Source organism: Geobacillus jurassicus NBRC 107829 (assembly GCF_001544315.1).
GTDB classification, from domain to species: domain Bacteria; phylum Bacillota; class Bacilli; order Bacillales; family Anoxybacillaceae; genus Geobacillus; species Geobacillus jurassicus.
This window is the reverse complement of the sequence record NZ_BCQG01000024.1, coordinates 1-51668: the sequence shown is the minus strand read 5'-3', so window position 1 is coordinate 51668 and position 51668 is coordinate 1. Positions and strand designations below refer to the sequence as shown.

Here is a 51668-nt window from a genome sequence, read left to right as displayed (position 1 = left end):
CTCGGCGTTCAGATGTTTGGTAATATAGACGATTTGTCTGATATGATATGAATAATGGTGTGCTACAGGTGGTGCGGTGACGGTAAAAGTGAGAAAGCCGTTGCGATGTACTAAAATGATGTGGCGGTGAATGTAGACGAGATTGTATTGGAACGACATTGAGAAGAACGAACATATCCGGGGGCGCTGCGTCCTATAAGGTCGGACAGTGTCAGGATTTTTGTTTGCAGGCAGTGCTCACCATGTTTGCCAAGTGTGTCATTATTTGTATAGCATAGAGGGATTTTCGTCTTGATCTCTCATTTCTCCTTCTCGTGCAGAAAATCAGGAGGATTTTTCATCCAGATGTCGAATGAGTGCTTAAAACATAAGGTTGTTGAGCAATAAAAAGAAGATGGCCAATAAGGGGGCACGAGGATGAACATTCATAAGTTCGTGATGCCCGAAGTGATTTTTGGCAACGGTTCCATTCATCAAGTAGGGGAAAGTTGTCTAAGGCTTGGTGCGACAAATGTGTTGATTGTCAGCGATCCAGGTGTTGCGGAAGCCGGTTGGCTCGATGTTGTCATTAAGAGTTGCAGGCAGGTAGGATTAAAATACACGACATTTTGTGATGTAACAATAAATCCAAAGGATGAAGAAGTGACAAAAGGCTGTGAAGCATATCTTGAAAATGAATGCGATGCTATCATTGGAATCGGTGGAGGCAGTTCTATTGATGCCGCAAAGGCTGTCGCCATTCTTGCTACAAACGGTGGACAAATTCATGAATATGAGGGAGTGGATAAAATTCAATTTCCCCTTCCTCCTCAAGTGATGGTTCCAACAACAGCAGGATCGGGATCAGAAGTGTCTCAATTTTCTGTTATTGTTGATACAAAAGAGAAAAAAAAGATGACGATCATTTCCCGATCTCTTATTCCTGATATTGCAATCATTGATCCAGAAACATTATCGACAAAAAGCGCTCATTTGACAGCCTCAACAGGATTAGATGTTTTAACGCATGGCATTGAGGCGTATGTAAGCTTAGCAGCTACACCGCTTACAGACGTTCAAGCTCAAAACGCTATTTCTTTAGTAGGAAAATATTTACGCCCTTCTGTCGCCTCTAAAATCAACCAAGAGGCAAAAACAAATATGGCAATGGCGAGTTTACAGGCAGGATTGGCTTTTTCCAACGCGATTTTAGGCGCTGTTCATGCAATGTCCCATGCTGTTGGGGGAAGGTATCCTCTTCTTCATGGGGATATAAACTCTATATTGCTTCCGCATGTGATGGAGTTCAATCTGTTGGCGAATCCGAAAAAATTTGCTGATATTGCTTATTTTCTCGGAATTGATACTCGCGGCATGTCCTATATGGAAGCGGGAAGAAAGGCGATTGAGTATGTAAAACAATTGGCAGAGGATATTGGGGTGCCGCAGCGATTATCTGATATAGGAGTGAAACAAGAAGAAATACGGAAAATGAGTTTGGTCGCCTTTCATGACGCATGTATGATCACCAACCCTCGTGATATCACTGTAGAAGAAATTGAGGGAATATTCAGAAAGGCGTGGTAAACAAAATGAATGACCGGCAACAACTCATTAGCCTTTTAACAGGAGTTCAATCTTCGAAAAAAAGTTATTACACAGAATTAAAAAAGATGGTCACAGAGTTAAAAAAGAAAAATATGCAGTTGGAGATTATTAATGATATTACAAAAAGCTTCAATATTGATATATCAATGGATGAAATGCTAAAAAATAGTATGGACAAATTGAAAACAATTTTTCCAGTGGAACGAATCAGCTTATCGTTATGTGAAAATCATAAATTAGTGTTAACAAATGTATATCCCGCTCACTCTTTGTATTTTCCTATTGGTTTTGTTTTGCCAAAAGAGAGGTCGCTCTATTGGAAAGTCGTACAATCGCTCGAAAAAATTTTTTATCAAATAGAAGAAGACGAAGATTTGTATGTTGAAGCAGCTGTATATAACGCCTTAGGAGTTCGCAGTGTATTATTGATCCCACTTATTAGCAAAGGAAAGGTGATCGGGGTACTGAGTATAGGAAGCAAGGAAAAAGTGGTGTATGATGAAGATGATCTGTCCTTTTTTCAGCAATTTTGCGACCAACTGGCGGTTTGTATTGAAAATGTCCGTCTTTATAATGAGGTACTTACCAGTAAAAAAGAATGGGAAGAGACATTCCGAGCTGTTTCAGAAATGATATTCCTCGTCGACCTAGAAGGGAATATTTTACGGTATAATGATGCAGCTAACGAGTTTTTTCAAGTTGACTTGTATAAAAAAGATATATGTAAATTGTTATCAATTAATCCAAAGGAAAGCCCGATCGTGGAAATTTTAGAAACAAAAAAATCTGTTCATCGGCGTATTCATATCCAGCAGAGGGTATGCGAATTGCGTTCTTATCCCGTCTTGAATGAAAAACAAAATATGTACGCTGTGATTATGTATCTCAATGACATTACTGAAAAATTGCAGATTGAAGCCCAACTTGTTCAATCAGGAAAGTTAGCTGCAATTGGGGAAATGGCTGCTGGAATTGCGCACGAATTGAATAACCCTCTCACCGCCATTCTTGGCAATGCCCAGCTGTTGTTGAGGTCTTTTTCAAAAGATGATCGTATATATAAACTGCTATTTGATATTTATTCATGCGGGAAACGCTGCAAAACCATTATTCAAAATTTATTGACATTTTCAAGACAAGATGAATATAGGTTTGAAGATTGTTCTATAAATGATGCCGTTGAACAAGTATTAGGGTTAATTGGTGATCAAATTTGCAAACAAAATATTAGTATTCAAAAAAGATTAGACGCTTCCATTGAATTGATTGAAGGAAACCTTCAACAGATAAGCCAGGTTATTTTAAATTTATTAATAAACGCTAAAGATGCGCTTGAAGAGATGGATATTCCAGAGAAAATCATTGTCATAGAAACAAAGTCGATCGTTGAAGCCGGAGAACATTGGGTTGTTCTATCGGTCCGTGACAACGGAAAAGGAATAGAAGAACAACATTTGCAGGAAATTTTTAATCCATTTTTTACAACGAAGAGGCCAGGTAAGGGAACCGGGCTTGGGCTGTCTGTTAGTTTAGGGATTGCTGAGGCGCACGGTGGAACGATTGAGGTGGTCAGCGAACTTGGTAAAGGAAGTGAGTTTATATTAAAACTTCCAAAAAAGAAATAAGGGGGGGAGATGAGTGGGGAATATTTTAGTTATTGATGACGAAAGGGAAGTTGGAACGTTTTTTCAACATTTATTAGAAGGGAAAGGGAACAAGGTCAAGCTTGGATTTAGCGGGAAAGATTTTTTTCAGTTGATTCAACAATACAAGTTTGATCTTGCTTTCATCGATGTGAAACTTCCAGATGCAAACGGTTTAAATTTATTAAAACAGTTAAAACGCTCATATCCTTCTTGTAAAGCGGTTGTAATGACAGGCTATAGCACAATAAAGACAGCAGTTGAAGCGATTAAACATGGAGCAAACGACTATATTGAAAAACCGTTTGACGATATTGAACAGTTAGAGCGATTAATCGATGAATTATTAAGTGATGGTCCTCTTTCATCCCAAGATGATATGTATAAGTTGGCTGAGACGCTCGGTTTCATCGTTGGAACAAATAAAGAGATGAATGATTTGCTTAAATTAGCTTATAAAATTGCGAAAAAAAATGTGAATGTGTTGATTGAAGGAGAGACTGGGACTGGAAAAGAAGTGCTCGCTCATTTTATCCACAACGCGAGCATGCGCTATGATCAGCCTTTTATTGGGGTGAATTGTGGCGCTGTTTCGGAAACACTGTTAGAAAGCGAATTGTTCGGACATGAAAAAGGGGCGTTCACAGGAGCGGTAAAAGAAAAAAAGGGGATTTTTGAAATTGCTAACCGTGGCACGTTATTTTTAGATGAAATTGGAGAAGCGTCTCTTGCAACGCAAGTAAAACTGTTAAGAGTGCTGGAAACAGGGGAGTATATTCGCGTCGGGGGTGAAACGATCCGCAAAACGAATACACGCATTATTGCTGCTTCGCATGTCAATCTGGCAAAAGCAGTCGAGGAGAAGACGTTTAGAGAGGATTTATTATACAGATTAGATGTTGTGAAACTTACCATTCCTCCGCTTCGAGAGCGGCTCGAAGATCTTCCAATTTTGATTGATTATTTTTTAAAAAAACTTAATACACCTCTATCGTTTTCAGAGGACTGTATTTCCCAGATGAAACAGTATCATTGGCCGGGGAATGTGAGAGAATTGTTTAATGTTGTTAAAAGGGCGGTAACTTTAGCGGAAGGAGAAACAGAGGTGATCACCCTTGACTATTTGCCGGAGAAGCTTAAGATTCCGTTGCATTTAGGGCAAGTATCGAATAGCGTGCGAAGTCCAAAAGATGGAGTAGAAGACTTAGAAGCCTATTTGCAAGAATGGATGAATGGTGTGCTAGCACTATGGAGAAACAGTGATCGGTTAGATCTTGAACATGTATTATCTTCAGTGAAAGAACTAGAAACGAAAATCGGCCGATCTTTTGTACTGAAAATGTTAAAAGAAACGTTAGGAAATCGTAAAGAAGCAGCAGAACGGTTAAATATCACCGTACGAACATTAAGATATTTATTAAAAGAAAAAGGAGCTGATCCAAAAGCGTAAATGGCTTTCGGATCAGCTTTTTGTTGCTTGATTGATCAGAAAAATCCTAATGGTTTTGGATTGTAGCTAACGAGTAAATTTTTCGTTTGTTGATAGTGCGCTAACATCATATGATGGGTTTCACGGCCGATCCCAGATTGTTTATATCCTCCAAAAGCAGCATGGGCCGGATAAGCATGATAGCAATTTGTCCAAACTCTTCCTGCCTGAATGCCTCTTCCGAAACGGTAAGCCAAGTTGATGTTTCTCGTCCATACCCCGGCACCAAGGCCGTACAACGTATCATTAGCGATCTCCAAAGCCTCCTGTTCATCTTTAAACGTTGTTACTGAGACTACTGGACCGAAAATTTCTTCTTGGAAAATGCGCATTTTATTATGTCCTTTAAATACGGTTGGCTTGATATAATACCCGTTTTCGAATCCAGGGATTATGTTTTTTTCGCCGCCGATTAGGCATTCGGCGCCCTCTTGTTTTCCAATATCAATGTATGCAAGAATTTTTTCCATTTGTTCTGCTGAAGCTTGCGCTCCCATCATTGTGCTTGTATCAAGCGGATTTCCTGTTCGAATCTTTTTCACGCGTTCAAGAGCGCGCTCCATAAATTCGTCATAAATGGACTCATGGATGAGAGCACGAGAAGGGCACGTACAAACCTCGCCTTGGTTTAAAGCGAACATGACAAATCCTTCAATCGCTTTATCTAAAAAGTCATCGTCTTTTTCCATTACATCAGGAAAGAAGATGTTTGGGGATTTGCCGCCCAATTCCAGTGTAACAGGAATAATATTTTGTGAAGCGTATTGCATAATCAACCGCCCTGTCGTTGTTTCACCGGTAAACGCGATTTTGGCGATACGTGGACTAGAAGCTAATGGTTTGCCAGCTTCTAATCCGAACCCATTGACAACGTTGAGCACTCCAGGAGGCAACAGATCGCCAATCAGCTCCATAAGCACCATAATCGATGCCGGAGTTTGTTCAGCTGGTTTTAGCACAATGCAGTTTCCGGCAGCAAGCGCAGGAGCAATTTTCCATGCTGCCATCAATAATGGAAAATTCCATGGGATAATTTGCCCGACAACGCCGAGTGGTTCATAAAAATGGTACGCGATCGTATCGTCATCAATTTGGCTGATTGTTCCTTCTTGGGCGCGTATGGCTCCAGCGAAATAACGAAAATGATCGATGGCTAGGGGCAGGTCGGCGTTTAACGTTTCACGGATCGGTTTGCCGTTATCCCATGTTTCGGCAACCGCTAACATTTCCAAGTTTTCTTCCATTCGATCAGCGATTTTATTTAAAATCAACGCTCTGTCAGCCGGGGATGTTTTTCCCCAAGCTTCTTTTGCCGCGTGCGCGGCATCTAATGCCAATTCAATATCCTCAGCCTGCGAGCGTGCTGCTTCACAAAACACTTCTCCTGTTATGGGCGTGATATTTTTGAAATATTGGCCTGAAATAGGCGGCACCCATTCTCCGTTAATATAGTTATCGTATCTTGCTTTGAATTGAACTTTTGCGTCTCTTTCGCCTGGTTTGCTGTAAATCATTTGCATCCTCCTTGTGTAATAAGGTTTCAGAAAGATGTTTAAATTAAGCTATTTTCCATTCAGATATGCTCTTAGGGGAAGGGGAATCTTCCCCTAAGAGTTTGACATAATCGGATAGCACTTTTCGTAATACTAGAAAGCAGGTGATTTACTAGGCACTGGTGGTTGAACCGGTCGATTTCTCAAAATGATAAACTTTATGATATCGATCTGTGCCTAAACTAAAAACAGGCAATGCTGAAAAAATCGCCATTTTTCCCCGTTCCCCTAGAAAATTTAGGATTGTTCTTCTGCCGCTTTGTGTTACATTGTTAAAACAATGCGGCCATTGATTTGGCCTTTTTCCATCCGTTCAAATACTTCGTTAATTTTTTCTAATGGTACCGCTTCCACAATGGGGCGAACTTTTCCGCGTGCGGCGAAATCTAAAGCTTCTTGCATATCTTTTCGTGTACCGACGATCGAACCTTTTATTGTAACGCCATTTAATACAGTGTCAAAAATAGGGATCGGTAGTTCATCGTGAGGCAGTCCAACGATGACAAGGCAACCACCGCGTCGAACGGATTGATAGGCTTGTTCGAAAGCTTTTTTCGTTACAGCAACGCTAATAGCTGCATGCACTCCGCCTACTTTTTCACGAATTGTTGCTACGGGGTCTTCACGCAGGCCATTGATTGTAATATCAGCTCCTAACTTTGCTGCAAGCTCTGCCTTTTCATCACTGATATCAACAGCAACGACATTTAATCCCATTGCTTTGGCATATTGAAGAGCAATATGGCCCAATCCCCCGATTCCATAAATAGCGACCCATTCACCAGGCTTGGCATTTGAAACTTTTAATGCTTTATACGTTGTGACTCCAGCACAAAGAATAGGAGCAACTTGTACAGGATCGAGATTTTTAGGAATTCGTGCGACATAATCGGCCGGGGCTTTGCAATATTCTGCATAACTGCCATCGACAGAGTATCCACCATTTAATTGATGTGGACAAAGTGTTTCTTGACCGCTTAAACAATATTCACATTCACCGCATGCCGAGTATAACCATGGAATGCCAACACGGTCGCCAATTTTGATTGATTTCACTCCCTCGCCGACCTCAACAACGATTCCTACTCCTTCATGACCAGGAATAAGCGGAAGTTTCGGTTTGACCGGCCAATCTCCATGGGCCGCATGCAAATCGGTATGGCAGACGCCACAAGCTTCAATTTTCACAAGCACTTCGCCATACCCTAGTTTTGGTTTCTCCACTTCTTCAATTTGAAGTTTTTGTTTGAATTTGTGAACAACGGCGGCTTTCATTCTCACCATCTCCTTTATAAAATTTTTTGTTTCGCCTGCTATGAAACGCAAAAATCGTGCCAAGCAATAGTAACAGGGAAAAGGAACCGGTGATAAAGTGAAAGAACTTTTCAAGCAAGCAAATGTCTGAGTTTGAAAAGCAATACGGCCGCCGTCTTCTTTAGGATTGGCGAATAAGCGGTTGAGAAGAAATAAAATGTGTTTCGCCAGCGCCTAAAGAGATTTTATAGGGGAAATGTGCCAAGATTTCGTCCATTTTCTCCGAATGTTCGGCAAGTTTGTTCAAAAAATTGTCATATTTTGATGAGAAAGTTTTCACAAAGTCTTGATGACTTGCTTCTTTGTTGCAGAACAATATTGTACGTTAGGATATGAAACATGGCGGTTGCTTTATATGTGAAAAAAGAAAGTAATATTGCTCAAATGAGGCAAATGGTATAAAAAGGAAAATTGTTATTTTGATTTTCTTTATTATGAACATCTTTCTTTGTCAAGTGCATTTTGTGGTGAAGAGCCAATATTAAAGAAGGAAGAGGAGGAATGGAAAGAGAAGTATAGAAGAAATATCACCTTACCTTGATGAAAGGGGCTGTAAACATGCATAAACATTTGCCGATGGAAGAGGAAGTGATGGATTTACTCATTGGCGTTTTTTCCGTCGTGATGTTGATCGCCACCATGACGGTCGTTTCCCTTTGGCGGAAGAATCGTACGCGTCGTTTGGCATTCCATTGGATTTTTGCTCATTTTCTGCTGCTCTCTATTGCCGCCTACTTTGCGTTAAGAGCCATTTCCTTTGATCTTACCCATACACAGGCATCCGAAGAAATCTCCCTTCTTCTCGGCAAGGCGGGGCTGGCGTGGGGAGTGGGGATGGTTTGTTTGTTGGTCGGCATTGTGAAACTTTCACGGCGCTGACCATGATCCCGATAAGCGGTATGATTGTGAAGGAACAGCAAGCAACAAAAAGAAGTCATCCACCTTTATCTATCGGCTGACGGTTCCGAGGGGCGGATGGCGTTTGCATGATCATTCGAATAGGGAGCTGCCTATGTTGTTTTTCGATTTCGTGGTATGGTCAGTATTTTCCAGTTGTTTCGGTTCAGCTGTTTCGCGATATAGACGATTTGCCCGATATGATACGAATAATGGTACATTTGCCGCTCAATGGCTATGAAAACTCCTTTGCTTTCCCTGAGTGTCGAGGATTCATTCAGCATTGTCGCGAAAACATCCTCTCGATTTTCGCCGAAAGGGTGCGAAATGTGAGGGATAACGTCCGCTCTTTTATACGTAGCTTCCGATTTTTCCGTTTTTTCTCGCCCAATGCCATTGTTGCTTCAAGACCAATGAGCCCATGGCCAGCCATAATAGCGAGATGCCGAGAGCAGGAAAGAATACGGGCCAGCCTTCATTCACTCCTTGCACGGCCCAAGAAAGGGGAGAAAAGTAGTTAAGAATATGAAACGCTGTCGGCAATACATTCGAAGATAGAAAAAATCCCGAGAAGATCAATAAATAATAAAGCAGCACCTCGGTAACGGCCCCAACTTGCTTTAAGCGAAGGGACAGACCTAAAATGAACACACCGATTCCCGTCATCCCGATGAGGCTTACGCCGCCAAATACGACGATCTCCGTTATCATGGATACGATTCCCGAGAGAATTTCGGAAAATCCGATCATCAAAGCCGCACAAACGAAAAAGAGCGTCACCCACATGGACGATAACGCGACTTCAGCGATCACCACGCCGATCAAAATTTTCCATGGAGCAGTCTTGGTGGAAAGCACTTGCTCGGCGGTGCCGAGATACGCTTCTTCGATCACCGTGTTGCCGAGCTTCGAGATCAAATGAGCGCTTAAGTACCAAAGGCTGAAACCGAACAGTTTGACCGTCGCTTCTTTTCCGGTCTGTATCGGGCTTGCGTACAGCGTACCGAGAAAAAAGACAAATTTAATGATAAGCCCAACGGTAAAATCGAACCAATACCGACGATACTCTGCCCTTTTTTTCAAAAAGGACGCCAATACTACATTCAAAATTTGCGGGGACAACCGACTCACCTCCTTAGGTGGATAGGTTGGAACGAATAGCGGCTAAAAAATGAGTTTCAAGGTCGGCTGGAGTTGAAAAATGTTCTTTCGTGCCGCTCCAAACGATTTTTCCGTCTTGGATAAAGACAAACTTATTTCCAACGGCGTGGGCAAAAGGAATGTCGTGGGTGGTGATGAGAACGGCTTTCCACCATTGGTTTTCTTCCGTTAACATGGTTCGGATATGATGCTGAGACTCAACATCAAGGCCAAGAGTTGGCTCATCAAGGAACAAAAACGGCGCTCCTTTCATTAAGGCGATCGCAAATGCCAGTTTTTGTTTCATACCACGTGAAAGGGTTTGGGTAAGACGCTCAGCGTATGGGGTTAGATTCAACACGGCCATCATTCGTTCAGCTCTTCGTTTTGCTTCAGCACGACTCCATTTGTTCAGCAAGCCGAAGTATAAGAGATTTTCCAAAACAGTTAAATAGGAATAGGAGTTGTCAGCTTCTTCAAATACAACCGCAATCGACTCGCGCGCTTCATCTGGATGGCGGACAACATCCACTCCATTTACATAGATGCTACCGCTGTCTGGTGCAGTAAGCCCGATGATGCATCTTATTAAAGTAGTCTTTCCGGCTCCATTCGGCCCTAAAAGAATAAGCCGATCCCCTTCAACCAGTTCGAGGGAAACATTATGTAATACTTGGCGGTTTGGCGGATAGATTTTGTTTACGTCTTGCACTGCAATCATTTTTTTCTACCCTTTCAATTTAATAAGCTAGGGTGGTCTTGAAAAATCTTGAGGACCACCCCAAAGGATTATTACCAACTCGCAGGGACTTGAGACGGAGCATGTTTTAGTATGTCGTCACTTGTAGGAATAGGAGGGACCACATTGACACTCCACACGCCTAAAGGGCGTGGGATTCTTGGGTCGTTCGCGTCCTCATCCATTTCTGGTTCAGACAACGCCCAAGTTCAGGGGTGTGTCATCACCCCGTCCCATCGGGTTAAGATGTACCCCAATGGGCGGCGCACCTGTGACCAGTGCGCTAGGTTAGGCGGCGAAGCCCGAAATCGCTTTGGCGATGTTGATCGCGCCATTCAAGTCGGCGTGGATGGTGTATCCGCACTTTTGGCATTGGAAGTGGATGCCGTTCCGGTTTCCTTTATCTCGATAGCCACAACGACAAGTTTGACTGGTGTAGGTGGGATTCACCCACTCGACCCGAATGCCCGCCATTTCGGCTTTGTAGGCAATCATCGTTTGCAGTTGATGGAACGCCCACGAATGAAGATTTCGTCCTGCTTCTTTGGCCGAAGCGGCTCGTTTCCGAATCCCCGCCAAATCTTCCATCCGAATCACGCCAACACCGTTGGCAAGGGCAAAACGGACGATTTGACGGCTGATTTTATGGTTCATATCCTTCATCCAGCGGGACTCTTTACGGCCGATTTTGCGAATCATATGAAGCTTCTTGGCTTTGCCCAACGTTCGCCGCAAAGCCGCATATCGTCGGCGCACAAAGGCGCATTGGTTCCCTTTGAAAAACAACGATTTCGTCCCTACGCTGGCAACGGCGATATAGCGAAGCCCAACGTCAACCCCCATCACCTTTGTTTCGTGCCGCGGCTTGACTTCAAATGCGACCGCGATCGCCAAGCACCATTTCTTTCGCTTTTTGTAGAGCTTGGCCGCCCCTTGTTTGGCGGTTCCATGGATCAGCCGATCCAGCCATGCTTCTTGATAGGGGCGCGTGACGACAGGCACGCCAATTCGTTTCTCCATTGTAGGGAAGGAAACCGTGTAGAACGCTCCTTTCTTTTCCACCTTTATATTTTGATTGTTAAAGCAACACCAAAATGTTCGGAACTTCTTTGCCTTTTGTTTTTTCTTTTGGGACTTCACTTCTCGAATCGTTTGATTCACGACGGCGGAAGGAAACCGCTGCGACGAAAACTCTTTAAACAGTTTGCTCGTCGCTTGATTCAGCTTGGGATGATTCAACAGCCAATTCGCAAAGGCGGTATTCACTTCTGTCATCCGTTCATACATGTCTTGTTTGACTTTCGTTGGGTTGTGCAGTTCCAGCCTTAGTGTGATCGTGGGCATGGATTCACCCCTTTTCTTTTGAGATTCCACATAGCGTTCAGTTGTTTTCGTTCTTCGATATTCTTGTTCCATATATGAATTATATCCGTTTAACGATTATACTGCGACACTTAAAGATAAAAATGGCTGCTCGAAGCAATCCGATTAAGGATTACCGAGCAACGCCTTCTTTCATCCCACGATTGAAACCGTGGGCTTTCAGACGTTTTTTCTGTAAAGGTATTTGATTAAATTCAACACATTTAACAAAAAGTTCTGGGTCAACTTTTGCCACTTTTTTGCAAGTCTCCAAAACTTTGATAAGATCCTGTAAAGGGTTTATTGTGTTTTTAAATAAATCTCTCTTCCATTTAAAATATTTTACCAGATTATCTCGCTCAATAATTCCTGAGACTAACTCCCACATTTCTTGTGATGGTGGTAAGAATAGGTTCTTTTCCAGCTTATCTTTTAGGTTCCATTTATTAATTTGTGAAACTAATGGATTTCCCTTATATTCAAGTTCAACGCATTTTTTGAGGAGGTCATCGTAGGATTCTATAATATTATGGATATCATAGATAGCAGTTTGTAAAAAAGATATGGAGTTTTCTAGGTGTGCAACTGAATCGCCGGTTGGTTGTACAAAACGAGTAGCATCTGTAGCACCGGTGGCAGCGATAATAGCTTTTTCTATTTTTGTTTTACATCCAGCTGGCTGCCTTCCACGTTATACCATATCAGCTCGTATTGAGATGAAAGCAGAAACGAAAAATCGGAAATTCTTTATTGCAACTTATATAGTTCAGAATTCGCTTGCCACAAATGAGTAATGCCTTGCCCTATAGCCTAAGCGCACTGAGCAGATAAAGCGGTGGTAATAGCCAGTCCTTTCGTTGGTCTATGATTTTTTCCGCCCATATTCTCTTTACCCTTTCTTTTTCAAACTTAAGCGTATTATACAAGAAAACAAAAAAATGTAAATATTTAAAATTAACGTGACATTAGAAACCGATCAAAAATACACGCCAAGACAGGGATTCCGTGAGCTTGTGTAAAAAGAGGGTCGTTTTCCGTGAAAATGCGTGCGCCTCCAAGGGTGATTTTCATGCTGGGTGGAGGGCAAAACGTTGCCCATGGAACTTTTCCATGAAAAAAATCCTTTCTAACGTGGAGTGTTCGTTAGAAAGGATACCATGTTTTTGACGATGCACAAAGACCAAAATTCTTAACTTGATGGGTATGGGATAGCCGCCCCCTCCTGCTCGATTTATAAAGGAAGGTGTTCGGGAACGGATCGTGCTCGGTGATTCATAGGAAGGAGCGCATGAGAAGGAAGAAAAAAGCAAAGAAAGAAGAAGGATTTTGTTTGGGAAAGAGCGAATAGGATACGGTGAAATCCAGCTGGTAAGGAGGGAAAACGTGGCCGAACAACGAACGGACCATGACCGGTTGTTCAAAGAGTTGTTGTCGACGTTTTTTGAAGAGTTTTTGCTTCTCTTCTTTCCGAAAGTTTACGAGCAGGTTGACTTCCACCATCTTTCCTTTCTCTCGGAAGAAGTCTTTACCGACGTCATCGCCGGGGAGAAGCACCGTGTCGATCTATTGGTCGAGACGAAGCTGAAAGGGGAAGATGGACTGATCATCGTCCACGTCGAACACCAAAGCTATACGCAATCAACGTTTTCTGAACGAATGTTCATCTATTTCAGCCGCTTGTTTCAAAAATACCGCCGCCGCATTCTCCCGATGGCCATCTTCAGTTATGATGAACCCTACCACGAACGTTCCTCATTTATGATCCAGTTTCCGTTCTTGACCGTTGTTGACTTTCGCTTTCTGACGGTGGAATTGCGCAAACTGCCGTGGCGCGAGTACATCCGCCAAGACAATCCGGTTGCCGCCGCCTTGTTAAGCAAAATGGGGTATAATGAAGACGAAAGGATTGAAGTGAAAAAAGAGTTTTTGCGCATGCTTGTCCGCCTTGAGCTTGACGAGGCGAGGCAGCGGCTGTTGTTCGGATTTTTTGAAACGTATTTGACGCTGTCCGAACAAGAGGAAATCCAACTGCGAAACGAGGTGAGCCAAATGGAGACGAAGGAAGCGAAACAAGTGATGGAGCTCATCATCTCGTATGAACAACGGGGAATAAAGCAAGGAATAAAACAGGGAATGGAACAAGGACGCAAAAAAGGAATTGAGGAAGGGAAAACGGACATTGCGAAGAGAATGCTGGCCAAAGGGTATAATGTAGAAACGATTCATGAGCTGACAGGATTGCCGATCGAGAAAATTGAGAGGCTGAAAAAGTGACAACATAAGAATGGAACTCCATCCAATGGGCAAGCGGGGAGCCGTCGAAATGCCGAGGCGTCGGTTTTTCGGCGGCTTTCATCTATGCGTCACCTTCAAAAATTTGAAAAACTATGGACTCGAATAGCCGCGATGGTATGGATTCCATCGCTATGGGCTCCATGTGTTGTGTTGCATCCTTATGTGTCACTTCGAGTTTTTACCCTCGTTTTTGCAACACCATCTGAGAGAAATGCTTTTCGCGCCCCATTGTCAATGAAATCACCAAGCTTCTAGGCAGTGAAAGAAGATTCCCCACTTCTAAGCGATTCGCACAGTAAGTGGGGAAATCAGCGTCTTTCCAATATCTTGTCTTTAAACGCTAGGGCAAATCGGGGAGTGTTCAACGGTAGTTCACAAACTGCACGTCAATCGGCAAATCGGCTTCGCGAATGGCGGCGATCACCTTTTGCAAGTCGTCTTTGCTTTTGCCGCTGACTCGGATTTGGTCGTCTTGCACTTGGCTTTTCACTTTTAGGCCGGTGTTTTTGATGATCGTGTTGATTTTTTTCGCGTTCTCTTTATCGATCCCTTGGACAAGCTTGGCGCGCTGGCGCACCGTGCCGCCTGCAGCCGGCTCGATTTTGCCGTATTGGATGTTTTTCGTCGCCACCCCGCGCTTAATCAACTTGCCGATGAGCACGTCTTTCAGCTGCTCAAGCTTAAACTCGTCGTCCGAGATGAGAACGAGCTCGTCTTTCTCCAGCGAAATATCGCTTTTGCTTCCTTTGAAATCATAGCGTGTTTTAATTTCTTTCATGGCGATGTTGATTGCGTTCGCCACTTCCGACAAATCGACTTTTGAAACGATGTCAAACGAACTTTCTTTCGACATAAGCAACCTCCCGGGCGTGTGATGTACTTTCATTATAGGAAATGGTGGGTGGGAAGGCAACAATAAGCAAGGGGACAAGAAGGTTCGTTTCGTCTTTTTGGTTGGAAGTGGCTGGTATATGACATCATGCCGAAATGGAGAAAGACAAAGCAAAAAAGGCGGTTATTCAGCCGCCTTTCATTACGCCAATCATAAATGATCCGTCTTCTTCGAATACGCGAATTTCCCCGCTTCGCGGTTTTTCTCGCGCATCATGTTTTTCTCATGTCGCTTCGCTTGGTTGTCGCGCGCTTTTTTGTCGTTGTCGCTTGTGTTTGGCATGGGTCGCCCTCCCTTAATTCCGATCGTGCATCATTAGTATGTGGCAAATGGAAATGAAATATATCGAAATGGGCGGAGGTAGTTTGTGGAAGGGCGACATGAGAATTTTTCTTAACAAATGGTTCGCTTCAGAGTATGATCAATGTTTGTAACATGATAAATATGGATCGTTAACGATCGATTTTTATCTAAAATGTGTGTAAAGGGGAATGAAAAAGGAAGCGAAAACCGTTTGTCCCCTTCAAGCTTCCGCTTGGTGAAGATGTAGTGAATCAAATGCGTTTTCTTCGTGAGTTGATCGAAGCGAATAAGACGATGGTTGAGTACCAAACGATGCTTCGACATTCAAAGCTGCATCCTCGATTCCTGCTCACACCGATCATGCTGAAGGAAGCGGTGCAGTCGACGAAAATGGAAGGATTACAACCTTCTTGATCAGCTTCGGTGATGAGGACAGGCGCCTGTGCTGTGCAGGCGCCTTTGTTTCGTTCGGCGGGAAAGATGTCATATTTCAATATACTTGTTCAGAAAAAAGAGGGCAATCGTCCCCGGACCGGCGTGGGCGCCGATGGCGCTGCCGATGTCGGAGAGGAAAAAGCGCGTGCAGCCGTGCGTTTCCTCGATCATTCGCTTCAACTCGAGCGCCGTTTCTTCGTCATCGGCATGGCTGATGCCGATCGTTTGCTTTTGCAGATCGTCGCCGCGCTCGCCCATCAGTTCGACCATGCGTTTCAACACTTTTTTTCGCCCGCGCAGCTTCTCAAGCGGGACAAGGGCGCCATCTTCGACGTGGAGAAGCGGTTTGATGTTGAGCAGTCCGCCGAACGCTGCGGCGGCTTTGCTGATGCGTCCGCCGCGCGCGAGGTAGTCCAAGTTGTCGACGGTGAAAATGTGCTCCATATGGCGGCAATACGCTTCGATCGTTTCACAAAGCAAGTTGTACGGCGTGTTTTTTTCGACCAGCTCGACCGCTTTCATGACGGCGAGCCCTTGGCCGAGCGAGGCGCATTTTGAATCGATGATCGTCAGGCGAAATTCCGGATATTCGTCGAGCAGCTCGCTGCGCACGGCCATCGCCGTTTGGTATGTACCGGATAACTTGGATGAAAACGCGATGTAAAGGCATGGCCGGTTTTCTTTGGCGTATGGCAAAAACAGCTCTTTCATCGCCATGGGGCTTGGCTGCGCGGTTCTCACGACATCTCCGCCGCGCATGGCGTTATACACTTGTTTCGGCTCAATCGTCACGCCGTCTTTGTAATCTTGGTCGTTCCAATGGACGACAAGCGGCAAAAAGGCAATTTGATGCTCGCGGATGTACGATTGCGGCAAATCTGCTCCGCTGTCGGTGATGATTTGGATGGGCATATGGAAATCCCCCTTAGTGATGAATCACGATTCATATGTTTAGTGTAGCGGTTTTGACAGTAAAACACAATGGGAATGGCGGCCCTAGGGAAGAAAATGGCTGCGGAAAGCCCGCAGCCGTTATTGGGTGAGCTCATCAAGCTCGGCTTGAAATTGACGCAACTGCGCTTTTTCCGCCGTGTTGGAATGCGCGTACGCGGATGACAAAGCGTTTTTGGCAATGGCAATGGCGCGGTCAACGCGGTCAACGCTCATGTTGATCTCGCCGTTCGCGGCTTGTTTCGCCTGCGCGACTGCTTTGCGCGCTTCCTGGAAAAGACGATTGCCCATCGTTACGCTCCTCCAAGCGACGTTTCCACCGCTTTTTCTGCTTTGCGCGCTTCCGCTTCGGCGTAAGTCAAGTGATAAGGGATTCGCTTGTCATGCCGTTCGACCGCATCGACGCTTTGCTGGACGAAACGCTTCGATTTGTTCCGTTTGCCCATGACGGATTCCCCCTTTAAAAAATGAAGACGCGCGTTGCGTCATGTATAGTGTAACCGCGGACAGGGAACAGTAGTAAGGAAATTCGTTACAAACGGATCGTTCATCCATCCGTTTCGCTCGATGGGGAATCGCGTGGGCTGATGGCATCACAAGAGCGAGGCGTTATCCGTTCCGGGTCTTTCTGAACGGGAAGAAGGCTACAGGCCTAGGATGTCTTGCAAATACAAGCCGATGCCATCTTCTTCATTGCTTTTTGTCACATCATCGGCCACGGTTTTCAACGGCTCGATGGCGTTGCCCATCGCGACGCCAAGACCGGCCCATGCGATCATTTCCAAATCGTTGTCTTCATCGCCAAAGGCGATGACGCGTTCCCGCGGGATGCCGAAGCAGTCGGCAACTTGTTTGAGGCCGACAGCTTTATGGACGCCGTGGCGGATGATTTCAATGACATGCCACGGTTCGTTCCAGCGCCGGTGGTGTAGGACGTTGGCGTATACGTTTGACAAATGTGATTGAATGTGTTCGATATGATCGCTGTCGGTATATACGAGCACGCTTGTCGGGTCTTTGCCAAGCGAGCGGCGCAAATCGCCGATTTCAATCGTTGGATTGCCGAGGCGGACAATGTCAAGCAAGATGTCGTCATGTTCGTGAAAATACACGTCATCCATCACTTCCGCTAAAATGTTTTTGATTCGGTATGTTTCCCCAAGCTCGACAATGTCTTTGACGACCGAGAGCGGCAGCGGGGAATGGCGCACGCCCCACGACGGCTGGCGCGGGTGATGGACAAACGCGCCGTTGAAATTGATGATCGGCGTCGTAAGCCCAAGCTCTTCATAATACATGCGGCTCGCACGATACGGCCGACCGGTGGCGATGACGATGAGATGGCCGGCGTCGATGGCGCGGCGGATGACGTCTTTGGTGAACGGGGAAATCGTTTTATCCTCTTTGAGCAACGTTCCATCCAAATCCAGGGCGATTAAATACGGCTTCATGTTCGACTCCTTTGCCTTCGTTATTCTTCACACTACATAGTGTAACTCTTTTCCAAAATCGCTGTCTATATGATACACTATACAGCGATGGAAAAAGACAGAAGGGGTTTGAACTGCAATGGTCATCGTTGAAAAAGAACTATTGGCTGGCGTGCCGGTTCTTCACGTTGTCAAGCTGGAAAAGCGGGACGAACGGCTGCCGCTCATTTTCTTTATCCACGGCTTTACAAGCGCGAAAGAACATAATTTGCATTTCGGCTATTTGCTTGCGGAAGCGGGCTACCGCGCCGTGCTTCCCGACGCGCTGTTTCACGGCGAGCGGGGGCAGGGCTTAAGCGAACGGAAACTGCAGCTGTCATTTTGGGACATTGTCGTACGAACGATCACCGAAATCGACGAGATGAAAAGCGAACTGGTGAATCACGGGCTTGCCGATCCAAAACGGATCGGGCTCGCCGGGACGTCGATGGGCGGGATCATCACGTTCGGCGCGCTTGCCGTTTATCCGTGGGTGAAGGCAGCGGTGGCGCTCATGGGCTGTCCGAACTACAGCGCGTTTTTTGACGCGATGATGGATGAAGCGAAACGACGCCGCATCGACATCCCGATGCCGCCGACGCTGCTTGCGCTCGAAAAAGAAAAGCTCGCCCGCTACGATTTATCCAAGCAGCCGGAAAAGCTCGCCGGACGGCCGCTGTTCATCTGGCACGGGAAAGCCGACCAAGTCGTCCCGTATGCTTATACATATGAGTTTTACGAGCAAATTAAACCACTTTATGAAGGAAACGAGGACCGGCTGCAATTCATCGCCGATCCGCACGCCGGCCATAAAGTGACGCGTGAAGCGTTTCTGGAGACGGTGCGCTGGTTTCGCGAGTATGTGTAAGCAACATCTACGACAGCGAACACATTGCCCCGGCAAGTTAGAGTGGGCCTTACAAAATGAAATCCGCCTTTTGAAACAAAGAAGGCGGATTTTTTACATGCGAAGCACGCTTTTCATTCAAATGAATATTTGAATATAGGGAGGGGATATGGTATTCTATATTCAAATGAACATTTGAATGTTGACAAGGAGAGAGAGGAAATGCGTCGCAATGATGTCTGCGATGTTTACTGTTATGACGAAGAGAAGGTTGAACGGGTTCAGCGGCGGCTTCGTGATGAAAACATTGCCGCGATCGTGCCGTTTTTCAAGGCGCTTGCCGATGAAAACCGGGCGAAAATCGTGTATGCGCTTTGCGGCGAAAAGGAGCTGTGCGTCTGTGACCTAGCGAACGTGATCGGCGCGACGGTGGCAACGACATCGCATCATTTGCGCATTCTATACAAACAGGGAATCGTGAAATACCGGAAAGATGGAAAACTTGCCTTTTATTCGCTTGATGATGAACATATTCGCGAGCTGTTGCTTGTCGCGCTCGCCCACCAGAAAGAGGGGGATCGCCGTGCGGAATGAACAGGCGTTGGACCAACTACAAGCGAAAACGTACCGGGTGCAAGGACTGACGTGCACGAACTGTGCGGCCAAGTTTGAGCGAAACGTGAAAGCCTTGCCCGGCGTCAAAGAGGCGAAAGTCAATTTCGGCGCCGCTAAGCTTACCGTTTGGGGCGAAGTGACGATCGAACAGCTGGAGCAGGCGGGGGCGTTTGAACAGTTGACAATTCGTGAAGAACGCGAACGCCCGGCCAGGCGGGAGCCGTTTTGGAAGCGAAAAGAAAATCGAAATGTCTTCGCCTCTGTGGCGCTGCTTCTGTTTGGCGTTGCGGCGGATGCGGCGGACAGGGGGATGTTGGCGGTCGTGATGTATTTGGCGGCGATCGTGATCGGCGGCTATTCGCTGTTTTGGACAGGGCTGCGGAATTTGGTCCGCTGGCAGTTTGATATGAAGACGTTAATGACGATCGCCATTCTCGGTGCGGCGGCGATCGGTGAATGGCAGGAAGGGGCGGTTGTTGTCATTTTGTTCGCTATTAGTGAAGCACTCGAGCGCTACTCGATGGAGAACGCGCGGCGGTCGATCGCTTCGTTGATGGAGATGGCCCCTGCTGAAGCGATCGTTCGGCGCGGCGCGGAGGAAATGACCGTTCCCGTTGAGGACGTTCGCGTCGGGGAGGTGATGATCGTCAAGCCGGGCGGAAAAATCGCCTTGGATGGTGTAGTCGTGGATGGTGCGTCAACAGTCAATGAGGCGGCGATTACCGGCGAGAGCTTGCTGGTAGAAAAAGCCCTGGGCGATCCAGTGTTTGCCGGAACGTTGAACGGAGAAGGTTTTCTCGAAGTTGAAGTGACAAAACGAGCGGATGAGACGACATTGGCGAAAATGATCGATCTCGTCGAAGAGGCGCAAGCCGAGCGGGCCCCATCGCAAGCGTTTGTCGACCGGTTTGCCCGCTATTATACGCCATTTATTATCGTGGCGGCGCTGCTTGTCGCCATCGCGCCGCCGCTTATGATAGGAGGCGATTGGCTTGATTGGCTGTACCGCGGCTTGGCCGTGCTTGTCATCGGCTGTCCGTGCGCGCTCGTCATCTCCACCCCAGTGGCGATTGTCACGGCCATCGGAAACGCGGCCCGGCGAGGCGTGCTCATTAAAGGCGGTGTTCATCTGGAACAAATCGGCCGGTTGCGCGCCGTAGCCTTTGATAAAACCGGGACGTTGACGAAAGGAGAGCCAGCTGTGACCGATATCGTCGTGTATGAAGGAAGCCGCGAACAACTGTTGACCATCGCCGCCGCCATCGAAAATCGGTCGCAGCACCCGCTCGCTTCGGCCATTGTCCGCAAAGCGGAAGAAGAGAGAGCGCCGTTTCTCGATGTGTCCGTCGATGGGTTTCAATCGCTCACCGGCCAAGGGGTCAAGGCGGTGATTGGGGGGGACACATACTATATCGGCAGCCCTGCCTTGTTCACTAGTTTGGTCGGCAAGTTGCCGAATGAAGCGGAACAACAAATCACGGCCTTCCGCAAAGAAGGAAAAACGGTGATGGCCGTTGGCACCGCTGATCGGTTGTTGGGGCTTGTCGCCGCGGCCGATCAACTGCGGCCGTCCGCCCCGCACACGATCGCCGCGCTGCGGCGCCTTGGGGTGGCGGAAGTGGCGATGGTGACGGGCGACCACGAGCAAACCGCGCAGGCCATCGGCCGCCAAGCGGGCGTATCCGATATTCGCGCCGGATTGCTTCCGGAAGAGAAATTGGCTGCGATTCGCGAGCTGAAACAACGTTGCGGCGTGACGGCCATGGTCGGCGACGGGGTGAATGACGCCCCTGCCTTGGCCGCAGCCGATGTCGGCGTGGCGATGGGCGGGGCGGGGACGGATACCGCCTTGGAAACGGCTGATGTCGTGCTCATGGCCGACGATTTGCGCCAGCTGCCGTACACGATTCGCCTTGGGCGCCGAACGCTTGCCGTCATCCGGCAAAACATCGCCTTCGCCTTAGGGCTCAAAGCGTTGGCGCTCGCCGCCGCCATCCCGGGCTGGCTCACCCTTTGGCTCGCGGTGTTCGCCGATATGGGCGCAACGCTGCTAGTGACACTCAACAGCATGCGCCTGTTGCGGGTGAAGGAATGAGAGGGGGCTTGCGGGCAGCGTTTCGATGCATTGTCTAACTTAGTGTTTGTTTTCGTGTATGAAATGATTGGAAAAGATAGATAGCCTTTGTCGATGAGAGATGGTATCATGAAGATGAAACATAGCGAATGGCTGAACTTGGGGATCGCCGTTGTTGGATGGAAACATCGTTTTTGTCTGTTCATGAAAATCAATGGGGAAGAGGGGGCGTCATGAAGGGCTCTCGAGAAGAAGAGATGCACGAAGCACAATGGGCAGAAGAGATTCAACGGATGGATGACCGGGTGTTTTCGTCGACCGAAGAGTTGGATCGGATAGCAGCGGGAGGGGCGATGAAGCGGAAAGCCCTCGATTGGCGAGGATTTCCCTGGTGGATTCGGTGCTTCGGGTACATCGCCTTGGCCTTCTTTGTCATCGTTCCTTTGATGGCATGGTTGTTGAATGTGTTGCTTGAATAGCAGATCAAACGCCAACCGGAGGCGGCCTCGGAGGAGTGGGGCAAGAAGAAGGAAAGACACGGAATCATGTTCACTTCCGTGTCTTTTTCGTTTTGCGCTGTTTCATTCGTCCTCAATCCCTAACGCGTGCAAATAGTGGCGCAAGCTTTCTTCGACACATGCGGCGATCAGTTGAATGAATGGAGTAACTTCTCCTTTTACGCTCGCTTCTTCCAGCGCCTCATAATATTGCTGACGTTGTTCTGGGCTTGCTTTCACAATGGCGGGCGGGTAGCCGTGCTGCATTAAAATGAAATTCATCATTAAGCGGGCGGTTCGTCCGTTTCCATCAGCAAATGGATGAATGTATACGAGCTGAAAATGGAAACGAGCCGCCAGTTCGATTGGATGGAGAGCATGTTGATTCGTTTCATACCAAGAAAACAATCGATTTATTTCATCTTGTATGTGCAAAAAGTGGGGTGGGGTGTACGCGCTGCCAGAAATGCGCACATTGTATGTTCGATATTTCCCCGCGTTTTCATTGTCAATGCTCTTTAATACTAAATAATGGACCTGTTTCAACACGTGCTCGGTCAAATGTTCTTTGTTTGCGACTAACTGTTCAATAAAGTCAATCGCCTCCGCATGGTTAATGGCTTCCAAGTGTTCCTTAAGCCATTTTCCGCCAATGGTAATTCCTTCTTCTACGACTAGCTTTGTTTCCAGCAAGTTTAACGTATTGCCTTCGATGGCGTTAGAATGGTACGTCCATTCGATACGAAACGATTCCCGCAAGTTTTTCACCAACCCCGGCGGCAAAGGGCGCAACGCATCCAACCGGTGTTTCAGCTCATCGATTTTGGCAAACATCGCTCTCACCTCTTGGTATATGATTCGCGGTGTCGATTCGTTTTTCCTTTGAATAGCCAATTGACGGCTCTCGTTTTTTCTACATTATACAAAAATAGGGGCCGGGGGAGTGTCTAGCGGCCGCAGGACAGTGAAAAAAAAACCGCCCGCCTAACGCGGACGAACGGCTAAAAAGGGGGGAAGAGTGGATCGTTTCAAGCAAAATAGCCAAGCTGCCGAAGCGCTTCTTCGCTCATCCGCTCCGGCGTCCATGGCGGGTTCCATGTCACTTGGACGCGCACGTCGCGGATGCCGGCGATTTGTTCGAGCGCCCGTTTGACGCCGCCGGCGATTGAGTCGTGAAGCGGGCAGCCAGGGGTCGTGAGCGTCATCAGGACATCGATATGGCCATTCTCAATTTTCAAGTCATAAATCAACCCTAAATCGACGACGTTAATGCCAAGCTCCGGGTCAATGACCGTTTTCAGTTGTTGCATGGCGAGTTCGCGGACATCCATCGTAGTTTCCTCCTCATTGGCTTATTTTCGGAAAACCGCTAACATCGTTCCGGCAAAGGCGACGCTTAGTCCAGCCAGCAATACTTGAGCGACGGCCAACAGCGGCACGCTCGCGGTCGCAAGCGCAACGGCCGCGAGCGCGAGGGCGATGAGCCATAGGCGGCATTGGACGGCGACGGCTCGCTCGTTCATCATTTGCTTTAACGTCGGTACGTGTTGTTGGCCGACTTTTTCGCTGTAGCGATGCGTCCACCATAAAAATGGCACGATTTTGAACAAATAGCCGATGATGCTAAACCCGATCCAGCCGACCGCCGAAAGGTAGATGATAATGCCAATCCACCGTCCGCTGCCAATCATGATGGCGGCAAGGGCAGTCGCGTGCAGCGCAAGGCCGATGGCCACCGCCGTGACGGAAAATTGGAACGGACGGTCCAGCGCTTTTTTCATCCGCTTTTGCAAAATGGTGCGGATATGCCAGGCGAAAACGGTGAATCCGCTCGTGAGCAAGGCCGTCCCCACCATAAGCCACACCTGCCCCGACAGGAACAAGTGAAGCAAAGACACGGCGATGCCGCTGGTGTACAGCGCATACACGCAGCGCGCCGGCCGAAGTGAAAAGCCGTGGGCGAGCGAAAACATCGGCGCCATTTTGTACGAAAAGCCGATGATGAGCAGCGTAAACCAGCCGCACAGCCCAAACAATACGTGCAGAACGAATGCCGTTTCATGGCTGTCGGCGCCTGTGGCGGCGAAAAAGTGAAACGCCAAGAGCCCCCCGGCGGCTGCCGTCAGCAGCAAAAACAACAACGACGTGGCGACAAAGAGCGTCATCACGTTTTTCGTTTCTTGTTTTCTTAACGTCATCGCCATTTGCCAGACAAATAGGACGATGCCAAGCAAAAGCAACAAACCGGGCAGAAAAGCCCTAGTCGGCGCCGCCGCCAAGCTGATCGCGAACGCAACGATGCCAATGGCTGTCACGGCAAACTGCCAAAAGCCAAGCCGCACGCTCCAAATCGGCGTCAAAAAGGCGACGGGAACGAGCTGGTACATCGCCCCCATGGCGGTCATCAACGCGAAGCCAAGCAAGCCGAGGTGAGCCGCCGCCCAGACGAGCGGCAGCCGGAACGCGCCGCTGGCCAGTGACGGAATGACGGTCAGAAGCAACACTTGCGACGCAACAAACGACAAAACAGCAAACGTGATAAACGAAAACGGCAGCCGGACGTCTGTTTCCGTCCCCGTGCGAGTGGGAAACACGTTGCTCATCCTTTCGTAATGCGGATTTCAAAGCTGCCGTCTTCGCGTGCGACGGTTTCGTGCCGGTAGCCGAGCTCATCAAGCTGTTCATATAAAAACATCGGGCGGCGGTCGTTGATGATCGTCAACGTTTCACCCGGATTGAGCTTGGCGAGGGCGGCCAGCGTCCGCATCATCGGCTGCGGCGGCTCGAGCCCGCGGTTGTCGAGGATCATTCGTCTCCCCCCTGTTTCGTGAACGTCACTTTCCAATGTTTTTTCTCGATTTGTTCGGCCTTGTACGTAAACCCTTTCGCTTTCATAATCGGAAACAGCGGCAGCGGCTTGAACGGAGCGTGCAAAATGAACGTATCGCCCGGTTTTAGCGGCTTAATGGCGTTCATAATTTTTTCAAACGGTTCGCGCTTCTTCTGCAAATCTTCGCGCACATCGAGTTCAATTGTCACACCCATGTGCTTTCCCCCCTTTTGGCTGCTATGATAATCATTTTCAGCAATGTGTGTTGTGATCTAAATCACAATCTTGCAACTGAAAAAGGATATTTCCGTTGCGCCTCAAAACGGATGGTTTTCCTCGTTCAAAAGGCGGGTGGAAATCCTTTGTGCAGGGAAACAATGGATCGAAACGTCCTGTCAGAACGGGGGAAATCCCCTGATTTCCAGAAGCTCATGCCTCCGGTGTAAACCGATTGCGCAAGAACGATTCGAAGGCTGGTGAACAACGGGCGCCGCGCGCCAATCGGCAGCGTTTCATCCGAACGGTGCGGCAACGTTTCTCGAATAAAAAAAGTTGGAATCGGCCGCTTTTTTCACTAAATCACCAGTCTTTTAGAAAAAGATTTCTTTTTCCAACCCTTCCTGATCGATTAAGTAAAAGCCGTGTTCATCGACATCAATCAGCCCTTTTCGTTTCAGCTGGCTCAACGTGCGGCTCACCGTTTCGCGGGCGGTGCCGATCATGTTGGCCAGCTCGCGGTTCGTCACATGGGCGGTGAGGCGATGCCATTTTCCTTGCTTGACAGCGTTCGTTCGCGTCAGGCGCAGCAAGAGAAGAACGATTTGCTCGTACGTATTATGAAGCACTTGAGCCTCAAGCCGGTTTTGCAAGTCGACGATTTTTTCGCCCATGACGCGAAACAGTTTCATGCATAGCTCGGGGCTTGCCATCAACACTTGTTCAAAATCATGGATCGGGATCGCGATCAATGTCGCTTCTTCGACCACTTCGGCGTGGGCCGGGTATGTTCCTTTTAAGAAAAAGCCAGCGTGCGGAAACATTTCTCCCGTCTGCAAAATCGAAACGATTTGTTCTTTCCCGCTGACATCGGTTTTATAAATTTTGACCGTGCCGGAATGAATGAAATAGACGCGCTCGAGCGGGTCGCCTTGCATAAAGACGAACGTCCGCGGCTTGTAGACGCGCACGTGGGAAATGGCGACAAGCGACTCGAGTTCATAATCGGACAGTTCGCGAAACAACGGAACGGTTTTTAAGCGATCTTTCATCCAATGGTTCGCCATGGGGTTCTCTCCTTATAAAAATGTGACAAAATGATAACAATGGCCAAGCGGGGCCTCGATCGGTTCTCTTTTTGAAAACTTGCGTCGTTCAGCACATTCTGCTTTCATTGTATAAATTCTTACACCGAAAAGCTGTGATATAAATCATAGTCGACATTTGCCCCGGCTCACAAACCGGCCTCGGTTCAGCGCGCTACAATGGGAGCGAACAAACGAGAAGGAGGTTGTCTCATATGGAAGTTCATCGATCCGTTCGCCCCAACGTCCGACCGGGGCGGCAAACGACAAACAGTTTTCTTAAATCGATTCTCATTTTCACCATTTTGATCAGCTTTACCGTCCTGCTTGTCGGCGGGTATTGGATCTTTAAAGAAATGGCGCCAAGACCGAAGGAAGTGCGCAGTGAAGACGGCCGAGTGCTGATGACGAAAGAAACGATCATCGGCGGGCAGGCCGTTTTCCAAAAATACGGGCTGATGGACTACGGCACGGTGCTTGGCCACGGGTCGTATATGGGGCCGGACTATACGGCGGAAGCGCTAAAAGTGTATACGGAAGGCATGCAAGATTACAAAGCGAAAGAGCGGTATCACAAACCATTTTCTGATTTAACAGCCGATGAGAAAACAATCATCCGCGAACAAGTCATCAAAGAAATGCGGCAAAACCGCTACAATCCGATAACCGATGTGCTTGTGTTGACGGACGCCCAAGTGTACGGACTTGAGAAAGTGCGCAACTACTACCGCGACGTGTTCACAAATGGCGACGGCTGGGGATTGAAAAAAGGGTTGATTCAAGAATCGGATATGCCGAAAACGGGCCGCGCTTGGGTGGCGGATGGCGACCAAATCAAACAAATTGCCGACTTTTTCTTCTGGACGGCTTGGCTGTCCAGCACGCCAAGACTTGGGGATAACATCACGTACACGAACAACTGGCCGTACTATGAAGATGCCGGCAATACGATGTCGTTCTCCGCTGTCTGGTGGAGCGGTGCGAGCGTGACGATTTTGATTTTGTTCATCGGGATCATTTTGTACGTGTTCCACCGCTATCAATTAAGCATGCAAGAAGCGTATGCGGAAGGGAAGTTTCCGGTCATCGATTTGCGGCGGCAGCCGCTTACTCCGTCGCAAGTGAAAGCGGGCAAATATTTCGTCGTCGTCGCCGCGCTGTTTTTCGTCCAGGCGATGTTCGGGGCGCTGCTCGCCCACTACTATACGGAACCGGACAGCTTCTTTGGCATCAAATGGATTCATGACTTGTTGCCGTTTAACATCGCCAAAGGGTATCATTTGCAGCTGGCGATTTTCTGGATTGCGACCGCCTGGCTTGGCATGGGGATTTTCATCGCCCCGCTTGTCGGCGGGCAAGAGCCGAAAAAGCAAGGGCTGCTTGTGGATCTGCTCTTTTGGGCGCTTGTCGTCCTTGTCGGCGGCAGCATGATCGGCCAATGGCTCGGTGTGAACGGCTATTTAGGAAACGAATGGTTCCTCTTTGGCCACCAAGGTTGGGAATACATTGAGCTGGGCCGCGTTTGGCAAATCATTTTAGTCGTGGGCATGCTCCTTTGGCTATTCATCGTTTTCCGCGGCGTCAAGCGCGGGCTGAAACAAGAAAGCGACAAAGGCGGGCTCATTCACTTGCTGTTTTATTCGGCCATTGCCGTTCCGTTCTTCTACATTTTCGCCTTCTTTATTGAACCGGATACGAACTTTACGATGGCGGATTTTTGGCGCTGGTGGATCATCCACTTATGGGTGGAGGGCATTTTTGAAGTGTTTGCTGTTGTCGTCATTGGGTTTTTGCTCGTCCAGCTGCGGCTTGTGACGAAAACATCGACGGTCCGGGCGCTCTATTTTCAATTCACGATTTTGTTGGGCAGCGGCGTGATCGGCATCGGCCATCACTATTACTACAACGGCTCGCCGGAAATTTGGATCGCCCTTGGCGCGGTGTTCTCGGCGCTCGAAGTCATTCCGCTCACGTTGCTCATTTTGGAAGCGTACGAACAGTACAAAATGATGCGCGATGGCGGGGTCAACTTCCCGTACAAAGCGACGTTCTGGTTCTTAATTTCGACAGCGATTTGGAACTTGGTCGGCGCCGGCGTGCTCGGTTTCCTCATCAACTTGCCGGCTGTCAGCTACTTTGAACACGGGCAGTTTTTAACACCGACCCACGGCCACGCGGCGATGATGGGCGTGTACGGCATGTTTGCCATTGCCGTGCTCCTTTACTCGCTTCGCAACATCGTCAAACCGGAAGCATGGAACGACAAATGGCTGAAATTCTCATGCTGGATGCTAAACATTGGGCTCGCAGCCATGGTTGCCATCACGCTCCTTCCGGTCGGGGTGTTGCAAATCAAAGAGGCGTTTGCGCACGGCTATTGGGCATCGCGTTCACCTTCGTTCCTCAAGCAAGACATCGTGCAAAACTTGCTGCTTGTCCGCTTCATTCCGGATACGGTCTTTTTAATCGGCGTCATCGCATTGCTTGCCTTTGCCATCAAAGCGATGTTCCATTTGCGCAAGCCGACGCATGGGGAAGGGGAAGAGTTGCCGGTGGCGAATTTGGCGGAGGAAGAATAGAACAAAAAAGGCACAGCGGGATTCCGCTGTGCCTTTCATTTGTGAACGTTTTCAATTACTTGTGGCATTTGTCTGGCTTGGCGTGTTCGGTTTCCTTTTGCTTTTCATGGCATGGAAAGCAGTACAACGTCTCTGTTTCGCTGCTCACGACACCGTTTAAAAAACCATGCAGACAATGGATCGGCTTGCCGCATTGCGCGCAAAAGCCAACAAGCTCTTCCAACCGCCATTTCTCCTTTCACAGGGATTGAACATGTTCACCTGCGGACTGTGACGTGCGTCACTACCGTCGCAGGCCAAAGCGGCTATGATGAGTATATAATTCATTATACTACAAAGGAGGCCAATGTTATGAACCAATTTGCCGCAAAAATCCACGCCCCCGACTATCCGCCGCGCGACCGCCATCCGGCGATTTTCCGGCTGTTTGACAGCTTAAAGCCGGGGGAAGTGATGGAACTTGTGAACGACCATGACCCGCGTCCGCTGCACTACCAATTCATGATGGAGCGTCCGGACCAATTTACGTGGGAGTATTTAGAAGAAGGGCCGGACGTATGGCGGGTGGCGATCGGGAAGAAATAAATCAATCGTCCTATCGGGATTTCCGTCTGCAGGCGGAAATCTTTTTTTTCGCCGGTTCATATGGTACGGTAGGAACAGATGATGTCCGGAAAGGGGAATCGCCATGAAACCAACCATTGCCGGAGTGGTGCTCGCCGGCGGCCAGTCGCGCCGCTTCGGGCGGCCGAAGGCGTTCGCCGAGCATCGCGGTGCTCCGTTTTTCACTTGGTCCATTGCGGCGCTGCGCCCGCTTGTCGATGAGCTGTACATCATTAGCCATCCGGCGCTTGTCGATGAATTCCGCAGGCAAACGGACATCCCGGTGCTGCTCGATGTGGAGCGCTACCGCGGCTGTGGGCCGCTTGCCGGCATTTACACGGCCATGGAACATAGCCGAGCGGACTGGATGTTCGTCTTGCCGTGCGACATGCCGTACATGCGGCAGGAAGTGGTGGAGCGGCTTGCTTCCTATATCGATCCGACGTTTGACGCCATCGTCCCGCTCCATGGCGGACGCCCCGAGCCGTTGGTCGCCTTATACCACCGGCGGCTTAGCTCTATGATCGCCGAGCTGCTCGATGCCGGCGAACGGCGGATGGCGGCGCTCCTTGACCGCGTTCGCGTCCGCTGCCTTGACACGAAACAGCTCAGCGCGGATGAAGAGGTATGGCGCAATGTCAATACACAAGATGAGTATGGAAAGAGGTAAACGCTCCCCACTTTCTAACCATGGAGGTGGGGAAGATGAGTGTGCGGCTGGGTGCGCCGAACGAACGGAAATCGTTCAATAGAAGCACCACATTCCCACATTCAGCTGTTGTTTTCCAACTCGTTTACCAAAACTCGCGGCCGATCAAAATCACGGAGATGACAATGCCAGCTCCCAGCCAAAGGATGGGGAGAAGGAGAGACAACGAGTCGGTCGGCGCTTGAAACAGAAACAGATGCGGCCACGGCATGAACGTTCCTTGCGTCGCGACTTCCATAAACGTATAAACCGCGATCACCGACAAAGCGACATCCAGGCTGCGGAAGACGCTCAACATCGCCAATCCGATCAACTGGTAAAACAAAAACAAAAGAAACAGGTGCACCAAAATCGGAGCGGTCAAAAATGCCGTTCCATTGATCCATAGCGTTACTATAACCAAAAGAAGGAGGCATCCCCCATGCAAAACGGCATGGCGAAGCAAGTCGATGACGACTGTTTTGCGGTAATGCCATAACAGCGCTTCTTTTGCCCCTTCCTCATACAAGTGGCTGTACAAAAAGACGATATGCCATCCGGCGATCGGCACGGCGATGCCTTGGACAACGGTGTACGGCAAAAACGGTTCATCGGAGCGCGCGGCAAAGACAAGCATCAGCGCCACACACAACCCGTATACGAGAAACGGAAAAACATACAAACTGCCCAGCAATCGGCGGTCGAATCGAAAAAGATGGATGATTGTCTTCTTATCCATGAGATTCCGCCTCTTTCAACAACGCCAAATATCCGTCCATAAGCCGCGGACTGACGCGTCGGCCAAGCGGTTCTTCTGACAAGACGCGCACGACGACGTGGGAAGGCTCTTCCCTGATTTGGACGACTTCTTTCGTCGCCATGATCGAGTCGAGTTCGCCAAACGGGACGTCCAACTCATACGTATAAGGAGCGGCTTTTTGCTTGAGCGCGTCCGGGCTGCCTTCAAACAGCACCGCACCGCGGTCCAAGACGCCGATTTTGGTGCATAAAAATTCAATATCCTCGACAAGGTGGGAGGAGATGACGATCGTACGGTCGTTGCCCAGCCGCTTCAACAAATTTCGAAACCGCACGCGCTCACGAATATCAAGCCCGGCCGTCGGTTCGTCAAACAGCAGGATGGACGGCTCCCGAAGCAACAACATGGCGATGCCCACCCGCCGCCGCATGCCGCCGGACAGCTCGCGCATTTTTTTGTTCATGTGAGAAGACAAGTTGACTTGTTCGATGACCTCCTCGATTTTGGGCCGGCATGCGGCTGGATGTTCCCCTTGCAATACCGCGATATGTTCGAGCACTTCATACATCGTCAATTCCGGATAGATCATAAAATCTTGGGGCAAATACCCGATGTCCTTCACTCTCCTCACTCTTGTGCCGGTGCTGATCCGCTCGTCTCCAAGCGACACGCGCCCATGGTTGAAATCCAACAGCCCCGCCAAAATGCGCATCAACGTCGTCTTGCCCGCACCGTTTGGTCCAAGCAAGCCGTACACGCCGGAGATGGAGAGGGAGACATCCGATAAAATGGCCTTCTTTTTCATGATTTTCGTCAGTCCTTCAATCGTGACCACCAACGACTTTCACCTCCTGCATCACCTGCAAGACGCGGTCCCATGTCCATGTGTCGTCCATGGTCTCATACCATGTCCGCAAAAATTGTCGTTTTTGGTCTATGCCAAGCGGCTGAAAATCATCATAAATCGATTCAATCTGCTTCTGCACGGACCGCGGCTGCGACTCGAACAGCTCGCTTTTGGAGCTCCAGTCAATCACCGGCAGCCCGTTTGTTTGCATCAGCCACCGGGTGGCCAGCAAAATCCACTCGTTGTACATGATCATCGACCCTTTCGGCGGCACGGAAAGCCGGAGCATGTTTTCATAATAATCGCGTTCCAAGTGATAAGTGTCAATAGAAAAAAAGTTCGTGTTATAGACAAGGTGGTCATTGGCCATAAACGAGGACAGCCCCCAACTTGAGAACACTATGAATTTAGGTAACGATGAAACCACCGTTGATGCTGCTTGTTGCACCTGATGAAACGTTTTTTCCAACTGGTGGATGACGGTCGGCGCCCGTTCCGCCATGTTCGGCCAGTCGGCTGGGTAGGTGATCTCGTATCCTTGATACACGAGTTGATGTCCTTGCCCCTTAATCAAGGTGACTGCTTGCGCCTTACCGCGGTACACCGCCCCCCGCTTCGGCAAATTGCAAAACAGCACATCGCCGTCTACGCTCAACGTAAACACATGCTTTTCCGGCGGGAAAAATTGGTCCGTAAATTCGTCACGCCAAGCTCTTGTTCCGGCAACCGAATATTCATAAAGCCGGTACATATGGGACGCCCTTTTCTTTGGATACCACGCTTTGTCCGCCAGCAGAACGATCCGGCCGTTGGTGTACGGAATGAAGGCGGTATCGACGATCTCATAGGAAAAGGTGAGAGTCGAGACCGGCTTGGGCAAAAACACGGTCACGAGATCGCCGCTTCTCGTGAACTTGACGGGCTGATGGTCCGCTTGAATCGATTGAATCGGATACAAATGGTACAGTTGAAACGTTGGCTTGGTTGTCTCTAAATGGGACAAGGCCACGCGCGCGACAGCGCGTGATCCATGCAAGGAAATGTCGTACGACTGAATGCCGTAGCGCAAATCGGCCTTGGTGCTTTGTGACATTTGTCGGTACTCATTGATTTCGGTCGTCTGATCCGCACGGGTGAACGTTTTTGTGTTTGTTTGCAAGGAGCTGTAGGCGGTCAAGACGATGAGAAAGGGAAAGACAAGCAGCGCTTTAAGAACCGTGTGCCGCTCCTTTCTCGTCTGCGTCCAGCGGATCGACGACAGCAAGGCCAGGCCGATAAGGACGAGAAACCACGTGGCTAGTTTCCATTCACCGCCGCGGTCGACCTCAAATCCAAGGTAAGAGTCATACGCATGTTGGATGGCGTGTTTCCCGATAAACAGAAGCGACGCCCAGTCGCGGGCATGAACGGTTTGGGACACATCGATGAACAGCTCGGTCATCATCGGTCCGGTCAAGATCCACACGAACAACATGACGAAAAAACTGATTTTTTTCGTTTCAAACAGCAGCGCGATGATGACACCGTACAGGACGGTGAACACGAGCGGTCCGAACATGTAGACGGCGAGAAACCGCAGCAGCGACAAATAAAGATCAGAAGGCTCAATCCCGATGAAGACATACACGAGTGAAAAAACGCCGTAGGCCATCACTGTCATAAACCCTTGGCACAACGTATGAACGGCGAACAAGGCGCTCATTTTCTCGAGCAAGATCCGGTAGCCATCGGCGAACCATGACGAAACGCCGTAAAGAAGTTCTTTTGAATAAAGAAGATAGAAAAACACCATGTAAAAGATCGATATGATTTGTACGAGCATGAACACTTCAGAGGGAAGGTCTCCAGAATATTCCATGTTTGAGTTCATATCATCTGAGAAGAATAAAATGAATCTGACAAGCAACAAAACAAAAAATAATACGCTAGCGCCAACGTATAGCTTGCTTTTCCCTAGCTGTTTCAAATAAAAAACAAATAATAATTTCCATCGCATAGATGATCAACCGCTTTCTTTCCAAGAAGTTTACAAAAGTAAGATGCGGTCAGGGATCGCCGCATTCATTTTTAGGCGTATTCCTGACTTCATCATCCTGATCGATATATTTATTTGACTATAATGGTCACGTATCCTCTTGAGCCAATCGTTTGACCAACAATTTGGCCATAGTACTTTATCCCCATTGGTTTGAGTAAAACTGCGCGTTTCTTCTTGACCAGGATTGAGCCAGTTGGTAGAAGCGACAATGCTGTCGGGCCACCAATTGATCAATTTGTAAGCATAGCCCCTCGTTTGCGTATTGGCACCATTATTCACAGCCTTAATATTTCCTGTATCATTACGGCTTGCAGTAAGAGGAGACGTATTCTTATAAGTACTTGAGCCGTCTAAAAAGGCTGTTGCTGATGCTGCTCCCGCTGCACCGGCAGTCGCTATTACTGCTGCTGCAAGCGATAAAGATGCCCATTTTGATTTCCATTTCTTTTTTCGGTTCACGATCATGTTATCACTTCTCCTCTCCAGTATTATTATATAGCTAGTTCTCGTCTTTACTGCGATTCCAACTTCATTCCGTAAAATGCTATGGAAAAAATAACGATGAGTTTTTCCACTTTTCATCGTTGTTTCTCAACATTCTCTTTCACCCCTTAATTCTCCAATGGCCATTCAAAGTGATGTTTCCGACCTGAGCCTGATCTTTGATTTGATGGTAGAGTTTGACGTCGTTTGCCAACAGGATGCCATCCAACTCGAATTTTGATTGTATATGTTGAAGGAAAAATGTTACAAAGAGCATGATCATCACACTGGCTGTAAGTCCCGCGAAGGAGTGCCGCATGTTTCGAAAAACGCCATAAACTGCGATGGAAGAAAGAATATACGCCAATTTGATCAGTACACGCTCTTTTTGAAAGGTTAGGCTGAATAGCGGGTCAATGTAAGGCCAACGATGTTTTACCCACAAGGAGAATGATGGGTCACGATATTCTAAAGAAAACAGCACGATGATCCATAAAACAAGCACACCAAGGAGCAACATCGCTTTTTTCGGAGAATGATAGGCGTAAACATCGCTTGTGGATAATCCGATCAGCCACGCCCATAGAAACGGAAGGAGAAAATGAATCAAATACAATGGAAAAAGAAATACGAAAAGATCCCAACCCGCTGAATAGTTGACAACAATCGCACCGGCGATGATTCCGGCCAGGGCTAGTTGCAAGGCCAAAAAACAAGCAAGCGCGATCAAAACTTGACAGAAGATCATCTTTTGCGGTTTTGGCATGAGGTTGTTCATCGCGATCCAATGAATCGGCGTCGAAGTGAACAACGAAACATGCAAGCGAAAGCTGAAGAGCAGACAGACGGCCATTCCAATGGGAACCAAGTACTTCGTATATAACATCCATTCCACTGGATTTATGGTGTAGGGGTTGAGGCAATAAAACACCAAAATCCCAGAAAACGTGAACATCAAAATGGTCTCTACTTTTAATTGGGACGCCGTCCTAGATAAGATGAAAACCGATTTCATTTTGAATGCCCTTTCTGATCGTAGATTTGAAATGTTTGTAAAATTCAATGGCATTATAAAAAAAAGAGATGTCAACCTTTTACATGGAAATTCACAGTATATTCACAAGTAATAGGAAAACCGTGCTGGAAGCATGACAATATTTTAAAAACATTGGTAAACACGTTCCTTGTCTTTTTTTATGGGGAAGAGGGATTGTGATGAATATCACATAACGCGCTTGGCCGTTGCGGTACAATGGAGGCCGAGGAGGGAACATGATGCGCGATTTTAACGAAAACCCGTTTATCGTCATTTGGGAGTTAACGCGGGCGTGCCAACTCAAGTGCCTTCATTGCCGTGCGGAGGCGCAATACCATCGCGATCCGCGCGAGTTGACGTTTGAGGAAGGGAAAAAACTGATCGATGAGATTTATGAGATGGATCAGCCGATGCTCGTCTTTACGGGCGGCGATCCGCTCATGCGCCCGGATGTGTACGATTTGGCGAAGTACGCGATTGACAAAGGATTGCGCGTGTCGATGACGCCGAGCGCGACGCCGAATGTGACGAAAGAGGCGATCCGCAAAGCGAAAGAGATCGGCCTGTCGCGTTGGGCGTTCAGCCTTGACGGGCCGAACGCCGAGATTCACGACCATTTCCGCGGCACGAGCGGTTCGTTTGCTCTCACGATCCGTGCGATTCAATACTTGCATGAACTCGACATTCCCGTGCAAATCAACACGGTCATTTCGCGGTACAACGTTCATGTGCTTGATGAAATGGTGGCGTTGGTGGAGAAGCTGAAATGCGTCCTTTGGAGCGTCTTTTTCCTTGTGCCGACCGGAAGGGGGAAAGAGGAGGACATGATTTCCCCGGTTGAGCATGAGCGGGTGTTCCGCTGGCTGTATGAAACGAGCAAGCGCGTTTCATTTGATATTAAAACGACCGCGGGCCAGCATTACCGCCGCGTCGTGCTGCAGGCGAAAAGGCGCGAAGGGAAAACAGCAAAAGGCGGCATCCGCTACGAAGACGTGTTGAACAAAGGGCTGACCGGGCAAGTTGACGGGCTCGGCCGCGCGCCGAAAGGAGTAAACGACGGCAACGGCTTCGTCTTTATTTCCCATATCGGCGACGTCTACCCGAGCGGGCTGTTGCCGGTGAAAGCGGGGAACGTTCGGGAGATGCCGCTCGCTGATATTTACCGGCACTCGCCGATTTTCCAAGACTTGCGCAATCCGGACAAATACAAAGGAAAATGCGGCGTTTGTGAGTTCCGTCATGTATGCGGCGGCTCGCGCTCGCGGGCGTACGCCGTGACGGGGGACTATTTGGAAAGCGAACCGTATTGCATTTACATTCCGAAAGCGTGGCGGACAAAAGAGCGAAGCCAATGCTAGGCCAAGGGTGGACGTTTTTGGCGCAAACGTCGGATTTTCTTCCAGCGGTGTCAGGGCGTTTGCGGTGGACAGTGGAGGATGGGGCGCGCGCAACAACCGTGTTTTTTGTTCGCGAAATCGTTTTTGCGGCGATTCAACATGACGGTTTTCCTTAGACGCAAGGGAAAGGGGTGGGCGCCTTCCCCGTTTTCATCGGTTGGTGCGAAAGATCATTCATGGTCCAAATCGACCATAAATGTCTCCGGCCCGGTTGGCGCCGCGCTTCCCCCTTTTGGTTCGAGGCTTGCTTTAATTTGCTTGAACTGCTTGACATCTTCGCCGGTGATCAACACGCGCGCCGCACCGTGGCGGATTGTCAACAGTTCCCCTTTGACTTCGTTGTTGGTGTAAATGATCCACAATTGATAATCGCGGGTCGCAAACGGCGGCAGCCCTTCAATTTCCATCAGCATTTCCTTCGTATCATCGTTGAGCCAAATCGTGCCGTCCATCTGTTGGAAGAGCGCCGATGGTTCAATCGGAATTTGTTTCGTTTCTGGATTGTGGATGATCTGCTCGATCGGAATGTCGTGATTTTGTTCGATAATCTGGTATCGATATGCTTCGCTCGGTCGGTCATGCGAAGCATCTCGCCCACCGTCCGAAACGGAAAAGCGCAAGGCGAAAAGGGAGACGGCCAAAGCCGCGCTGATCAGCCCTCCAGCAATGCGGAGACTGCGCTGCACCCGCTTTGTTTGTTTTTGCGCTTCTGCTTGGGCCCAAATTCGCTCTTGATGGGAAAGGGGAGGCGCTTCATACTGGGCTTCCGCCTTCAGCCCGATGCTTTTCCATGTTTCAAGCAAGCGTTGGCATTCAAGACACTGCTTTAGATGGTTGGACACTTCTTCTTTTTCTTGCTCCGGCAGCACGCCTAACAGCCAGTCCACGATTTTCGTTTCCGGAATATGGCTATGCTTCATGCTGTTTTTCACCTCGGCCAGCCTCCATCCAGCGGAACAGTTCTTTTTGTTTCCGCAAATTGCGCAAGCCGTAGCGGATGAGCGACTTGACGGAGCCCAGCGGCTTGTTCATAGCGGCGGCGATTTCCCGCTGGGTTTCCCCGCGAAAGTAAAAGTGAATGATCGCTTGCCGCTGCTCTTCGGGGAGATGGGTTAACGCATCGAGGATGACTTGTTGTTCCAGTTGGCGGAGAAAGTAGAATTCCGCTCCCTTTTCTTTTAAAGCCGCTTCCTCAAGGCGGCTCACTAGCAAATCCCGTTTCTTGCGCAGGCGGTCGAGCGACCGGCTTTTCGTTTTCACGGCAAGAAAGGCTTGAACGCTTCCCCGCTTTGGATCAAATTGGTGCGGTTTTTGCAAGATTTCGAGAAACACATCGTGGCTGACATCTTCCGCCTCGGCCTCGTTGCCGACGATTCGAAGAGCGATATGATAGACCACCGGAGCGTATTTTTCGTAAAAACGGTCAAAGGCGGTGCGCGAGCCTTCGGCGATCTTCTCGAGCAGTTCCATGTCTTCCCATCGATCTTCCATCTTGCCCACCTCCCGACACATGCTTGATAGAATTGTTGCCCCTACTGCATCTATTCTACAATTTCATTTTTCTCCTGCAAAACAAATCCATTGATCCATTTCTGGCGTATACGAAGTGAAAACAGAAGGAGGGAGTGAACGTCGTGCGAAGCAGGGTCATCATGATGTTCGCCATGATCTTGACGCTCTTTTCGCTTCTGCTTCCGATCCGCCCGGCAGCGGCGACAAGCGGTGTTGTTCTCTTCACGCCATACACCGGCCTTTCGGTGACACCCGGGGAAACGATCGACTATACGGTCAATGTCATCAACAACGGCTCGGCGATTGAAAATGTCACGTTCTCGTTTGACAGTCTGCCGAAAGGATGGTCGACGTCGATGACCGCTGAGGGGAGAACGATTGAGCAGCTGTCCGTAAGAGGCGGAAAAGAAGAACAGGTCACGTTGGAAGTGACGGTGCCGCTTGATGCTGACAAAGGGGATTATCGTTTTTCCCTTGTCGCAAAAGGGGAAAGCGGCGTCTCCAAATTGCCCTTGCTTGTCCGCGTGACGGAACAAGGATCGTTTAAAACGGAACTGACGTCGGAACAAACGAACCTCGAGGGGCACGCGGATTCGAGCTTCACGTATGATGTCACGCTGAAAAACCGAACCGCCAAGACGCAAAATTACGCGTTAAGTTCGGCAGCCGAAAAAGGATGGCAAGTCGCGTTCAAATCGGAAGGCAATTCCGTTACGTCGGTGAAACTCGAGCCGAACGAATCAAGAGACATTACCGTCGAGGTCAAACCGCCGGAAAATGTGAAAGCGGGCACGTACAAAATCCCGATCAAAGCGCAAACGAGCGATACGTCGGCTGAGCTGACGTTAGAAGCGGTTATTACGGGCACGTATGAGCTCAAGCTGACGACGCCGTCAGGAAATTTGAGCACCGATGTGACGGCGGGGCATGAACGGGTGATCGATCTTGTCGTCAAAAACACCGGAAGCGCTCCGCTTTTGAACATCAATATGACGGCTGACGCTCCGCCTAATTGGGAAGTGGAATTCGATCAAAGCACGATCGCCCAGCTGAACCCGGGCGATTCCAAAACAGTCAAGGCGAAAGTGAAAGCGTCGGATGAAGCGATCGCCGGGGATTATGTCGTCAACTTCCAGGCGCAAACGGCGGAAACATCGGCGGAGGCGGCGTTCCGCGTCTCTGTCAAAACGTCAACGCTTTGGGGGATTGTCGCCCTGCTGATCATTGCAGGGGTGGCCGGAGGGCTGTACTATTTAATCAAAACATACGGGAGGAGGTAAGCATGGCAGCACCCGCCGTCATCGAGCTTGACAATTTGTGCAAAACGTATGGCGACCACCGAGCCGTTGACCATTTGACGCTTTCGATTCAAAAAGGGGAAATTTTTGGCCTCCTTGGCCCGAACGGGGCGGGGAAAACGACGACGATTTTGATGATGCTCGGGCTCACCGAACCGACGTCTGGTTCGGTGAGAGTATGCGGGGTCGATCCGGTGCGAAACCCGATTGAGGTGAAACGGAAAGTCGGGTACTTGCCGGATGATGTCGGCTTTTACCATCACATGACAGGCTTGGAGAACTTGTTGTATACGGCGGCGTTAAACGGCATTCCCCGCGCCGAAGCGGAAAAGCGGGCGTGGGAGCTGCTTGAGAAGGTGAAGTTGACCGATGCCGCCCATCAAAAAACGGGAACGTATTCACGCGGGATGCGGCAGCGGCTCGGCCTGGCCGATGTGTTGATGAAGCGTCCGGATGTGATCATTTTGGATGAGCCGACGTTGGGCATCGATCCTGAGGGAGTGCGCGAGCTGCTTCACCTGATCCGCGATTTGAGCCGTCATGAGGGCATCACGGTTTTGCTGTCTTCGCATCAATTGCACCACGTGCAGCAAATTTGCGACCGGGTCGGCTTGTTTGTCGGGGGCCGATTGTTGGCCGAAGGGAATATCGAGCGCCTAGCGCAGCAATTGTTTTTGCAGGATGCCTATGTCATCCATGTGGTCGCTTCCCCCCTTGACGCTTCCTTACGGTCCAAAATCGAGGCGATTCCGGGCGTCAACAAAGTGGAGCAAACGGAAAATGGATGGGATGTGTATTGCCAGACGGATGTGAGCGCCGCCATCAGCAAAACCATCGTTGAATCGCACTCTTCCTTGTTCCATCTCAGCCGGCGGGATTTTGGACTTGATGAGATTTATCACCGCTATTTTGAAGGGAGGGATGTACGTGAGGGCGAGTAACGAAGGACGATGGGCAAACGATGTTTTTTCATATGTGAAAAGATGGAGCGAACGGCTGAAGGCGGGTGCGCCGGATGAGAAGAAACGGGCAAGAGGGGCAAACAGCGCCTTTTCGGCCATTGTCAAAAAAGAACTGGCCGATTATTTGACGAGTTGGCGCATGATCATTTTAATCGCCCTCATCTTGCTCACTTGCTTCGGCTCGCTGTATACGGCGATGACGACAATTCGCGACGCGTTGGATTCTTCGGACGAAGCGAAAGAAATCGCGAAAGGCGCCTACTTGTTTCTGAAACTGTTCACCGTCTCGGACGGGACGCTGCCTTCGTTTTTGACGTTTGTCAGCTTTCTTGGGCCGCTGCTCGGCATCGCCCTCGGGTTTGACGCCATCAATTCGGAGCGGAATCGGGGGACGTTAAGCCGGCTTATGGCGCAGCCGATTCCGCGCGATTATGTGATCAATGGCAAGTTTGTCGCTGCATTGTTGTTAAATGCCGCTTTGTTTCTTTCGCTCGGCCTGCTTGTGACGGCATTGGGCATTTTGGTTTTAGGGATTCCGCCTACTTTCGAAGAGTTTGCGCGCATCATGTGCTTTTTGTTGCTATGTCTTGTGTATATCGCGTTTTGGCTCAATCTCGGCATTTTGTTTTCCGTCGTCTTCCGCCAGGCGGCGACCTCGGCGTTGTCGTCGATGGCCGTTTGGCTGTTTTTCAATCTTTTTTACTCCATGGTCGTTGAAGTAGTTGCCAAGCCGTTTTTGCAGTCTGACGCCATTACGTCCGTCGAACAGGCCGTCGGGCGTCAAGAGTTGGTGCTTGGCCTCATGAGGCTGTCGCCGAGCTATTTGTTCAATGAATCGACGACGGCCTTGCTTTCGCCGGACGTTCGGACGCTAGGGATCGTCACCGTTGAACAGACGGCTGGCGCCATCGCCGGTCCGTTGCCGTTCTCGCAAAGTTTATTGCTCATTTGGCCGCAAGCGACCGCGCTCATTGCCGCCACCCTCATCTGCTTTGCGATCGCTTATGGGCTGTTTATGAGGCAAGAAATCCGGGCGAGCGGGTAAGGGAATTTTCTCCTCCTGCTGCCGATGGTGAACGGCGCTCGCGATTGGCGGCGGGCGGTTGTCTGTTGGAAGAAAAGACGCGTTTCAACGTGATGCCCCCATAGATACAGCCATGCGCAAAGGCATCCCACAGCGTTTGGGATGCCTTTTTATCATCCTAAACCGAGAAGACCTCCACTTCCACTAGTGAGCGTCAGTGGGGGATGAATCGGTGTCTTTCGTCATCGATCTTCCTCTTGCTTCAGCAGAACAGAAGGTGTAAAATAGATAGAAACAGAACAAACGTTCCGTTCAGAAAGAGGGAAAGTCATGCACAAAGCCTACCGCTTTCGGTTGTATCCCACCCGAACACAAGCGGAGCTGATCCACCAAACGATTGGATGCTGCCGGTTTGTGTACAACCACTTTTTGTGCGAATGGAATCAGGCGTACGAAACCACCGGAAGAGGACTCGGCTATAACGAGTGCTCCAAGCGGCTGACCGCCTTAAAGCAAACCCTTCCATGGCTGAAGACACCCGATTCGACCGCCTTGCAAAACGCGCTGCAACAGTTGGCCGAGGCGTTTGACCGCTTCTTCGATGGACTTGCCAACGCTCCCCACTTCAAAAGCAAAAAACACCCGAACCAATCGTACACCGCCCAGTGCAACTACCCAAAGAACGGACGCCCATCGATCGAAATCGACGGCCATCGCTTGAAGCTCCCGAAGCTCGGATGGGTGAAGTTTGCGAAAAGCCGTGAGGTGGAAGGCCGCATTCTCTCGGCCGCCATTCGCCGAGACCGAGCAGGGAAGTATTTTGTCTCCATCCTCGTCGAAACGGACATTCCTCCATTGCCGGCAACGGACAAGCACGTGGGCGTCGATTTGGGGTTGAAACATATCGTGGTGCTTTCCACGGGAGAAAAAATGGATCATCCCCAGTATTTACGCCGATACGAAGAGAAGCTGGCGTACTGGCAGCGGGTGATGGCCCGCCGGAAGCCGGGCGGTTCGAACTGGCAGAAAGCCCGTTTGAAAGTGGCCAGGCTTCATGAGAAAATCACGAACTGCCGGAATGATTTCCTGCACAAGGTGTCCACCCGCCTCATCCGCGAAAACCAAGTGGTGTGCGTGGAGGACTTGCGTGTGCAGAACATGCAGAAGAATCGCAAGCTGGCCAAGAGCATTTCCGATTCCGCATGGGGGCGGTTTCTGAAGATGCTTGAGTATAAAGCGGAATGGTACGGGCGGACGGTGGTCCGTGTCAGCCGCACGTTTCCATCGAGTCAATTGTGCTCGTGTTGCGGGCACCGGCAGGTGGAGGTGAAATCGCTCGACATCCGCGAGTGGGTGTGCCCGAACTGCGGAGCTGAACACGACAGGGACCATAACGCCGCCCAAAATATTTTGCAGGAAGGGCTTCGTTTGCTGTCTTTAGTAGGGCAGCTGAACCGTGGGACGCACGGGGATGGCTTGGTTCATAGCCTGCCGTGGGGCGGGTGTTCCCAAGAATCTCCCACCTCTAAGCGTGAGCGTAGGTGGGAGAGCGTTCAATATGTCCGCGCCTGCCCATGAACGATTTTGACAAAACTGTGGCGGCAACGTTGACAAAATGGTGACAACAACAAGGTATGTGACAAACCTCACCAATCCATTTTCCCCGCCCGCGTATGATGGAATTACAAACAAAGCCACATATTTTGAAAGTTAGGGAGGGGCTTTTCATGAATAAACAAAAGGCGTTGCTGCCGATCACGACGCTGGCGATGATGTTTTCGTTCGCGGTGTGGGCCGTGTTTTCGCCGTTGGCGAGCACGTTTCAAGAAATGTACGGGCTGACATCGACGCAAAAAAGCATTTTAGTCGCCATTCCGGTGTTGCTCGGTTCGGTCATGCGCTTGCCGCTCGGCATTTGGACGGATCGGATCGGGGGGCGCAGGCTGTTTTCGCTGCTGCTGCTGTTTCTCATCATTCCGCTTGTTGGCGCAGGGTTTGCGGATTCGTATGCGATGCTTCTGTTTTGGGCGTTTTTCATCGGCATGGCGGGAACGTCGTTCGCCATTTCCGTGACGTTCGTGTCGCGTTTAACCCCGCCGGAAAAGCAAGGGACAGCGCTTGGGATCAACGCGATGGGGAACTTCGGCACGGCGGTCGCAACGTTTTCCGTTCCGTCGATTGCTGCGGTGTTTGGGGTGCCGTGGGCGTTTTGGGGGATGATCATTCCGGTTGTCATCATGCTCGTTCTCGTTTGGTTTTTCACACCGGATATGCCGAAGCCGAAGCACCAAAAAACGGTGCGCGAATCGCTGGCGGTATTGAAATATAAACATACATGGACGCTGTCGCTCTTTTACTTCGTCACGTTTGGAGCGTTTGTCGCTTTCGGCATTTACTTGCCGTCGCTTCTCGTTGACTTGTATGGGTTAACGCCAGTGGATGCCGGGATGCGCGCGGCCGGGTTTACGGTCATCGCGACGCTTGCACGGCCGATCGGCGGTTACCTCGGCGATAAAATTGGTGCTGAGCGGGTGTTGGCATTTGTGTACGCCGGTATGACGATCGGCGCGTTGGCGATCGCGTTCGGAATGGGGAACATTTGGGTGATGACAGCGGCTTGCCTGCTTGTCGCCGTGATGTCCGGGCTGGGCAACGGCGCGGTCTTCAAGCTCGTGCCGCAGCTGTTCCCGGCGGAAACGGGCGCCGTCACCGGACTTGTCGGCGCTTGGGGAGGACTCGGCGGCTTTTTCCCGCCGATTGTCATGGGGATCATCAAAGATGCGACAGGTTCGTATGTGCTCGGTTTTCTGCTTCTTAGCTTGTTTACCCTTATCTGCTTCTTGCTGAATCGGCTTGTATTTGGCAAAAAAGCGGGCGAACCGGCGAAGCGATACGCATCGTAAAATCCGATGCCAGATCCAAAGAGGTCAAAAGCGTACGCTTTTGGCCTCTTTTTGGTTTGCGGAGGTGCAAGCCCAACGAAAGGATGGAAAATGGCGATCCGCAAAGAGGAAGGTCGTTTTCCGTTAGTGAATAGGGCTACATTCGTTACGGTTGCTACATTGCGAATATTTATTGCTCATTATTTCACAAACCCTTCAAACATGGCCGCTCCTTGGTGATACAAATCACTAGGGGAAAGGCAGAAATGGCGTACGCTGAAGGTGTAAATCAAATCACCTGAAGGGGGAGAAAACGGTGAAACGAAATGTGTCTACGTTGTTGTCAGTTGCGTTGGCTGCGTCGCTTTTGGCAGCATGCAGCAACAACGGAGGAGGAGAGGCGCAGGCAGAAAACAAAAATGGGACGTCAGCGCAACAGTCTGCCGCGGACGTGTTAGCGGCGCACAAAGGAGTCAACCAAGCGCCAGTACCGTTAAAATTAGAACGGATCGGTCCGCATGACGTCCGCGTCGAAATGACGGCGCAAATTACTGACATTGAAATCGACAAAGGAAAAACGTATAAGGCATGGACATTCAACGGCCAAGCGCCTGGACCGCTCGTCGTCGTCAATGAAGGGGATACGATCCACTTTACGTTGAAAAACATGGACCCCGTCATCCCGCACAGCATGGATTTCCATGCCGTCCATGCCGCACCATCAAAAGACTTTATCGATGTGATGCCGGGAAAATCGGGAACGTTTACGTACCCAGCGAATAATCCTGGCGTATTCATGTACCATTGCGGCACAAAGCCGGTCTTGCAACATATCGCCAACGGCATGCACGGCGTGATCATCGTCAAGCCGAAAAACGGCTACCCGACCGATCAAGAAGTCGACCGCGAATATGTGCTTATCCAAAACGAGTGGTACAAATATAACGATATGAACGATTTCCAAAACGGCGTGCCAAGCTACGTCGTCTTCTCGACAAAGGCGCTCAAACCTGGCGATCCGAATACGAACGGCGATACGTTTACGCTGAAAGAAAAACCGCTGCTTGCGAAAGTCGGTGAGAAAATCCGCTTGTATGTCAACAACGTCGGTCCGAACGAAGTGAGCTCGTTCCACGTTGTCGGGACGGTGTTGGATGATGTATACCTTGACGGCAACCCGAACAATCATCTGAAAGGGATGCAAACGGTGATGCTTCCGGCAAGCGGTGGTGCGGTCGTCGAATTTACCGTCACCAAACCGGGAACATATCCGATCGTCACTCACCAGTTCAATGACGCACAAAAAGGAGCCGTCGCCATACTGAAAGTGACTGAAACCGGCGAAGACGACGGCACGGAAGCGAGCGGGCATTGACCACATCCCGTTCTCCCAAAACGGGATTGATGCCGCCCAAAGCCTTATGATTCTTAATTATATCGCGGCGAAAAGAAAAAGAAGTGATTCACATCACATTTAAAAGAAAAAGAGAGCGTCCGGCAGGCCGCGAACAACGGCTGATCGGGCGCTCTTCCAATCAGCGCGCCAAAATGGCTTGGTCGTTGCTTTGGCCATGGGAAACGATCGGGTAGACGTTCTCTTCCCTTAGCCATGGCGCTCCGCTCACTCAATGCAACAAATATCCGCCGGACAGTCTTCACACTGGATTTCCGTTTTCAAATAGTTCAGGTCATGGACCGTGATTTTTCCCCGCTTTATCGAGATGATCCCTTCCTGCTTCAAGGCGTTGAGCATCCGATTGACGCTTTCGCGCGTCGTGCCGCAAAAGTTGGCTAAATCTTGGTTTTTCAACGAAACGTCGATGAAGATGCTCCCGTCCTCAAGCGGGACGCCATAACTGTTGCAAAGGCGAATGAGCGTAGAATACAATGCGCCTTTTTTTCCGTTCATAATCAAATCGCGGAACTTCGTCTGCGTCCGCCGGGCATGCTTGCTCATCCAGCGCATATATTCAAGAGCAAGAGTTGGATTGACGAGCAGCTGCTCCTCTAATTCATTCTTATCCATGACCGCTGCTTCGCCCGATTCCATCACTTTGGCGGTCAATAAGTAGCGCGGATCGTTCGTAAACAGCGTCAACTCGCCGACGATTTCTCCGCTTCCGCAAATGCGGAAGCACATTTCTTTTCCGTCCGGGCAAATTTTGCTGACTTGCACTTTGCCGGAAAGGATCAAGTACAGCTCATTGGCTGACATCCCTTCTTGGAACAAAAACGAGTGCTTGCGCAGCGGAATCACTTTTTTGGACGATTGCAGCAAAGCGCGCAAATGGGAAAAATCACGGTTCGACGCTTTGCGGATTTGTCCTTCCATGATGGACACCTCCATTTGTTCAGCTATTTCTATTTTAAAAACATCACAGTGGAAACAGAGTGAAAAAAATCACCATTGGCCGATTTTTGTGCACATGGTCACAAATTTTTCTAAGCCGGATTTCCCCGCTCATATGATACAATCAATGTGAACAGTGTCACAGCAAGCAATTGAACAGTTTCGTATAGTGAATAGAGACGATGCAAAGAGAGGCCCATTATCTATGACGGATTTTTGGTCACCCGTATGGTTGTCAATAAAGGTGTCCCTTCTCGCCGGTTTGATCGTCGCCATCCTTGGGACGACAGCAGCGAGGCGGATGGCGCGCCGCCGGTTTCGAGGGAAGATGATCGTTGAGACGGTGTTTATGCTGCCGTTGGTGCTGCCGCCGTCGGTCGTCGGGTTTTTGCTTGTTGTGCTGTTTGGCCGGCATAGCCCGGTCGGGCAGTGGATCGAGACTTGGTTTCATACAACTGTACTGTTTACCTTCAGCGCAGCGGTGCTGGCTGCTGTTGTCGTGTCGTTCCCGCTCATGTACCAAGCGGCGAAAGCGGGGCTCGAAGCAGTCGATCCGACGATCGAAGGAGCGGCGCGCATCGATGGGGCGAATGAGCGCCAAGTGTTTTGGCATATTTCCCTGCCGCTTGCGAAAAACGCGCTATTATCTGGGGTCGTGCTGTCGTTTGCCCGCAGTCTCGGGGAGTTCGGCGCGACGCTCATGTTTGCCGGCAACATCCCAGGGAAAACGCAAACGATCCCGACTGCTGTCTATATGGCGATGGAGTCGGGGCGGATGGAGCTAGCGTGGGCATGGGTGGCGGTCACGATCGGGTTATCATTCAGTTTATTGGCGTGTGTGACCAAACTGAGCCGTTTGCAATGATAGAGGAACAGGCCGTTTGAAAATCACGCGGCCCATGAAAGGGAAAGGAGGGAGCGCCATGGAAGAGCGCGACCGGATGAAGATCACCGACCGCCTCGCCCGCCCGCTTCGCGATTTGCGGTTGTCGGTCACCGACCAATGCAATTTTCGCTGCGTCTATTGCATGCCGGCTGAGGTGTTCGGGCCGAATTTTCGCTTCTTGACGGAAGATCAGCTATTAACGGTCGATGAGATGGTGCGCTTGGCCGAATGTTTTGTCGAGCTTGGCGTCGAAAAAGTCCGCCTGACCGGCGGGGAGCCGCTGCTTCGGCGCGACCTTGATGCGCTCATTGAGCGGCTGTCCATGATTCCCGGATTGCGGGACATTGCCCTCACGACAAACGGCATCCATTTAGTAAAATGGGCGAAACGGTTGAAAGCGGCCGGGTTGAAGCGCGTCAACGTCAGCCTTGATGCGTTGGACGATGACATTTTTCGCAACATGAACGGCGTCGGCGTCCGCGTCGCTCCGGTGTTGAAAGGCATTGAAGCGGCACGGGAGGCAGGGCTTGGCGTGAAAGTGAACATGGTTGTGAAAAAAGGGTGGAACGACTCGCAAATCGTTCCGATGGCGGCGTACTTTAAAGACTCGGGCATTCCGCTCCGTTTTATTGAATTTATGGATGTCGGCACGACAAATGGTTGGGATTTTTCACATGTGGTGACAAAAAAAGAGATGTATGAGCAAATCAACGCCATGCACCCGCTCGAGCCGGTGGAAAAGGAGTACTTCGGCGAAGTGGCGAGCCGCTATCGCTACGTCGGCACGAACGTGGAAGTCGGCTTTATCGCTTCGGTGACGGAAACGTTTTGCCGGAGCTGCACAAGGGCGCGCATTTCCGCGGATGGCAAGCTGTATACGTGCTTGTTTGCCTCTCAAGGCGTGTCACTCAAAGACAAGCTGCGCGCCGGCGCGGGAAAAGAGGAGCTGAAGGCGCTGATTGCCGCCATCTGGAGCCAACGGACGGACCGCTATTCGGAAGAACGGACGGCAGAAACGGCAAAACAACAGCGGAAAATTGAGATGTCGTATATTGGGGGATGAGGAGAAGTGGGGCGCTCTTTCATATAGTGAAATCAGTGTATTTGCCCCTTCATCTTATTTCGGTTCTGATCATTTACGTCGTATTTTCGCTCACTTGATAAGCTTTATATAGATGCAATTTAAAGCTTTAACATTTATAGCTTTTACCGGTCATTGGATCGACTGTCGGGTGACCGAACAACGCCGCTTCCAGACCCATGTATGGGTCTGTGAAGCGGGTCGTTGTTCGGTCTTCCGTCACGCTAAGGCGTGACGGAGGCAAGCCTGTGGCTTGCCTTCGACAGTCAAAAATGGACAAGCCGCTTTTCCGTCAAGGATATGTTAAACGCTTTCGTTGCATCTATATAGATGCGGCGCCGATGGGCGGCGTCTGGTGATGAAATAAGGTGATATGGAATATTTTTGGATACTATAACAGCAGCAACGATGTCATCGTCGTGAAGGATATCTCAACTTGTTTGTCAAGTAATGTCGAATTTTTAGTAACGATCCTGCTTGACATTTTTTTTTAGAAAACATAATTATCAAAAAGCATAGAGGAGGTGTATTTTCATGAGCGGAAAAATCATAGTTCGACAAAGGGGATAGCTGTAATAATGGTTTGACCTGTTTAATACGTTTGGACCATTGATCAAGGGATGTTCACTTACAGAAAGCTGATTTGGAATTCGAACAAGCAATGATCCCTCAACAAATGTGAAAGATGCTGCGACATTTCCAGGAATTCTCCAAGTCATTCTCAACATTTGCGTTTGACCCCGTAACTTCTTATCGCAATACAACATTTATTAAGCCTGCTAAAATATCCGCGCCAGACGGTTACTGCTATGGGGGAGATAATCGGAATTTTTCCGCGTCTGCTAGCACATATCGTACTCGAATCGATCTCTCGATTTATTGGCAGGATGGATCCTATGGATTTTCAAAATACACAAGAGATTCTATCCGTTATAATAAAAACGATAATGGCACATGTGGTTCAAACGAATTGGCGAGGCAAAATGCTGGGACCTCAGGTATAACGGCTGTAAAGGAATGGATTACACCGGGCGAAGCACAGTTTCAAATTTCTCATTCTGTTGGATTACCGTTTTACATGGGTGCTCCGCCAAATATTGATTACAGTTACAGTTTAAATATTCAAAAGAGCGGAGCTACTTATATTAGTGGTAGCCATGATCAGTATCCTTGGCATGAAATTTATAGGTCAGATAACGGGGGAACGTGGAAAACTCTTTATCAATTTGATCCTGATGCTGCAGGCACAAATGTCAATTATTTATTTCCTTGGTACCCCAATAAAAAAATCGCAGTGGGCAAGTAATTTTGCATCTATATAAGTTGCAATAAAGAATTTCCGATTTTTCGTTTCTGCTTTCATCTCAATACGAGCTGATATGGTATAACGCGGAAGGCAGTCAGCTGGATGTAAAACAAAATTTGAACTTATATAAATAAAGAATTTCCGATCTCCATGTCCCATCTTTATCACCTGGCAAGCTGGCACAGTGACAAGAAGAGCAAACAATGCCATGGAAAACAAAATTGCAATTTTATATAATAAGGGGATAGTATGAGTGAAAAAATTTTTTGCAGAGGTTTTGTTGGCGTTTGTCATGTTCACGCTTTCCCTCTCATTGTTTAGCGATTTTGCTTTTATCGTTGCCATTTTGCCGTTTGCGGCATTGGCTATTTTGCTTATATGTGCAGTGACAGAAGCGATTGTTTCTTATTTTGAAAGAAGATGGGGAGTGAAGTGGGTTTGGACAGTTGTTTTAGGAATTGCAATGATTACGTCGCTTCCTTTTTATCCTTCTTTTGTCTTTATGGTCCCGATTTATATTGGGGCAGCGGGGTATTATGCAGGGAGACGACTATTTTCAAAATTTCGTAAGATGTAAGGAAAAGTCTAATATATACGGAAGATCAGCGAGCTTCGGGATGACGATCGGAACTCGTCTATTGCACTTCCAAAAAACAATGGTACTACGGATTCAAGCTGCACCTTCAAGTGACCAATCAAGGATTGCCCATGGGCTATGTTGTAACGGAAGCGTCTTGCCACGATGTCAAAGCAGCAGAAACGGTCATGCCCCAAATTCCTCATCCCTACAACTTTGGAGACAAAGGGCACATCAGCCGCACCTTGCAACGAAAGCTGTACGAAGAGCACCAAGCGGCATTGTGGACACCGTCTCGAAACAATCAAAAGCATCGTCCATCCCGGGCATGGGAAGAATGGATTAAGAAAAGCCGCCCTTCTGGCTCATTGATACAAGTCGTGGTTTTTGGCAGAAAAATGAGCTCTGATTTGTTTTCTGACATCATTTTCTCATTCAGAATCACATTCGTATCGATTTCGTTATTTCTTCGATAGGATTTCTCAATTAAATTTCCGACCTGCTTTTCGCCTGCAACCTCTAATAGGCCGTATTCCTCTAACTTTTTTGACATGATAGTATAGCCTCGATGGTTTTTCATTTAATTTTTCCGCTAGTTCCTTCACCGTTAAGGCATCGTTTTTCGTTAAGTCCAAAATTTTGTTTCGTTTTGGGTTAATCAAGATTTTGGCCAATTCCAAATCACTTAATTCTTTCATCCTTCTATGCTGCTCCTTTCTGTGTTGAATGCAACTTGGCTCAATTGTCGATATCCTTGGAAGAGTGGATAAGTACAAGTTGTCAGTACGAGCAAGATGCCGCTCGTTGCGGTTGCGTAAACACTTCCGATCACATCGGCATACCAACCGCCTATAATGATTCCTAGCATTATGGGAAAATTGGAGAACGTCGTCATTAAAGCAGAACCTCTACCCCTTAATTCTTGCGGCACAATAGAGATAAACAAACTATTAATCGGCACATTCACCAACGCATTCAATACTCCTACCATGGTGCACCAAGTATAGAGAGGAAAATCCCCCCAATTATGGACGAACACGTTCAAAGGCACAATACCCGCCATCCATACGCCAATAAACATCATTCCTATCCATAATAATCGATTAGCTGGGATGGTTTGAAGCAA

General features: G+C 49.1%; 49 protein-coding genes and 4 pseudogenes. 25 read left to right on the top strand and 28 right to left on the bottom strand.

What is annotated here, in order from left to right; translation table 11 throughout:
* Positions 1-417: 417 nt before the first annotated feature.
* Genes GJ1_RS08680 through GJ1_RS08670 form a run of 3 tightly spaced genes read left to right on the top strand, consistent with a single transcriptional unit; the run spans position 418 to position 4680 of the window.
* A complete protein-coding gene (locus tag GJ1_RS08680) occupies positions 418-1566 on the top strand; it encodes an iron-containing alcohol dehydrogenase (RefSeq protein WP_066231194.1) in 1149 nt (382 codons plus the stop codon).
* A 5-nt stretch (positions 1567-1571) separates the two neighbouring features.
* Complete coding sequence (locus tag GJ1_RS08675) at positions 1572-3212, top strand: GAF domain-containing sensor histidine kinase (RefSeq protein ID WP_066231191.1); 1641 nt, start codon at positions 1572-1574, stop codon at positions 3210-3212.
* Between the two features lie 13 nt (positions 3213-3225).
* Positions 3226-4680: a sigma-54-dependent transcriptional regulator gene (locus tag GJ1_RS08670; RefSeq protein ID WP_013146147.1), complete on the top strand. Its 1455-nt coding sequence runs from the start codon at positions 3226-3228 to the stop codon at positions 4678-4680.
* Between the two features lie 35 nt (positions 4681-4715).
* On the opposite strand, the gene adh is transcribed toward GJ1_RS08670, so the two are convergent.
* Positions 4716-6233: an aldehyde dehydrogenase gene (adh, locus tag GJ1_RS08665; protein ID WP_066231186.1), complete on the bottom strand. Its 1518-nt coding sequence runs from the start codon at positions 6231-6233 to the stop codon at positions 4716-4718.
* Between the two features lie 303 nt (positions 6234-6536).
* Entirely contained in the window at positions 6537-7547 is a 1011-nt protein-coding gene (gene adhP, locus GJ1_RS08660) for an alcohol dehydrogenase AdhP (protein ID WP_013146145.1), read from the bottom strand.
* A 597-nt stretch (positions 7548-8144) separates the two neighbouring features.
* Here adhP and GJ1_RS08655 point away from each other — a divergent pair.
* Positions 8145-8465 (top strand): hypothetical protein, encoded by a 321-nt coding sequence (locus GJ1_RS08655; protein ID WP_066231183.1) that lies wholly within the window; start codon positions 8145-8147, stop codon positions 8463-8465.
* 131 nt (positions 8466-8596) lie between these two features.
* On the opposite strand, the pseudogene GJ1_RS17810 reads toward GJ1_RS08655, so the two are convergent.
* From GJ1_RS17810 to GJ1_RS08640, 4 genes and pseudogenes are all read right to left on the bottom strand, one after another.
* A pseudogene (locus GJ1_RS17810) lies at positions 8597-8740 on the bottom strand (DUF1572 family protein); the annotation flags it as partial.
* A 94-nt stretch (positions 8741-8834) separates the two neighbouring features.
* Complete coding sequence (locus tag GJ1_RS08650) at positions 8835-9614, bottom strand: ABC transporter permease (RefSeq protein WP_245629368.1); 780 nt, start codon at positions 9612-9614, stop codon at positions 8835-8837.
* Between the two features lie 4 nt (positions 9615-9618).
* The gene (locus GJ1_RS08645; protein WP_066231179.1) at positions 9619-10344 is read right to left on the bottom strand and encodes an ABC transporter ATP-binding protein; all 726 of its coding nucleotides are present in this window, start codon (positions 10342-10344) and stop codon (positions 9619-9621) included.
* Between the two features lie 306 nt (positions 10345-10650).
* Positions 10651-11706 (bottom strand): RNA-guided endonuclease TnpB family protein, encoded by a 1056-nt coding sequence (locus tag GJ1_RS08640; RefSeq protein ID WP_066231176.1) that lies wholly within the window; start codon positions 11704-11706, stop codon positions 10651-10653.
* Between the two features lie 1401 nt (positions 11707-13107).
* On the opposite strand from GJ1_RS08640, the gene GJ1_RS08630 reads away from it, so the two are divergent.
* On the top strand, positions 13108-13998 hold the full coding sequence (locus GJ1_RS08630; protein ID WP_066231170.1) for an Rpn family recombination-promoting nuclease/putative transposase: 891 nt from the start codon (positions 13108-13110) through the stop codon (positions 13996-13998).
* 382 nt (positions 13999-14380) lie between these two features.
* On the opposite strand, the gene GJ1_RS08625 is transcribed toward GJ1_RS08630, so the two are convergent.
* Positions 14381-14872 (bottom strand): YajQ family cyclic di-GMP-binding protein, encoded by a 492-nt coding sequence (locus GJ1_RS08625; protein ID WP_013146140.1) that lies wholly within the window; start codon positions 14870-14872, stop codon positions 14381-14383.
* Positions 14873-15061: 189 nt separating this feature from the next.
* On the bottom strand, positions 15062-15193 hold the full coding sequence (locus GJ1_RS17800; protein ID WP_008879040.1) for a DUF3941 domain-containing protein: 132 nt from the start codon (positions 15191-15193) through the stop codon (positions 15062-15064).
* Positions 15194-15469: 276 nt separating this feature from the next.
* On the opposite strand from GJ1_RS17800, the gene GJ1_RS17795 reads away from it, so the two are divergent.
* A complete protein-coding gene (locus GJ1_RS17795) occupies positions 15470-15628 on the top strand; it encodes a Fic/DOC family N-terminal domain-containing protein (RefSeq protein ID WP_083509978.1) in 159 nt (52 codons plus the stop codon).
* A 69-nt stretch (positions 15629-15697) separates the two neighbouring features.
* Here GJ1_RS17795 and GJ1_RS08620 read toward each other — a convergent pair whose 3' ends face one another.
* The 4 genes from GJ1_RS08620 to GJ1_RS08610 all read right to left on the bottom strand — a co-directional run bounded on the left by GJ1_RS08620 (position 15698) and on the right by GJ1_RS08610 (position 18051).
* On the bottom strand, positions 15698-16561 hold the full coding sequence (locus GJ1_RS08620; protein ID WP_066231168.1) for a DegV family protein: 864 nt from the start codon (positions 16559-16561) through the stop codon (positions 15698-15700).
* A gap of 120 nt (positions 16562-16681) precedes the next feature.
* On the bottom strand, positions 16682-16891 hold the full coding sequence (locus GJ1_RS08615) for a DUF3813 domain-containing protein (RefSeq protein WP_066231165.1): 210 nt from the start codon (positions 16889-16891) through the stop codon (positions 16682-16684).
* Between the two features lie 2 nt (positions 16892-16893).
* A complete protein-coding gene (locus GJ1_RS18645) occupies positions 16894-17046 on the bottom strand; it encodes a hypothetical protein (RefSeq protein WP_015374103.1) in 153 nt (50 codons plus the stop codon).
* 198 nt (positions 17047-17244) lie between these two features.
* A complete protein-coding gene (locus tag GJ1_RS08610) occupies positions 17245-18051 on the bottom strand; it encodes a Cof-type HAD-IIB family hydrolase (RefSeq protein WP_066231162.1) in 807 nt (268 codons plus the stop codon).
* A 118-nt stretch (positions 18052-18169) separates the two neighbouring features.
* Here GJ1_RS08610 and GJ1_RS08605 point away from each other — a divergent pair, with 118 nt between their 5' ends.
* The 4 genes from GJ1_RS08605 to GJ1_RS08590 all read left to right on the top strand — a co-directional run bounded on the left by GJ1_RS08605 (position 18170) and on the right by GJ1_RS08590 (position 22084).
* A complete protein-coding gene (locus tag GJ1_RS08605; protein WP_066231160.1) occupies positions 18170-18937 on the top strand; it encodes an alpha/beta fold hydrolase in 768 nt (255 codons plus the stop codon).
* A gap of 201 nt (positions 18938-19138) precedes the next feature.
* The gene (locus GJ1_RS08600; RefSeq protein ID WP_044732109.1) at positions 19139-19510 is read left to right on the top strand and encodes an ArsR/SmtB family transcription factor; all 372 of its coding nucleotides are present in this window, start codon (positions 19139-19141) and stop codon (positions 19508-19510) included.
* A complete protein-coding gene (locus GJ1_RS08595) occupies positions 19500-21626 on the top strand; it encodes a heavy metal translocating P-type ATPase (RefSeq protein WP_066231157.1) in 2127 nt (708 codons plus the stop codon). Before GJ1_RS08600 ends, GJ1_RS08595 begins: the two co-directional genes overlap by 11 nt.
* A 212-nt stretch (positions 21627-21838) precedes the next feature.
* On the top strand, positions 21839-22084 hold the full coding sequence (locus GJ1_RS08590; RefSeq protein ID WP_066231154.1) for a hypothetical protein: 246 nt from the start codon (positions 21839-21841) through the stop codon (positions 22082-22084).
* A gap of 102 nt (positions 22085-22186) precedes the next feature.
* On the opposite strand, the gene GJ1_RS08585 is transcribed toward GJ1_RS08590, so the two are convergent.
* The 6 genes from GJ1_RS08585 to GJ1_RS08560 all read right to left on the bottom strand — a co-directional run bounded on the left by GJ1_RS08585 (position 22187) and on the right by GJ1_RS08560 (position 26215).
* On the bottom strand, positions 22187-22936 hold the full coding sequence (locus GJ1_RS08585) for a Fic family protein (protein ID WP_066231152.1): 750 nt from the start codon (positions 22934-22936) through the stop codon (positions 22187-22189).
* 194 nt (positions 22937-23130) lie between these two features.
* A complete protein-coding gene (locus GJ1_RS08580; RefSeq protein ID WP_044732107.1) occupies positions 23131-23433 on the bottom strand; it encodes a metal-sulfur cluster assembly factor in 303 nt (100 codons plus the stop codon).
* A 21-nt stretch (positions 23434-23454) separates the two neighbouring features.
* The gene (locus GJ1_RS08575; RefSeq protein WP_066231148.1) at positions 23455-24705 is read right to left on the bottom strand and encodes a hypothetical protein; all 1251 of its coding nucleotides are present in this window, start codon (positions 24703-24705) and stop codon (positions 23455-23457) included.
* On the bottom strand, positions 24702-24911 hold the full coding sequence (locus GJ1_RS08570) for a DUF2249 domain-containing protein (RefSeq protein ID WP_013146125.1): 210 nt from the start codon (positions 24909-24911) through the stop codon (positions 24702-24704). Before GJ1_RS08570 ends, GJ1_RS08575 begins: the two co-directional genes overlap by 4 nt.
* Positions 24908-25147: a DUF2249 domain-containing protein gene (locus GJ1_RS08565; protein ID WP_066231145.1), complete on the bottom strand. Its 240-nt coding sequence runs from the start codon at positions 25145-25147 to the stop codon at positions 24908-24910. Before GJ1_RS08565 ends, GJ1_RS08570 begins: the two co-directional genes overlap by 4 nt.
* Positions 25148-25522: 375 nt before the next feature.
* Positions 25523-26215, bottom strand: a complete 693-nt coding sequence (locus GJ1_RS08560; RefSeq protein ID WP_044732104.1) for a Crp/Fnr family transcriptional regulator — start codon at positions 26213-26215, stop codon at positions 25523-25525.
* A gap of 233 nt (positions 26216-26448) precedes the next feature.
* Between GJ1_RS08560 and GJ1_RS08555 the strand changes: the two genes are divergently transcribed.
* On the top strand, positions 26449-28812 hold the full coding sequence (locus tag GJ1_RS08555; protein ID WP_066231144.1) for a nitric-oxide reductase large subunit: 2364 nt from the start codon (positions 26449-26451) through the stop codon (positions 28810-28812).
* Positions 28813-28867: 55 nt separating this feature from the next.
* Here GJ1_RS08555 and GJ1_RS18640 read toward each other — a convergent pair whose 3' ends face one another.
* Positions 28868-29035: a hypothetical protein gene (locus tag GJ1_RS18640; RefSeq protein ID WP_167346101.1), complete on the bottom strand. Its 168-nt coding sequence runs from the start codon at positions 29033-29035 to the stop codon at positions 28868-28870.
* Positions 29036-29163: 128 nt separating this feature from the next.
* Between GJ1_RS18640 and GJ1_RS08550 the strand changes: the two genes are divergently transcribed.
* The gene (locus GJ1_RS08550; RefSeq protein ID WP_066231143.1) at positions 29164-29397 is read left to right on the top strand and encodes a DUF2249 domain-containing protein; all 234 of its coding nucleotides are present in this window, start codon (positions 29164-29166) and stop codon (positions 29395-29397) included.
* A gap of 103 nt (positions 29398-29500) precedes the next feature.
* Entirely contained in the window at positions 29501-30085 is a 585-nt protein-coding gene (locus GJ1_RS08545; protein ID WP_066231140.1) for a molybdenum cofactor guanylyltransferase, read from the top strand.
* A 124-nt stretch (positions 30086-30209) separates the two neighbouring features.
* On the opposite strand, the gene GJ1_RS08540 is transcribed toward GJ1_RS08545, so the two are convergent.
* The 5 genes and pseudogenes from GJ1_RS08540 to GJ1_RS08520 all read right to left on the bottom strand — a co-directional run.
* A complete protein-coding gene (locus GJ1_RS08540) occupies positions 30210-30842 on the bottom strand; it encodes a hypothetical protein (protein ID WP_066231137.1) in 633 nt (210 codons plus the stop codon).
* Positions 30835-31701: an ATP-binding cassette domain-containing protein gene (locus GJ1_RS08535; RefSeq protein WP_066231135.1), complete on the bottom strand. Its 867-nt coding sequence runs from the start codon at positions 31699-31701 to the stop codon at positions 30835-30837. Before GJ1_RS08535 ends, GJ1_RS08540 begins: the two co-directional genes overlap by 8 nt.
* Positions 31685-33706 (bottom strand): ABC transporter permease, encoded by a 2022-nt coding sequence (locus tag GJ1_RS08530; protein ID WP_066231133.1) that lies wholly within the window; start codon positions 33704-33706, stop codon positions 31685-31687. Before GJ1_RS08530 ends, GJ1_RS08535 begins: the two co-directional genes overlap by 17 nt.
* A gap of 30 nt (positions 33707-33736) precedes the next feature.
* Positions 33737-34213 (bottom strand): hypothetical protein, encoded by a 477-nt coding sequence (locus GJ1_RS08525; RefSeq protein ID WP_245629367.1) that lies wholly within the window; start codon positions 34211-34213, stop codon positions 33737-33739.
* Between the two features lie 145 nt (positions 34214-34358).
* A pseudogene (locus tag GJ1_RS08520) lies at positions 34359-35246 on the bottom strand (hypothetical protein); the annotation flags it as partial.
* A 260-nt stretch (positions 35247-35506) separates the two neighbouring features.
* Between GJ1_RS08520 and GJ1_RS08515 the strand changes: the two are divergent.
* The gene (locus GJ1_RS08515; protein ID WP_066231127.1) at positions 35507-36625 is read left to right on the top strand and encodes a TIGR04053 family radical SAM/SPASM domain-containing protein; all 1119 of its coding nucleotides are present in this window, start codon (positions 35507-35509) and stop codon (positions 36623-36625) included.
* 209 nt (positions 36626-36834) lie between these two features.
* Here the strand turns inward: GJ1_RS08515 and GJ1_RS08510 are convergent, their stop codons facing one another.
* Both GJ1_RS08510 and GJ1_RS08505 read right to left on the bottom strand, forming a co-directional pair.
* Positions 36835-37584: an anti-sigma factor gene (locus GJ1_RS08510; RefSeq protein ID WP_083509977.1), complete on the bottom strand. Its 750-nt coding sequence runs from the start codon at positions 37582-37584 to the stop codon at positions 36835-36837.
* Positions 37574-38155, bottom strand: coding sequence for a sigma-70 family RNA polymerase sigma factor (locus GJ1_RS08505; protein ID WP_066231122.1), 582 nt, complete (start codon positions 38153-38155; stop codon positions 37574-37576). The genes GJ1_RS08510 and GJ1_RS08505 overlap by 11 nt, the downstream gene beginning before the upstream one ends.
* A 134-nt stretch (positions 38156-38289) precedes the next feature.
* Between GJ1_RS08505 and GJ1_RS08500 the strand changes: the two genes are divergently transcribed.
* The 6 genes from GJ1_RS08500 (at position 38290) to GJ1_RS08475 (ending at position 45717) form a co-directional block, all read left to right on the top strand.
* Positions 38290-39456, top strand: coding sequence for a COG1470 family protein (locus tag GJ1_RS08500; RefSeq protein ID WP_066231117.1), 1167 nt, complete (start codon positions 38290-38292; stop codon positions 39454-39456).
* A 2-nt stretch (positions 39457-39458) separates the two neighbouring features.
* Positions 39459-40415, top strand: coding sequence for an ABC transporter ATP-binding protein (locus tag GJ1_RS08495; protein ID WP_066231114.1), 957 nt, complete (start codon positions 39459-39461; stop codon positions 40413-40415).
* Positions 40402-41481 carry an ABC transporter permease gene (locus GJ1_RS08490; RefSeq protein WP_066231111.1) on the top strand — a complete coding sequence of 360 codons (1080 nt, stop codon included), beginning with the start codon at positions 40402-40404 and terminating at the stop codon, positions 41479-41481. The genes GJ1_RS08495 and GJ1_RS08490 overlap by 14 nt, the downstream gene beginning before the upstream one ends.
* 309 nt (positions 41482-41790) lie before the next feature.
* A complete protein-coding gene (gene tnpB / locus GJ1_RS08485) occupies positions 41791-43038 on the top strand; it encodes an IS200/IS605 family element RNA-guided endonuclease TnpB (protein WP_245629365.1) in 1248 nt (415 codons plus the stop codon).
* Between the two features lie 149 nt (positions 43039-43187).
* Complete coding sequence (locus GJ1_RS08480) at positions 43188-44363, top strand: MFS transporter (RefSeq protein ID WP_066231109.1); 1176 nt, start codon at positions 43188-43190, stop codon at positions 44361-44363.
* Between the two features lie 295 nt (positions 44364-44658).
* Entirely contained in the window at positions 44659-45717 is a 1059-nt protein-coding gene (locus GJ1_RS08475) for a multicopper oxidase domain-containing protein (protein WP_066231105.1), read from the top strand.
* 246 nt (positions 45718-45963) lie between these two features.
* On the opposite strand, the gene GJ1_RS08470 is transcribed toward GJ1_RS08475, so the two are convergent.
* Positions 45964-46689, bottom strand: coding sequence for a Crp/Fnr family transcriptional regulator (locus GJ1_RS08470; RefSeq protein WP_083509976.1), 726 nt, complete (start codon positions 46687-46689; stop codon positions 45964-45966).
* A 208-nt stretch (positions 46690-46897) separates the two neighbouring features.
* On the opposite strand from GJ1_RS08470, the gene modB reads away from it, so the two are divergent.
* The 5 genes and pseudogenes from modB to GJ1_RS08450 all read left to right on the top strand — a co-directional run.
* Positions 46898-47557, top strand: a complete 660-nt coding sequence (gene modB / locus GJ1_RS08465; RefSeq protein ID WP_066231099.1) for a molybdate ABC transporter permease subunit — start codon at positions 46898-46900, stop codon at positions 47555-47557.
* A 58-nt stretch (positions 47558-47615) separates the two neighbouring features.
* Entirely contained in the window at positions 47616-48641 is a 1026-nt protein-coding gene (gene moaA, locus GJ1_RS08460; RefSeq protein ID WP_066231096.1) for a GTP 3',8-cyclase MoaA, read from the top strand.
* A gap of 703 nt (positions 48642-49344) precedes the next feature.
* Complete coding sequence (locus GJ1_RS17790) at positions 49345-49965, top strand: DUF3238 domain-containing protein (RefSeq protein WP_245629364.1); 621 nt, start codon at positions 49345-49347, stop codon at positions 49963-49965.
* 253 nt (positions 49966-50218) lie between these two features.
* On the top strand, positions 50219-50542 hold the full coding sequence (locus tag GJ1_RS08455) for a hypothetical protein (RefSeq protein ID WP_066231095.1): 324 nt from the start codon (positions 50219-50221) through the stop codon (positions 50540-50542).
* A gap of 47 nt (positions 50543-50589) precedes the next feature.
* Positions 50590-51018 (top strand): annotated as a pseudogene (locus GJ1_RS08450) (transposase); the annotation flags it as partial.
* 218 nt (positions 51019-51236) lie between these two features.
* On the opposite strand, the pseudogene GJ1_RS18630 reads toward GJ1_RS08450, so the two are convergent.
* A pseudogene (locus GJ1_RS18630) lies at positions 51237-51668 on the bottom strand (hypothetical protein); the annotation flags it as partial.

What these genes read in the sequence shown, in the direction of transcription:
- GJ1_RS08680 (WP_066231194.1), top strand. Translation starts at nt 418, where the DNA reads ATGAACATTCATAAGTTCGTGATGCCCGAAGTGATTTTTGGCAACGGT.
- GJ1_RS08675 (WP_066231191.1), top strand. Translation starts at nt 1,572, where the DNA reads ATGAATGACCGGCAACAACTCATTAGCCTTTTAACAGGAGTTCAATCT.
- adh (WP_066231186.1), bottom strand. Translation starts at nt 6,233, where the DNA reads ATGATTTACAGCAAACCAGGCGAAAGAGACGCAAAAGTTCAATTCAAA.
- adhP (WP_013146145.1), bottom strand. Translation starts at nt 7,547, where the DNA reads ATGAAAGCCGCCGTTGTTCACAAATTCAAACAAAAACTTCAAATTGAA.
- GJ1_RS08655 (WP_066231183.1), top strand. Translation starts at nt 8,145, where the DNA reads ATGCATAAACATTTGCCGATGGAAGAGGAAGTGATGGATTTACTCATT.
- GJ1_RS08645 (WP_066231179.1), bottom strand. Translation starts at nt 10,344, where the DNA reads ATGATTGCAGTGCAAGACGTAAACAAAATCTATCCGCCAAACCGCCAA.
- GJ1_RS08640 (WP_066231176.1), bottom strand. Translation starts at nt 11,706, where the DNA reads ATGCCCACGATCACACTAAGGCTGGAACTGCACAACCCAACGAAAGTC.
- GJ1_RS08625 (WP_013146140.1), bottom strand. Translation starts at nt 14,872, where the DNA reads ATGTCGAAAGAAAGTTCGTTTGACATCGTTTCAAAAGTCGATTTGTCG.
- GJ1_RS17800 (WP_008879040.1), bottom strand. Translation starts at nt 15,193, where the DNA reads ATGCCAAACACAAGCGACAACGACAAAAAAGCGCGCGACAACCAAGCG.
- GJ1_RS17795 (WP_083509978.1), top strand. Translation starts at nt 15,470, where the DNA reads ATGCGTTTTCTTCGTGAGTTGATCGAAGCGAATAAGACGATGGTTGAG.
- GJ1_RS08620 (WP_066231168.1), bottom strand. Translation starts at nt 16,561, where the DNA reads ATGCCCATCCAAATCATCACCGACAGCGGAGCAGATTTGCCGCAATCG.
- GJ1_RS08615 (WP_066231165.1), bottom strand. Translation starts at nt 16,891, where the DNA reads ATGGGCAATCGTCTTTTCCAGGAAGCGCGCAAAGCAGTCGCGCAGGCG.
- GJ1_RS18645 (WP_015374103.1), bottom strand. Translation starts at nt 17,046, where the DNA reads ATGGGCAAACGGAACAAATCGAAGCGTTTCGTCCAGCAAAGCGTCGAT.
- GJ1_RS08610 (WP_066231162.1), bottom strand. Translation starts at nt 18,051, where the DNA reads ATGAAGCCGTATTTAATCGCCCTGGATTTGGATGGAACGTTGCTCAAA.
- GJ1_RS08605 (WP_066231160.1), top strand. Translation starts at nt 18,170, where the DNA reads ATGGTCATCGTTGAAAAAGAACTATTGGCTGGCGTGCCGGTTCTTCAC.
- GJ1_RS08600 (WP_044732109.1), top strand. Translation starts at nt 19,139, where the DNA reads ATGCGTCGCAATGATGTCTGCGATGTTTACTGTTATGACGAAGAGAAG.
- GJ1_RS08590 (WP_066231154.1), top strand. Translation starts at nt 21,839, where the DNA reads ATGAAGGGCTCTCGAGAAGAAGAGATGCACGAAGCACAATGGGCAGAA.
- GJ1_RS08585 (WP_066231152.1), bottom strand. Translation starts at nt 22,936, where the DNA reads ATGTTTGCCAAAATCGATGAGCTGAAACACCGGTTGGATGCGTTGCGC.
- GJ1_RS08580 (WP_044732107.1), bottom strand. Translation starts at nt 23,433, where the DNA reads ATGGATGTCCGCGAACTCGCCATGCAACAACTGAAAACGGTCATTGAC.
- GJ1_RS08575 (WP_066231148.1), bottom strand. Translation starts at nt 24,705, where the DNA reads ATGAGCAACGTGTTTCCCACTCGCACGGGGACGGAAACAGACGTCCGG.
- GJ1_RS08570 (WP_013146125.1), bottom strand. Translation starts at nt 24,911, where the DNA reads ATGATCCTCGACAACCGCGGGCTCGAGCCGCCGCAGCCGATGATGCGG.
- GJ1_RS08565 (WP_066231145.1), bottom strand. Translation starts at nt 25,147, where the DNA reads ATGGGTGTGACAATTGAACTCGATGTGCGCGAAGATTTGCAGAAGAAG.
- GJ1_RS08560 (WP_044732104.1), bottom strand. Translation starts at nt 26,215, where the DNA reads ATGGCGAACCATTGGATGAAAGATCGCTTAAAAACCGTTCCGTTGTTT.
- GJ1_RS08555 (WP_066231144.1), top strand. Translation starts at nt 26,449, where the DNA reads ATGGAAGTTCATCGATCCGTTCGCCCCAACGTCCGACCGGGGCGGCAA.
- GJ1_RS08550 (WP_066231143.1), top strand. Translation starts at nt 29,164, where the DNA reads ATGAACCAATTTGCCGCAAAAATCCACGCCCCCGACTATCCGCCGCGC.
- GJ1_RS08545 (WP_066231140.1), top strand. Translation starts at nt 29,501, where the DNA reads ATGAAACCAACCATTGCCGGAGTGGTGCTCGCCGGCGGCCAGTCGCGC.
- GJ1_RS08540 (WP_066231137.1), bottom strand. Translation starts at nt 30,842, where the DNA reads ATGGATAAGAAGACAATCATCCATCTTTTTCGATTCGACCGCCGATTG.
- GJ1_RS08530 (WP_066231133.1), bottom strand. Translation starts at nt 33,706, where the DNA reads ATGCGATGGAAATTATTATTTGTTTTTTATTTGAAACAGCTAGGGAAA.
- GJ1_RS08525 (WP_245629367.1), bottom strand. Translation starts at nt 34,213, where the DNA reads ATGATCGTGAACCGAAAAAAGAAATGGAAATCAAAATGGGCATCTTTA.
- GJ1_RS08515 (WP_066231127.1), top strand. Translation starts at nt 35,507, where the DNA reads ATGCGCGATTTTAACGAAAACCCGTTTATCGTCATTTGGGAGTTAACG.
- GJ1_RS08510 (WP_083509977.1), bottom strand. Translation starts at nt 37,584, where the DNA reads ATGAAGCATAGCCATATTCCGGAAACGAAAATCGTGGACTGGCTGTTA.
- GJ1_RS08505 (WP_066231122.1), bottom strand. Translation starts at nt 38,155, where the DNA reads ATGGAAGATCGATGGGAAGACATGGAACTGCTCGAGAAGATCGCCGAA.
- GJ1_RS08495 (WP_066231114.1), top strand. Translation starts at nt 39,459, where the DNA reads ATGGCAGCACCCGCCGTCATCGAGCTTGACAATTTGTGCAAAACGTAT.
- tnpB (WP_245629365.1), top strand. Translation starts at nt 41,791, where the DNA reads ATGCACAAAGCCTACCGCTTTCGGTTGTATCCCACCCGAACACAAGCG.
- GJ1_RS08480 (WP_066231109.1), top strand. Translation starts at nt 43,188, where the DNA reads ATGAATAAACAAAAGGCGTTGCTGCCGATCACGACGCTGGCGATGATG.
- GJ1_RS08470 (WP_083509976.1), bottom strand. Translation starts at nt 46,689, where the DNA reads ATGGAGGTGTCCATCATGGAAGGACAAATCCGCAAAGCGTCGAACCGT.
- modB (WP_066231099.1), top strand. Translation starts at nt 46,898, where the DNA reads ATGACGGATTTTTGGTCACCCGTATGGTTGTCAATAAAGGTGTCCCTT.
- moaA (WP_066231096.1), top strand. Translation starts at nt 47,616, where the DNA reads ATGGAAGAGCGCGACCGGATGAAGATCACCGACCGCCTCGCCCGCCCG.
- GJ1_RS17790 (WP_245629364.1), top strand. Translation starts at nt 49,345, where the DNA reads ATGCTGCGACATTTCCAGGAATTCTCCAAGTCATTCTCAACATTTGCG.